General features: G+C 74.5%; 52 protein-coding genes (2 of these 52 running past the window's edge). 33 read left to right on the top strand and 19 right to left on the bottom strand.

All coding sequences use genetic code 11. The features are described from left to right. The 3 genes in view from FB457_RS01030 to FB457_RS01020 are tightly spaced (at most 14 nt apart) and all read left to right on the top strand, a layout consistent with a single transcriptional unit that may run on beyond the window. Nucleotides 1–892, top strand: partial view of an ABC transporter permease gene (locus FB457_RS01030; protein WP_047017883.1) — the 3' portion only. The gene continues 86 nt to the left of window position 1, outside the view; only the last 892 of its 978 coding nucleotides appear in the window; its start codon lies beyond the left edge, outside the window; its stop codon occupies nt 890–892. A gap of 10 nt (nt 893–902) precedes the next feature. After that, the gene (locus tag FB457_RS01025; RefSeq protein ID WP_145780457.1) at nt 903–1,964 is read left to right on the top strand and encodes an ABC transporter ATP-binding protein; all 1,062 of its coding nucleotides are present in this window, start codon (nt 903–905) and stop codon (nt 1,962–1,964) included. Between the two features lie 14 nt (nt 1,965–1,978). After that, a complete protein-coding gene (locus FB457_RS01020) occupies nt 1,979–3,115 on the top strand; it encodes an ABC transporter ATP-binding protein (RefSeq protein ID WP_047017885.1) in 1,137 nt (378 codons plus the stop codon). A gap of 75 nt (nt 3,116–3,190) precedes the next feature. On the opposite strand, the gene FB457_RS01015 is transcribed toward FB457_RS01020, so the two are convergent. Both FB457_RS01015 and FB457_RS01010 read right to left on the bottom strand, forming a co-directional pair. Then, entirely contained in the window at nt 3,191–4,060 is an 870-nt protein-coding gene (locus FB457_RS01015) for a transglutaminase family protein (protein WP_047017886.1), read from the bottom strand. A 117-nt stretch (nt 4,061–4,177) separates the two neighbouring features. Beyond that, a complete protein-coding gene (locus tag FB457_RS01010) occupies nt 4,178–5,191 on the bottom strand; it encodes a GNAT family N-acetyltransferase (RefSeq protein WP_145780454.1) in 1,014 nt (337 codons plus the stop codon). A gap of 111 nt (nt 5,192–5,302) precedes the next feature. Here FB457_RS01010 and fdxA point away from each other — a divergent pair, with 111 nt between their 5' ends. Continuing rightward, entirely contained in the window at nt 5,303–5,629 is a 327-nt protein-coding gene (gene fdxA, locus FB457_RS01005) for a ferredoxin (protein WP_027754067.1), read from the top strand. A gap of 99 nt (nt 5,630–5,728) precedes the next feature. Further along, the gene (gene dapC, locus FB457_RS01000; protein WP_145780451.1) at nt 5,729–6,835 is read left to right on the top strand and encodes a succinyldiaminopimelate transaminase; all 1,107 of its coding nucleotides are present in this window, start codon (nt 5,729–5,731) and stop codon (nt 6,833–6,835) included. A gap of 138 nt (nt 6,836–6,973) precedes the next feature. Here the strand turns inward: dapC and FB457_RS00995 are convergent, their stop codons facing one another. Together FB457_RS00995 and FB457_RS00990 are read right to left on the bottom strand one after the other, a co-directional pair. Beyond that, nucleotides 6,974–7,342: a hypothetical protein gene (locus FB457_RS00995; RefSeq protein WP_145780448.1), complete on the bottom strand. Its 369-nt coding sequence runs from the start codon at nt 7,340–7,342 to the stop codon at nt 6,974–6,976. 283 nt (nt 7,343–7,625) lie between these two features. After that, nucleotides 7,626–8,549, bottom strand: coding sequence for a hypothetical protein (locus tag FB457_RS00990; protein ID WP_047017890.1), 924 nt, complete (start codon nt 8,547–8,549; stop codon nt 7,626–7,628). A gap of 114 nt (nt 8,550–8,663) precedes the next feature. Here FB457_RS00990 and dapE point away from each other — a divergent pair, with 114 nt between their 5' ends. Both dapE and FB457_RS00980 read left to right on the top strand, forming a co-directional pair. Beyond that, on the top strand, nt 8,664–9,737 hold the full coding sequence (gene dapE, locus FB457_RS00985) for a succinyl-diaminopimelate desuccinylase (RefSeq protein WP_047017891.1): 1,074 nt from the start codon (nt 8,664–8,666) through the stop codon (nt 9,735–9,737). Nucleotides 9,738–9,898: 161 nt separating this feature from the next. After that, entirely contained in the window at nt 9,899–10,639 is a 741-nt protein-coding gene (locus FB457_RS00980) for an LOG family protein (RefSeq protein WP_047017892.1), read from the top strand. 19 nt (nt 10,640–10,658) lie between these two features. Here the strand turns inward: FB457_RS00980 and folP are convergent, their stop codons facing one another. Then, nucleotides 10,659–11,519, bottom strand: coding sequence for a dihydropteroate synthase (gene folP, locus FB457_RS00975; RefSeq protein ID WP_047017893.1), 861 nt, complete (start codon nt 11,517–11,519; stop codon nt 10,659–10,661). Between the two features lie 240 nt (nt 11,520–11,759). Between folP and FB457_RS00970 the strand changes: the two genes are divergently transcribed. After that, nucleotides 11,760–12,368, top strand: coding sequence for a DivIVA domain-containing protein (locus FB457_RS00970; protein WP_047017894.1), 609 nt, complete (start codon nt 11,760–11,762; stop codon nt 12,366–12,368). Then, entirely contained in the window at nt 12,365–12,946 is a 582-nt protein-coding gene (locus FB457_RS00965; protein WP_047017895.1) for a DNA-3-methyladenine glycosylase I, read from the top strand. The genes FB457_RS00970 and FB457_RS00965 overlap by 4 nt, the downstream gene beginning before the upstream one ends. 45 nt (nt 12,947–12,991) lie before the next feature. Here the strand turns inward: FB457_RS00965 and chcB are convergent, their stop codons facing one another. After that, complete coding sequence (chcB, locus tag FB457_RS00960; RefSeq protein ID WP_047017896.1) at nt 12,992–13,795, bottom strand: 2-cyclohexenylcarbonyl CoA isomerase; 804 nt, start codon at nt 13,793–13,795, stop codon at nt 12,992–12,994. Between the two features lie 341 nt (nt 13,796–14,136). Between chcB and FB457_RS00955 the strand changes: the two genes are divergently transcribed. Further along, complete coding sequence (locus tag FB457_RS00955; RefSeq protein WP_018834979.1) at nt 14,137–14,304, top strand: DUF3117 domain-containing protein; 168 nt, start codon at nt 14,137–14,139, stop codon at nt 14,302–14,304. Nucleotides 14,305–14,478: 174 nt separating this feature from the next. On the opposite strand, the gene FB457_RS00950 is transcribed toward FB457_RS00955, so the two are convergent. After that, nucleotides 14,479–15,111: an O-methyltransferase gene (locus tag FB457_RS00950; RefSeq protein WP_047017897.1), complete on the bottom strand. Its 633-nt coding sequence runs from the start codon at nt 15,109–15,111 to the stop codon at nt 14,479–14,481. A 297-nt stretch (nt 15,112–15,408) separates the two neighbouring features. On the opposite strand from FB457_RS00950, the gene sigE reads away from it, so the two are divergent. From sigE to FB457_RS00925, 5 genes are all read left to right on the top strand, one after another. Continuing rightward, nucleotides 15,409–16,209: an RNA polymerase sigma factor SigE gene (sigE, locus tag FB457_RS00945; protein ID WP_173534880.1), complete on the top strand. Its 801-nt coding sequence runs from the start codon at nt 15,409–15,411 to the stop codon at nt 16,207–16,209. Then, on the top strand, nt 16,206–17,021 hold the full coding sequence (locus FB457_RS00940; protein ID WP_047017899.1) for an anti-sigma factor family protein: 816 nt from the start codon (nt 16,206–16,208) through the stop codon (nt 17,019–17,021). Before sigE ends, FB457_RS00940 begins: the two co-directional genes overlap by 4 nt. A gap of 225 nt (nt 17,022–17,246) precedes the next feature. Then, entirely contained in the window at nt 17,247–20,120 is a 2,874-nt protein-coding gene (locus FB457_RS00935; RefSeq protein WP_145780442.1) for a trypsin-like peptidase domain-containing protein, read from the top strand. Nucleotides 20,121–20,277: 157 nt separating this feature from the next. Beyond that, the gene (locus tag FB457_RS00930; protein ID WP_047017901.1) at nt 20,278–20,754 is read left to right on the top strand and encodes a sec-independent translocase; all 477 of its coding nucleotides are present in this window, start codon (nt 20,278–20,280) and stop codon (nt 20,752–20,754) included. A gap of 164 nt (nt 20,755–20,918) precedes the next feature. Beyond that, nucleotides 20,919–21,566: a hypothetical protein gene (locus FB457_RS00925; protein ID WP_047017902.1), complete on the top strand. Its 648-nt coding sequence runs from the start codon at nt 20,919–20,921 to the stop codon at nt 21,564–21,566. A gap of 108 nt (nt 21,567–21,674) precedes the next feature. Here the strand turns inward: FB457_RS00925 and FB457_RS00920 are convergent, their stop codons facing one another. Further along, nucleotides 21,675–22,811 (bottom strand): Mrp/NBP35 family ATP-binding protein, encoded by a 1,137-nt coding sequence (locus FB457_RS00920; RefSeq protein ID WP_047017903.1) that lies wholly within the window; start codon nt 22,809–22,811, stop codon nt 21,675–21,677. Nucleotides 22,812–22,906: 95 nt separating this feature from the next. Between FB457_RS00920 and FB457_RS00915 the strand changes: the two genes are divergently transcribed. After that, entirely contained in the window at nt 22,907–23,626 is a 720-nt protein-coding gene (locus FB457_RS00915) for a hypothetical protein (RefSeq protein ID WP_047017904.1), read from the top strand. Between the two features lie 10 nt (nt 23,627–23,636). Here the strand turns inward: FB457_RS00915 and FB457_RS00910 are convergent, their stop codons facing one another. Together FB457_RS00910 and FB457_RS00905 are read right to left on the bottom strand one after the other, a co-directional pair. Beyond that, a complete protein-coding gene (locus tag FB457_RS00910; protein ID WP_047017905.1) occupies nt 23,637–24,155 on the bottom strand; it encodes a hypothetical protein in 519 nt (172 codons plus the stop codon). 39 nt (nt 24,156–24,194) lie between these two features. After that, entirely contained in the window at nt 24,195–25,304 is a 1,110-nt protein-coding gene (locus tag FB457_RS00905; protein WP_047017906.1) for a magnesium and cobalt transport protein CorA, read from the bottom strand. A 479-nt stretch (nt 25,305–25,783) separates the two neighbouring features. Between FB457_RS00905 and FB457_RS00900 the strand changes: the two genes are divergently transcribed. The 4 genes from FB457_RS00900 to FB457_RS00885 all read left to right on the top strand — a co-directional run bounded on the left by FB457_RS00900 (nt 25,784) and on the right by FB457_RS00885 (nt 28,802). Further along, nucleotides 25,784–26,392, top strand: coding sequence for a suppressor of fused domain protein (locus FB457_RS00900; RefSeq protein WP_047017907.1), 609 nt, complete (start codon nt 25,784–25,786; stop codon nt 26,390–26,392). Between the two features lie 130 nt (nt 26,393–26,522). Then, nucleotides 26,523–27,158 carry a DUF6758 family protein gene (locus FB457_RS00895; protein WP_047017908.1) on the top strand — a complete coding sequence of 212 codons (636 nt, stop codon included), beginning with the start codon at nt 26,523–26,525 and terminating at the stop codon, nt 27,156–27,158. 108 nt (nt 27,159–27,266) lie between these two features. Then, nucleotides 27,267–28,112, top strand: coding sequence for a PHP domain-containing protein (locus tag FB457_RS00890; protein ID WP_047017909.1), 846 nt, complete (start codon nt 27,267–27,269; stop codon nt 28,110–28,112). A gap of 84 nt (nt 28,113–28,196) precedes the next feature. Further along, entirely contained in the window at nt 28,197–28,802 is a 606-nt protein-coding gene (locus FB457_RS00885; protein WP_145780440.1) for a MarC family protein, read from the top strand. 16 nt (nt 28,803–28,818) lie between these two features. Here FB457_RS00885 and soxR read toward each other — a convergent pair whose 3' ends face one another. The 3 genes from soxR to FB457_RS00870 form a co-directional block, all read right to left on the bottom strand. Further along, nucleotides 28,819–29,274 carry a redox-sensitive transcriptional activator SoxR gene (soxR, locus tag FB457_RS00880; protein WP_047017911.1) on the bottom strand — a complete coding sequence of 152 codons (456 nt, stop codon included), beginning with the start codon at nt 29,272–29,274 and terminating at the stop codon, nt 28,819–28,821. 49 nt (nt 29,275–29,323) lie between these two features. After that, nucleotides 29,324–30,184 (bottom strand): alpha/beta fold hydrolase, encoded by an 861-nt coding sequence (locus tag FB457_RS00875; RefSeq protein ID WP_145780438.1) that lies wholly within the window; start codon nt 30,182–30,184, stop codon nt 29,324–29,326. Between the two features lie 162 nt (nt 30,185–30,346). Further along, complete coding sequence (locus FB457_RS00870; RefSeq protein WP_145780436.1) at nt 30,347–31,804, bottom strand: DEAD/DEAH box helicase; 1,458 nt, start codon at nt 31,802–31,804, stop codon at nt 30,347–30,349. Nucleotides 31,805–32,277: 473 nt separating this feature from the next. Between FB457_RS00870 and FB457_RS00860 the strand changes: the two genes are divergently transcribed. Continuing rightward, nucleotides 32,278–33,060, top strand: a complete 783-nt coding sequence (locus FB457_RS00860) for a ferritin-like fold-containing protein (RefSeq protein WP_047017913.1) — start codon at nt 32,278–32,280, stop codon at nt 33,058–33,060. A 74-nt stretch (nt 33,061–33,134) separates the two neighbouring features. On the opposite strand, the gene FB457_RS00855 is transcribed toward FB457_RS00860, so the two are convergent. The 4 genes from FB457_RS00855 to FB457_RS00840 form a co-directional block, all read right to left on the bottom strand. After that, on the bottom strand, nt 33,135–33,425 hold the full coding sequence (locus FB457_RS00855; protein WP_442802368.1) for a hypothetical protein: 291 nt from the start codon (nt 33,423–33,425) through the stop codon (nt 33,135–33,137). Nucleotides 33,426–33,568: 143 nt separating this feature from the next. Next, a complete protein-coding gene (locus FB457_RS00850) occupies nt 33,569–33,796 on the bottom strand; it encodes a DUF3107 domain-containing protein (protein ID WP_018834999.1) in 228 nt (75 codons plus the stop codon). Nucleotides 33,797–33,919: 123 nt separating this feature from the next. Next, entirely contained in the window at nt 33,920–34,561 is a 642-nt protein-coding gene (locus tag FB457_RS00845; RefSeq protein WP_047017914.1) for a TetR/AcrR family transcriptional regulator, read from the bottom strand. Between the two features lie 162 nt (nt 34,562–34,723). Beyond that, the gene (locus FB457_RS00840; RefSeq protein ID WP_047017915.1) at nt 34,724–34,975 is read right to left on the bottom strand and encodes a hypothetical protein; all 252 of its coding nucleotides are present in this window, start codon (nt 34,973–34,975) and stop codon (nt 34,724–34,726) included. Nucleotides 34,976–35,145: 170 nt separating this feature from the next. Here FB457_RS00840 and FB457_RS00835 point away from each other — a divergent pair, with 170 nt between their 5' ends. The 7 genes from FB457_RS00835 (at nt 35,146) to moeZ (ending at nt 44,315) form a co-directional block, all read left to right on the top strand. Next, nucleotides 35,146–36,153: an alpha/beta fold hydrolase gene (locus FB457_RS00835; protein WP_486588887.1), complete on the top strand. Its 1,008-nt coding sequence runs from the start codon at nt 35,146–35,148 to the stop codon at nt 36,151–36,153. A 329-nt stretch (nt 36,154–36,482) separates the two neighbouring features. Then, nucleotides 36,483–37,889, top strand: a complete 1,407-nt coding sequence (locus FB457_RS00830; protein ID WP_145780839.1) for a DUF3152 domain-containing protein — start codon at nt 36,483–36,485, stop codon at nt 37,887–37,889. A gap of 152 nt (nt 37,890–38,041) precedes the next feature. Further along, the gene (locus FB457_RS00825) at nt 38,042–39,727 is read left to right on the top strand and encodes a DUF3492 domain-containing protein (protein WP_047017917.1); all 1,686 of its coding nucleotides are present in this window, start codon (nt 38,042–38,044) and stop codon (nt 39,725–39,727) included. Nucleotides 39,728–40,107: 380 nt separating this feature from the next. Next, entirely contained in the window at nt 40,108–41,232 is a 1,125-nt protein-coding gene (locus FB457_RS00820; RefSeq protein WP_253911410.1) for a hypothetical protein, read from the top strand. Continuing rightward, nucleotides 41,229–42,275 (top strand): SDR family oxidoreductase, encoded by a 1,047-nt coding sequence (locus FB457_RS00815; RefSeq protein ID WP_047017919.1) that lies wholly within the window; start codon nt 41,229–41,231, stop codon nt 42,273–42,275. The genes FB457_RS00820 and FB457_RS00815 overlap by 4 nt, the downstream gene beginning before the upstream one ends. After that, a complete protein-coding gene (locus FB457_RS00810; RefSeq protein WP_047017920.1) occupies nt 42,263–43,075 on the top strand; it encodes a spherulation-specific family 4 protein in 813 nt (270 codons plus the stop codon). The genes FB457_RS00815 and FB457_RS00810 overlap by 13 nt, the downstream gene beginning before the upstream one ends. A 61-nt stretch (nt 43,076–43,136) precedes the next feature. Beyond that, nucleotides 43,137–44,315, top strand: a complete 1,179-nt coding sequence (gene moeZ, locus FB457_RS00805) for an adenylyltransferase/sulfurtransferase MoeZ (protein ID WP_047017921.1) — start codon at nt 43,137–43,139, stop codon at nt 44,313–44,315. Between the two features lie 85 nt (nt 44,316–44,400). Here moeZ and FB457_RS00800 read toward each other — a convergent pair whose 3' ends face one another. Continuing rightward, nucleotides 44,401–45,963: an alpha/beta hydrolase gene (locus FB457_RS00800; RefSeq protein ID WP_047017922.1), complete on the bottom strand. Its 1,563-nt coding sequence runs from the start codon at nt 45,961–45,963 to the stop codon at nt 44,401–44,403. A 131-nt stretch (nt 45,964–46,094) separates the two neighbouring features. Between FB457_RS00800 and FB457_RS00795 the strand changes: the two genes are divergently transcribed. Beyond that, entirely contained in the window at nt 46,095–46,370 is a 276-nt protein-coding gene (locus tag FB457_RS00795; RefSeq protein ID WP_047017923.1) for a YciI family protein, read from the top strand. A gap of 21 nt (nt 46,371–46,391) precedes the next feature. Here FB457_RS00795 and FB457_RS00790 read toward each other — a convergent pair whose 3' ends face one another. Beyond that, the gene (locus FB457_RS00790) at nt 46,392–49,178 is read right to left on the bottom strand and encodes a lysylphosphatidylglycerol synthase transmembrane domain-containing protein (RefSeq protein WP_145780434.1); all 2,787 of its coding nucleotides are present in this window, start codon (nt 49,176–49,178) and stop codon (nt 46,392–46,394) included. Between the two features lie 161 nt (nt 49,179–49,339). On the opposite strand from FB457_RS00790, the gene FB457_RS00785 reads away from it, so the two are divergent. The 4 genes from FB457_RS00785 to FB457_RS00770 all read left to right on the top strand — a co-directional run. Further along, complete coding sequence (locus FB457_RS00785) at nt 49,340–49,717, top strand: MGMT family protein (protein ID WP_047017925.1); 378 nt, start codon at nt 49,340–49,342, stop codon at nt 49,715–49,717. A 96-nt stretch (nt 49,718–49,813) separates the two neighbouring features. After that, nucleotides 49,814–53,143, top strand: a complete 3,330-nt coding sequence (locus tag FB457_RS00780; protein ID WP_486588919.1) for an ATP-dependent helicase — start codon at nt 49,814–49,816, stop codon at nt 53,141–53,143. Nucleotides 53,144–53,235: 92 nt separating this feature from the next. Then, nucleotides 53,236–53,961 (top strand): hypothetical protein, encoded by a 726-nt coding sequence (locus FB457_RS00775; RefSeq protein WP_047017926.1) that lies wholly within the window; start codon nt 53,236–53,238, stop codon nt 53,959–53,961. Between the two features lie 83 nt (nt 53,962–54,044). Beyond that, nucleotides 54,045–57,288 carry the 5' portion of an ATP-dependent DNA helicase gene (locus FB457_RS00770; protein ID WP_145780432.1) on the top strand. Its footprint extends 53 nt past the window's final position, so 3,244 of the gene's 3,297 nt are visible here — the first part of the coding sequence; its start codon is at nt 54,045–54,047; its stop codon lies beyond the right edge, outside the window.

Raw genomic sequence — 57,288 nt, 5'->3', positions numbered from 1 at the left:
CATCCCGCGTGACCCCGCCCGCATCTCCTGCGGCGAGAAGTGCACTCCGGAGAACCTGGAGCTGATCCGCAGGGCCCTCGGCCTCGACGACCCCGTGCCCGTGCAGTACTGGAACTTCCTCTCCGGCATCTTCGCCGGCCGTTCCTTCCCGACGGGCGAATGCCCGGCGCCCTGCCTGGGCCGCTCGTTCGTGCACGACGAGAACGTCCTCACCCTCATCCAGGACCGCTTCCCCACGACGCTGTCGCTCACCATCGGCGCGGCCGTCGTCTTCCTCTTCTTCGGCGTCGGGGCCGGCATGATCGCCGCCTGGCGGCGCGGCACGGTGCTCGACAAGTTCGTCAGCGGCAGCTCGCTGATCATCGGCTCGCTGCAGATCTACTTCATCGGCCCGCTCGTGCTCTGGGCGCTGGTGTACAGCACCGGACTCTTCGGCGACCCGGCGTACAACGCCTTCACCGACAATCCATGGAAATGGGCGGTCGGACTGATCCTGCCCTGGGCGGTGCTCTCCACGATCTTCGCGTCGAACTACACCCGTATGGTGCGGTCCACGATGATCGAGCAATTGCAGGAAGAGCACGTCAGAACGGCCAGGGCCAAGGGCATGTCCTCGGGTACGGTCTTCTTCCGCTACGCCTGGCGCGGCGCCCTCATCCCGGTCGTCACGATCTTCGGCATCGACCTCGGCTCGCTGCTGGGCGGCGCGATCATCACCGAGTTCACCTTCTCGCTGCCGGGCCTGGGCCAGCTCTCCATCGATTCCGTGTTCAAGGCGGACCTGCCGGTGCTCATGGGCATCCTGCTGTTCTCGTCCACCATGATCATCCTCATGAACGTCATCGTCGATGCGGCGTACGCCTTCATCGACCCGCGCATCCGTCTGTCCTAGGAGAAGAGCAGTGACCACCCTGACCAAGGAATCGGAAGGCTCCGCGCCGTCCGCGGGCGGTGCCTTCCTCTCGGTGCAGGACCTGCGCGTGCAGTTCACCACCGAGGACGGCGTCGTCAAGGCCGTCGACGGTCTCTCCTTCGACGTCGAGCGCGGCAAGACCCTGGGCATCGTCGGCGAGTCCGGCTCCGGCAAGTCGGTCACCAACCTGACCGTGCTGGGCCTGCACAACCAGATGTTCACCAACATCGAGGGCTCCATCAGCCTCGACGGCGATGAGCTGATCGGCGCGCCCGAGCGCAAGCTGGAGAAGCTGCGCGGCAACAAGATGGCGATGATCTTCCAGGATCCGCTCACCGCGCTCTCGCCCTTCTACACGGTCGGCCGGCAGATCGCCGAGCCGTACCGCAAGCACATGGGCGTCTCCAAGCGCGAGGCGCACCTGCGGGCCGTGGAGATGCTGGACAAGGTCGGCATCCCCAACGCCAAGCTGCGCGCGGACGACTACCCGCACCAGTTCTCCGGCGGCATGCGGCAGCGCGCCATGATCGCGATGGCGCTCGTCTGCAACCCCGACCTGCTGATCGCCGACGAGCCGACCACCGCGCTCGACGTGACCGTGCAGGCGCAGATCCTCGACCTGATCAGGGACCTCCAGGACGAGTTCGGCTCCGCGATCGTCTTCATCACCCACGACCTCGGCGTCATCGCGAACGTCGCGGACGACATCCTGGTGATGTACGCGGGGCGCGCCGTGGAGCGGGGCACCACCCGCGAGGTGCTGCGCAAGCCGCAGCACCCGTACACCTGGGGCCTGCTGAGCAGCATGCCGCGGCTCTCCTCGGACGTGAACACCCCGCTCACGCCGATCAAGGGCTCGCCGCCCAGCCTGCTGAGCCCGCCGCCGGGCTGCCCGTTCCACACGCGGTGCGGCTTCACCGGCGAGGTGGGCGGCACGGCCTGCCGTACGGACCGGCCGGTGCTGTCCGAAGGACGCGGGGCCGCCTGCCACCTGAGCGCCGGGCAGAAGCAGGACATCTTCATCGAGCAGATCAAGCCCCGGCTGGGCTAGGGAGACTGACCACCATGAGCGAAGAACTCACCCTCCCCGGCCCCCGGGACGACACCCCCACCACGGCCGGCGAGGAACTGCTCACCGCGGAGGGGCTCACGAAGCACTTCCCGATCATGGGCGGCTTCCCGATCAAGCGGCGGGTCGGCGCGGTGCAGGCGGTCGACGGCATCGACCTGGAGGTACGCGCGGCCGAGAGCCTCGGCCTGGTCGGCGAGTCCGGCTGCGGCAAGTCGACGACCGGGCGGCTGCTCACGCGGCTGCTGGAGCCGACCGGCGGCAAGATCACGTATCGCGGCCAGGACATCACGTACGCCAAGCGCAAGCAGCTCGCGCCGATCAGGTCCGAGATCCAGATGATCTTCCAGGACCCGTACTCGTCGCTGAACCCGCGGCAGACCGTCGGCACCATCATCAGCAGCCCGATGGAGGTCAACGGGATCACCCCGCCCGGCGGGCGGGAGAAGCGGGTCCGTGAGCTGCTGGAGACCGTCGGCCTCAACCCCGAGCACTACAACCGCTTCCCGCACGAGTTCTCGGGCGGCCAGCGGCAGCGCATCGGGGTCGCGCGGGCGCTGGCGCTGAAGCCGAAGCTGATCGTGGCGGACGAGCCGGTCTCGGCGCTGGACGTGTCGATCCAGGCGCAGGTCGTCAACCTGCTGCAGGAGCTGCAGCGGGAGATGGGCATCGCGTTCCTCTTCATCGCGCACGACCTGGCGGTCGTGCGGCACTTCTCGCAGCGCGTCGCGGTCATGTACCTGGGGAAGATCGTCGAGATCGGCCCCCGGGACGACATCTACACCCGGCCGCGGCACCCGTACACCCACGCCCTGCTCTCGGCCGTGCCGGAGGCGACCCTCTCGGAGGACGAGGACGAGAAGCCGCGGGAGCGCATCCGGCTGGCGGGCGACGTGCCGTCGCCGATCAACCCGCCGTCGGGGTGCCGGTTCCGTACCCGGTGCTGGAAGGCGCAGGACGTGTGCGCGGAGAAGGAGCCGCCGCTGGTGCAGATCGGCGGCAACAACGCGGGGCACCTGACCGCGTGCCACTTCCCCGAGGAGCCCACGGTGGAGCGGGATGAAGTGGTCATCCTGGACAAGGCGCTGGCCGCGCTGGAGGAAGGTCCGAGCGCGGCTCCGGTGAAGGAGTAGTCCGTACGTCGTCCGTCACGGAGGCCGGTGCCCTGGGCACCGGCCTCCGTGCGCGTACGGGCGTGGTGCCGCGGGTCAGTTGAGGCGGGCGCGCGCGGCGCGGGCCTCGCGGCGCAGGGTCTCGGCGGCCTGCGGCTCCATCGCCGCTATCACCGCGGCGTACTCCTCCAGCTCCGCCGCGCCGGTGGCGAAGTCGCCGCGGGCGATGAGGAGCCGGGCGCGTTCGTGGCGCAGCCGGGCGGGGTGGCTGGGGAGCAGCAGGGCGAGTTCGACGGCGGTGAGCTGCACGTCGGACTGCTCGGGGCGGCGGGCGGCCCAGGCGCGGATGTTGTTGAGGACGCGCAGCACGATGGCGAGCGGATCTGCGGGTACGAGCATCGCGGGCGACAGCGGCTCGCCGCCGGTGGCCTCGGCGACGAGCAGCTCGGCGTCGGCGGTGGAGAGGAGCCGGCCGCCGTCGAACGGATCGGCGAGGACGGGGCCGCCCCCGGCGGGGTGGTCGGCGAGGGGCTGTCCGGCGGGGGAGGGGCCGAAGCCGACGACGAAGTGCCCGGGGAGGGCCACGCCGTACACCGGGGCACCGGCGCGGCGGGCGACCTCCATCCAGATCACGGAGAGCATGATCGGCAGCCCGCGGCGGCGGCGCAGTACCTCGTGGAGCTGGGACGACTCCAGGCGCCGGTAGTCGCCGGGCGTGCCGTGGAACCCGTACCGCTCCCCGAGCAGTTCCGCGGCGGCCTGCGCCCACGCGCGGGGGCCGCCGGGCGCGTACGGCAACTGCCCGGCCAGCTCGTCCAGCTCGATCTGCACGGCGTCGATGCCGCCCTCGTCGAGCCCGGGGTCGGTCTCGGCCCCGACGAGCAGACAGAGCAGGGCCAGATCGGGCCGCGGCACGCGGGCCTCCTCCGCGAACCGAGCCCGGTGACCGACGCCGGACGTACTCATGTCCCCATTGTGCGACGCGACGGGGCGCACGTCCCGCGCAAAGGTGAGACCGGTGGGGAGAGAGTGAGGACTGAGGCACCTCCGGCCTGGGCGCGGGCCCGCAGGCCCTCGCCGCCCCTACACCGTGGGGTGATGGCGGTAGTGGTAGCTGTGGTGGGTGGTGAAACCCAGGGCGTTGTAGAGGGCCAGGGCCGCGGTGTTGTCCGGCTCCACCTGGAGGTACGCCGCCGAGGCGCCCTCCTCCAGGGCGCGGGTGGCGAGGGCCGCCACCACCGCCGTGGCCAGGCCGCGGCGGCGGTGTGCCGGGGCGACCTCGACCGCCGCGAAGCCCGCCCAGCGGCCGTCGACCACGCACCGGCCGATCGCCGCCGGGGTACCGGACGGGTCGGCACCGGAGGGGTCCCGGACCGTCGCGAACCACACCGACGGGCCGCCCTCCAGCACCGTACGGGCGGCAGGCGTCAGCTCCGCCGCCCGGTTGTACAGCGAGAACCATGCGGCCGACGTCGTACGGGACAGCTCCACCCGCCCCGCCTCCCCCCGGTCCGCCACCGGCGCCAGCTCGCCGACCTGCATCAGCGCCGACCGCCGCACCGTCCAGCCGCGCGCGTCCAGCTCCGCCGCCAGCGGCTCCGCCGTGCCCGCCGCGCCCGTCGCGACCTGCACCAGCGCCGGCAGCCCCCGCTCCCCGTACCACCGCGTCACCCGCGCCAGCGCCGCGTCCAGCGGCAGCCCGGGGTCGCCCAGCGGCAGCACCGAGTTGGCCCGGCTCGTGAAGCCGGCCGAGGCCCGCAGCGTCCAGTCGCCCAGCCGTTCGCTCTCCACCGGCGGCCAGCCGCGCGCCGCCACCCGGGTCAGCTCCGCCGCCGTCGCCGCCGGGCCGCGCCGCCGCGCCGGAGCGGCCGGCACGGCCTTCGCCGCCACCACCGCGGCCTCCGGGATCCGGACGACCTCGCCGTTCCGCCTGGTGAGACGCAGTTCGCCCGCGTCCCACGATGTGAGCACACCGACCGCGTCCGTGAACCGCGCGTCCCCCTCGCAGGCATCTGTCAGTCGCCGTACGGAAACGCGTTTTCCCACGTCAGCGGGGGTGATGCGGATTTCGAGCCGCGCCCCAGTGGTGAATTCCACAGCTCTCCACGCCCCTCTTGTTCGCTCCGTGCCCGGGAACGGAGATACTAGGTGCGGGCATCGACACGCCGCGCTCCCGCGCCGCCAGCCTGATCGAGGAGGAACGACAGCGTGACCTACGTCATCGCAGAGCCTTGTGTGGATCTCAAGGACAAGGCCTGCATTGAGGAGTGCCCCGTCGACTGCATCTACGAGGGCCAGAGGTTCTTGTACATCCACCCGGACGAGTGCGTCGACTGCGGTGCTTGCGAGCCGGTCTGCCCCGTGGAGGCGATCTTCTACGAGGACGACACTCCGGAGGAGTGGAAGGACTACTACAAGGTGAACGTCGAGTTCTTCGACGACCTCGGTTCGCCCGGTGGCGCCTCGAAGCTCGGCCTCATCGAGCGGGACCACCCGATCGTCGCGGCCCTCCCCCCGCAGGAGCACGACGAGTAGGGCGAGCAGGACCGAGTACCACGGCGATACGCATTGCCCCCGCCCCGTCGGCCCCGGGCTGATCGGCGGGGGCTGTTGCGTCGATTGAGGACAGTGAGAGTGCGACCCGTCACCTCCCGGCTGCCCGTCTTCCCCTGGGACCGGCTGGAGCCGTACAAGACCGCCGCCGCCGCTCATCCCGGCGGCATCGTCGACCTGTCCGTCGGCACCCCCGTCGACCCCGTTCCCGAGGTCGTCAGGGCCGCGCTCGCGGACGCCGCCGACAGCCCCGGCTACCCGCTCGCCTGGGGCACCCCGGCGCTGCGCGAGGCCATCGCCGGCTGGTTCGGCCGGCGGCTCGGGGCGGAGCTCCGCCCGGACGCGGTGCTGCCGGCGATCGGCACCAAGGAACTGGTCGGCTGGCTGCCGACGCTGCTGGGGCTGGAGCCGGGCGACCAGGTCGCGTATCCGAGCCTGGCCTATCCGACGTACGAGATCGGGGCGCTGACGGCGCGGGCCGAGCCCGTGACGTACGCCGATCCGGTCACGGACCTCGACCCGGCGCGGGTGAAGCTGCTCTGGCTCAACACCCCGTCGAACCCCACCGGGCGTACCATGGACGCCGCCGAACTGCGCCGCGCGGTGGCGTGGGCGCGGGCGCACGGGGTGCTGGTCGCCTCCGACGAGTGCTACCTGGAGCTGGGCTGGGAGACCGAGCCGGTGTCGGTGCTGCATCCGTCGGTGAGCGAGGGCTCGTACGAGGGACTGCTCGCCGTCCACTCGCTCTCGAAGCGCTCCAACCTGGCCGGCTACCGCGCCGGGTTCGCCGGCGGCGACGCGGCGGTGGTGCGCGAGCTGGTCGCGGTGCGCAAGCACACCGGGATGATGGTGCCGAAGCCGGTGCAGCAGGCGATGATCGCCGCGCTGGGCGACGGGCGGCACGTGGCCGAGCAGCGCGAGCGCTACGCCCGCCGCAGGGCCGCGCTGCGCGAGGCGCTGACGGGGGCGGGCTTCCGGATCGAGCACAGCGAGGCGTCGCTGTATCTCTGGGTGACGCGGGACGAGCCGTGCTGGGACACGGTCGCCGAGCTGGCGAAGCTGGGGATCGCGGTGGCGCCCGGGGAGTTCTACGGGGCCGCGGGGGAGCGGTTCGTACGGGTCGCGTTCACGGCCACCGACGAGCGCGTGGCCGCAGCCGTGGAGCGGCTGGCGGCGCTGCGGGGCTGAGGCGCCGCAGCGCCGCCGCCGGCCCGGGAGAGATCCCGGGTGCGCCGCCGCGGGACCCGCCGCGGCGCTGACGGGCCGCCGGGCCCGCGGAGGACGGTCCCGCGGGCCACCGGCGGCCTCGTGGTCAGCCGGACGGGTTCAGAGGCCCAGGCCCGACGTGGGCAGCTCCGGGGTCAGGTTCGCGGCGGTGTCGCCGACGGCGCCCTGGCCCTGCTCGACGGTCTTGCCGGTGGTGTCCTGGACCGCGCCGAGAGCCTTCTCGGTGGTCGGGCCGGCGTTCTCGCCGAGCTGGTTCGCGGTCTCGGTACCGGTGGTGAGCACCTCGCTGCCGGTCTGGGAGGCGGTCGCGGGCAGCGAGCTGGTTTCCAGCGCGCTGACCGGGTTCAGGCCGTTCGTGCTGGGCAGCTCGACGGCGCCGGCGGCACCCGCGGCGCCGACGACCGGGGCGGCACCGGCGGCGACGACGAGTGCGACCCGGGCGAGGTGGCGCTTCAGGGGGTGGGACATGGTTCTCCTTTGCGGAGGGCTGCTGATGGGCATGTCCGCCGTGCGGACGCTGTGACTACCGCGTGAGGCGCCGGAAGGTTGCGGTCGCCCTACGTAAAGAGTTGGTAATGCGTCGCATAATCTGCTTCGCCAGAAAACCGGGCAAAGCGGGTCGGTGTGAGCGCCGTTCGAGGGGTCGGGGACCTGCCCCACCGGGGGTTTGCCGGATCGTGGCAAAGAACGGGGAAAGGCGCCGCGCCGTCAGCCCGCGTTGACCGGCATCCCCCGTACGGGTCCGCGGTGGCTAGGGCTCGGTGACGATGCGGACGGACGCGGCGCCCGCCTCCGCGTTCGCGCCCTCGACCTCGCGCCAGCCTGCGGACGACTCCTCGGCCCGCCACTCGCGGCCCGCGAAGGACACCTGCGCGACGCGCAGCCGCGGCGCCTGCGCCACCGCCCAGTGCGCCAGCTCCCAGCCGCGGCCCGCCGCGTCCGCGCCGTCCCCGGCGACCACCAGCACCAGCACCTGCCCGGCACCGGCCCCGTTCGCGCCCCCGGACCCCTCGCCCGAACCGTCCGCGTCCGGCAGCACGCCGGCGCCGAACTCCCGCTTCAGCGCCTCGCGCAGCAGCGCGGGATCGCCGGAGCGGGTGTCGCCCTTCGCCGTCGTGCAGGTGAAGGCGCCGCCGTCGCGGCCCGTGAGCGCGGCGGCGAGCCGGGCGGCGGCCGGCTCGTGCTTCGCGTACGCCTGCGGGAAGCCGCTGCGCTGCACGCGCTGCGCGGCCTCGGTGAGCGGCAGCCGGGAGTAGCCGGGGATCTCCGCCAGGTGTTCGTAGAACTTGCCGGTGGAGTACACCGGATCGAGGATCTGCTCCTCCGTGCCCCAGCCCTGGGACGGGCGTTGCTGGAAGAGCCCGAGCGAATCGCGGTCGCCGTGCTCGATGTTGCGCAGCCCCGACTCCTGCATGGCGGTGGCGATCGCGATGGTCACCGCGCGCTCCGGCAGCCGCCGGGAGGACGCCACGGCGCTTATCGTCGCGGCGTTGGCGGCCTGTTCCGGATCCAGCTCGTACGGCTCGCCCTCGCCCTTGCCGCGCACCTCGCAGCGCGGCGCGGGGCCGCCGCCGGTGTTGAGGTGGACCAGCAGGTACGCGCCCACGCCGCCCAGCACCACGAGCGCGACGAACGCGCGGAGGAGGCGGCGGCGGAAGACGTCGGAGGCTGGCACGGGCCCACCGTAGCGTTCGCGGCGGACGACCGCGGCCGGCGGGAGCGCGGCGGGCGGCGCGTACGGCGTGCGGACGGCGCGAGGGCCGGCGCACCGGGCCGTAGGGTCGTCGGCATGGACTTGACGCTCGATGCCGCACGGCTCACCGCCCAGCTCGTCGACACCGCCTCCGTCAGCGGCGACGAGAAGCACCTCGCCGACGCGGTCGAGGCCGCGCTGCACCGCCTTCCGCATCTGGAGGTGGACCGCGACGGCGACGCCGTCGTCGCCAGGACCCGGCTGGGCCGCGCCGAGCGCGTCGTGCTCGCCGGGCACATCGACACCGTGCCCGTCGCCGGCAACCTGCCCTCGCGCCTCGACGGCACGTACGAGGACGGCGTCCTGTGGGGCTGCGGCACCTCCGACATGAAGGCCGGCGTCGCCGTCCAACTGCGCATCGCCGCCACGGTGCCCGCGCCCAACCGCGACCTCACCTTCGTCTTCTACGACAACGAGGAGGTCGACGCCTCCCGCAACGGCCTGCGCCGTCTCGCCGAGCGCCATCCCGACTGGCTCGCGGGCGACTTCGCCGTGCTGCTGGAGCCGTCCGACGGCGAGATCGAGGGCGGCTGCCAGGGGACGCTGCGCGCCGTCCTCCGCACCGAGGGCGAACGCGCCCACTCCGCGCGGAGCTGGCTCGGCGCCAACGCCATCCACGCCGCCGCCCCCGCGCTGGCCCGGCTCGCGGCGTACGAGCCGCGGCACGCGGTCATCGACGGCCTGGAGTACCGCGAGGGCCTCAACGCCGTCCGCGTCTCCGGCGGCGTCGCGGGCAACGTCGTGCCGGACGTCTGCGAGGTCACCGTCAACTTCCGCTACGCCCCGGACCGCTCGGAGGACGAGGCGATCGCCTTCGTACGGGAGTACTTCGACGGCTGCGGCATCGCCGCGATCACCGTCGAGGACAGCTCCCCGGGCGCCCTGCCGGGCCTCGCCCACCCCGCGGCCGCCGCGTTCACCGCCGCGGTCGGCGGCGTCCCGCGGCCGAAGTACGGCTGGACGGACGTGGCCCGCTTCACGGCACTCGGCGTCCCCGCGGTGAACTACGGGCCCGGCGACCCGAACTACGCGCACAAGCGCGACGAGCACGTGCACACGGCCCGCATCCACCACTGCGAGGAGCGGCTGCGCGCCTGGCTCACCGCCTGAGCGCGGGCCGTGTCACCGGCCGTTCCGCCGTGGTTTCTGCCGGGGTTCACATGGCTTGGGGCTGCTTCGCCTAGCCTGGGGCCCGGAGATCGCCGTACGCGGAAACCGTACGGTCGGACTCGTAGCCGGACACGAGTCAGCACGAGGAAGGGAGCGCGCCCGTGGCGAACCGCGAGGAGTTCCAGGAGCAGCGGCTCGGCCCCGTCATCCGCCGCCGCAGCCGCATCCAGCGCGGGACGATGGACCAGCACCTGCTGGACACCCGGGAGCGCGCCGCGGAGTACGTGCACGAGGACCCGTGGCGGGTGCTGCGGATGCAGGCGGAGTTCGTCGAGGGGTTCGGCGCGCTCGCCGAGGTGGGACCCGCGATCAGCGTCTTCGGCTCGGCCCGTACGGCACCGGAGAGCGCGGAGTACGCGCGCGGCGTCGCGATCGGCAAGGGGCTGGTGGACGCCGGCTTCGGGGTGATCACCGGCGGCGGGCCCGGGGTGATGGAAGCGGCGAACAAGGGCGCGCTGGAGGCCGGCGGGCTGTCCGTGGGGCTGGGCATCGAGCTGCCCTTCGAGCAGGGGCTCAACCGGTACGTCGACCTCGGCGTGAACTTCCGCTACTTCTTCGTGCGCAAGACGTGTTTCGTGAAGTACTCCCAGGGCTTCGTGGTCCTGCCGGGCGGCTTCGGCACGATGGACGAGCTGTTCGAGGCGCTGACCCTGGTGCAGACGAAGAAGGTCACGCGGTTCCCGATCGTCCTCTTCGGCAGCGAGTACTGGGGCGGGCTCGTCGACTGGCTGCGCAAGACCGTCGTGGACGGCGGCAAGGCCGCGGAGCGGGACCTCGACCTCTTCCACATCACGGACGACGTGTCCGAGGCCGTGGCGCTGGTCACCAAGGAGACCCCGTAGGGGCGGGCGGTACGGGCCGCTACACGAGCCCGCGGCGCGCGACCGCGGGCGGGCGGTGGCCCGCGATGGCGGCCACCATGTCCAGCACCTGCCGGGTCTCGGCCACCTCGTGCACCCGGTACACCTGTGCCCCCAGCCAGGCCGAGACCGCGGTGGTGGCGAGCGTGCCGATCAGCCGCTCCTTCACCGGCTTGGCCAGCGTCTCGCCGACGAAGTCCTTGTTCGACAGCGAGACCAGCACCGGCCAGCCCGCCGCCGTCATCTCGCCGAGCCGGCGGGTGGCCTCCAGCGAGTGCCGCGTGTTCTTGCCGAAGTCGTGCCCGGGGTCGATCAGGATGCCGTCGCGGCGTACGCCCAGCTCCACGGCCCGCTCCGCGAGCCCCAGGGTGACCCGCAGGATGTCGGCCATCACGTCGTCGTACGCGACGCGGTGCGGCCGGGTGCGCGGCTGCACGCCGCCCGCGTGGGTGCACACGAGCCCCGCGCCGTGCCGCGCGGCGACCTCGGCGACCAGCGGGTCGACGCCGCCCCAGGCGTCGTTCAGCAGGTCCGCGCCGGCCGCGCAGGCGGCCTCGGCGACCTCGTGCCGCCAGGTGTCGACGCTGATCACGACGGACGGGTGGCGGCGGCGCACCTCGGCGATGAAGCCCGCGGTACGGCGCACCTCCTCGGCCGCCGACACCTCCTCGCCGGGGCCGGCCTTCACCCCGCCGACGTCGATGATCGCCGCGCCCTCGGCGACGGCCTGCTCGACGCGGGCCAGCGCGGGCTCGTCGCGGAAGGTGGCGCCCTGGTCGTAGAAGGAGTCCGGGGTCCTGTTGACGATCGCCATGATCACCGGCTCGTGCGCGGCGAAAGTGCGCGACCCCAGTCGCAGCATGCTGCCTCCTCTGACGTCCTCCGGGGCGGCGGCCCCGGGCTCCTCCCGCGACCTTAGCCCGCGGGCGCGGCGGGGCGGCGTGCGGCGGGCGGGGCGCCGGCCCCGTCCCGGTGGGGTGCGCGGGTAGGTCCGTGCGCCGGGCCGCGGGGGGCTGTCACAGGGCCCGGCTATGGTGGGGCGCAGCCACCCGGCGTACCGGGCGCGGCCGTCCGGCGCCCCGGCTGTCCACGGGGAGACATCGTGTTCTGGTTCATGCTCATCGCCATGGTCGTGGTCGTGGCCGCGGTCACCCTCGTGCTGGCGGGGAACGGCGAGGAGGAGCTCACCGAGCCGCAGCCGGACCGGCTCCACGACCCGCTGCCGCCCGACCGCCCGCTCGGCCGCGCCGACATCGACGCGCTGCGGCTGCCGGTCGCCCTGCGGGGGTACCGCATGGACGACGTGGACGACGCGCTGGACCGCGTCGCCGCGGAGCTGGCGGAGCGGGACGCGCGTATCGCGGAGCTGGAGGCGGCCCTGGCGGGCGCGCACGCGGCGGCGTACCGCGGGGGAGGAACGGGCGGACAGGGGTACGAGGACGCGCCGCCGGGACCGGGCTTCGGGGGCGCGGGCGGCGTCGCGGACCCGGGCGGGCAGAGCAACGGCGGTACGGACCTGGGCACCTGGGACCTGGGCGGGCGCGGCAACGGGGGCACGGACCTGGGCGCGCGCGACCCGGGCGGCCAGGACCCGGGCGGCCGGGGCAACGGGGGCACGGACCTGGCCGGACGGGACGCCGGCGGCCGGGAAGCGCACGGCCGGGGGCCCGGCGGTGCGGACCCGCGCGAGGGCCTGGACGGCCGGGCATGAGCGCCGAGGGCGGGGCCGTGGCCGGCCCCGACGGGCTGCTGCGCTGCCCCTGGGGGCTCTCCGCCGAGGACTACGTCGCGTACCACGACGAGGAGTGGGGCCGGCCCGTACACGGCGACGACGCGCTCTTCGAGCGGCTGTCGCTGGAGGCGTTCCAGTCCGGGCTCTCCTGGCTGACGATCCTCCGCCGCCGCGAGGGCTTCCGGACGGCCTTCGCCGGCTTCGAGATCGCCGCGGTGGCGGAGTTCGGCCCCGGGGACGAGCAGCGGCTGCTCGCCGACCCGGGCATCATCCGCAACCGGCTGAAGGTGCGGGCCACCCTCGCCAACGCCAAGACCCTCGCCGCCTGGACCCCCGGCGAACTCGATGCCCTGATCTGGTCGTTCGCCCCGGACCCCGCCGGCCGCCACGCGCCGCGCACGCTCGCGGACGTCCCGGCCGTCACCCCGGAGTCGACGGCGCTGGCCAAGGAGCTGAAGCGGCGCGGCGTGCGGTTCGTCGGCCCCACGACGGCGTACGCGCTGATGCAGGCGTGCGGCCTGGTCGACGACCACCTCGCGGACTGCCACGCGCGGTAGCCGCGGGCGGCTCCGGGCCCGGTGCGGCCCCGCCGCCGTACGGGATCAGCGGCCCGTGAAGCGCGGCTCCTCCTTCGCCACGAACGCCTCCACCGCGATCCTGTGGTCCTCCGACGCACCCGCGCGGGACTGCAGCTCCGCCTCCCTCGCCAGCGTCTCCGCGAACCCGTGGCCCGCCCCGTACGCCAGCGACTCCTTGATCGCCGCGTACGCCCCCGTCGGCCCGGCCGCGAGCCGGCGGGCCACCGCCGCCGCCTCCGCGGCCAGCTCCGCCGCCGGTACGACGACGTTCGCGATGCCCAGCGCCAGCGCCTCGGCCGCCGGGATCCGGCGCGGGAAGAGCAGCAGGTCGGCGGCGCGGCCGTGGCCGACGAGGCGGGGGAGGGTCCAGGAGACGCCGGAGTCCGCGGTGAGCGCGACGCCCGCGAAGGAGGTGTGGAACGACGCGGTGTCGGCCACCACCCGGTAGTCCGCCGCGAACGCGAAGCCCGCGCCGGCCCCGGCGGCGACCCCGTTGACGCCCGCGACCACCGGCTTCGGCATCCCGGCGAGGGTGGCGGCGATGGGGTTGTAGTGCTCGGTGACGGTGTCCATCGCGTGGTCCGTACGCTGCGCGGCGCGGGCCGCCGCGAGGGTGCCGATGTGCTCCTTGAGGTCCTGCCCCACGCAGAACGCCCGCCCCGCGCCGGTGAGCAGCACGGCCCGTACGGCTTCGTCCGCCGCGGCTTCCCGCAGGGTGTCGCGCAGGGCGTTCTTGGTCTCGGTGTCGAGGGCGTTCATCGCGTCCGGGCGGTTGAGGGTGACGGTCGCGAGTCCGTCGGCGACCTCGTACAGCACGGTGTCCGCCATGTTCTTCCCTTCGCTACGCCCCGGGGTCACCGGGGCTCTGCCGCGTCTCGTCCGGTGCCGTCAGCATGGCGGAGATCACCGCTCCGCGACATGTGACGTGCGTCAAATGGAAACGCGGCGCGCCCCGGCCGGGAAGGTCGCAGTATCGCATCCCTCTGGCGGGAATTGGGAGGTTTTGCGGTCGGACGTCGCCGAGAGTATGCGGACCGATGTTGGTCATCAGGACCGGCAATGCGGGATAATGGGCGAGAAGCACTGTGTTCGATGCCGGTGGCGACGAGCCTGTCCACGGGCCGTCGAAGCTTCTCAACGAAGAGCTGGTTTCAGGAAGGGGAACGAGCATGGCGGCCATGAAGCCGCGGACGGGCGACGGCCCGCTCGAGGTGACCAAGGAGGGGCGGGGCATCGTCATGCGCGTTCCGCTCGAAGGCGGCGGGCGGCTCGTCGTCGAGCTGACCCCCGATGAAGCCGACGCGCTCGGCGACGCCCTGAAGAAGGTCGTCAGCTAGTCGGACCGAGGTCCGGAAGAACCCTGTATGCGCCCCGGCCACGCGGTGGCCGGGGCGGATCGTCCTTCCGGGCCCGTATCCCCGCCCGCGGGGCACCGGAGAGCCCGGTGCCGTCCGCGCGTTCCGCCCGCACGTCCGTGACATCCGTCACGTCCGTCCGGTCCTTCCCGCCCGTCACGCCTCGCGCTTGACTGCACACAGCAGCCCGTCCCCCACCGGCAGCAGCGCGGGCATCAGCTCCCGGCTCTCCTTCACCGCGCGCAGCAGCTCGCGCACCTTCTGCACCTCGTCGGGCTGGGCCGCCGAGTCCACCGTGCGCCCGTCCGCGAAGACGCCCTCGAAGCACACCACGCCGCCGGGCCGCAGCAGGCGCAACGATTCGCCGAGATACTCCAGGCACTCCAGCGGGTCACCGTCGCAGAAGACCATGTCGTACGAGCCGTCCGCCAGCCGCGGCAGCACGTCCAGCGCCCGGCCGACGATGATCCGCGCCCGGTTCGCGGCGAACCCGGCCGCCCGGAACGCCTGGCGCGCGAACTGCTGCCGCTCCGGCTCCGGGTCCACCGTCGTCAGCACCCCGCCGGGGCGCATGCCCTGCAGCAGGTGGATGCCGGAGACGCCGGTGCCGGTGCCGATCTCGACCACCGCCTTGGCGCCCGCCGTCGCCGCGAGCAGCCGCAGCGCGGCCCCGGCGCCCGCGGACACCTGGCGCAGGCCCGCCTCCAGGGCCCGCTGCCGCGCCCAGTGCAGCGCCGCCGTCGCCGAGCCCTGCGCACGCGTCGCAGCCGCCGGGTCGCCCGGGGTCACCCCGGCCCGGCCGCCGCCGGCGTCCGCGGCACCGTCCGTGCCGTACGCCTCCGCGAACGACCAGCTCGCCAGCCGGTTGCCGGTAATCGCCTTCTCCTGTTCCCCGTTGGCACCTGCACCTGCATCCGTCGCAAGCGTGACTGTATCCGCTGCCCCTGGGAACCTGCTGGCCGGACCGTGCGTTGGGGGAGACGGAAGTGATACGGACGAGGTAAGGATGCCGGCGGGGATGGTTCCGCTGAATGCGGGAGAATACCGGTCGGATGAGCTTATCCGGAGCTAACGGGCGAGGTGGATATGGTAGGGGGCCTACTGGACACCACCAGAGCCACCAGGGGAGGTGCGGCCGCGTCCGGCGAAAGGGGCACCCTTCGGCGATTCCGCCGAGGGTCCCGGGCACCGGATGAGCCGAAATCCGTGACCGACACTGCTGACGACCACAGCCACGCCACCGACACCGTGACCGTTGCCGGATTCTCCGCGTTCCCGGCCGACGACGCGTCGTCCAAGGGGTGGACTCCGCCTTCGTGGGAGGAGATCGTCAGCACCCACAGCGGTCGCGTCTACCGTCTCGCCTATCGCCTCACCGGGAACCGGCACGACGCCGAGGACCTCACGCAGGAGGTCTTCATCCGCGTCTTCCGGTCGCTGTCGACGTACACCCCGGGGACGTTCGAGGGCTGGCTGCACCGCATCACCACGAACCTCTTCCTCGACCAGGTGCGGCGCAAGCAGCGCATCCGGTTCGACGCGCTCGGGGACGACGCCGCCGAGCGGCTGCCGAGCCGCGAGCCGTCGCCGCAGCAGCACTTCAACGACACGCACTTCGACGCCGACGTCCAGCAGGCGCTGGACACCCTCGCGCCCGAGTTCCGGGCCGCGGTGGTGCTGTGCGACATCGAGGGCCTGTCGTACGAGGAGATCGCCGCCACCCTGGGCGTCAAGCTGGGCACGGTCCGCAGCCGGATCCACCGCGGCCGTTCCCACCTGCGCAAGGCGCTCAAGCACCGCTCCCCGGAGGCGAGGGCCGAGCAGCGCGCGCTCGCCGGGGCGGGGCAGGGCGCCTACGGCTCGGACGAGGAGGGCGGAACGCTGTGAGCAGCGTGGGCGGGCTGTCGCCCGCCGAGCAGCACCTGGGCGAGGCGCTGGCGGCGCTGGTCGACGGGGAACTGCCCCACGACTCGCGGGACCGCGTGCTGGCCCATCTGGCGACGTGTCCCCGGTGCAAGGCAGAGGCCGACGAGCAGCGCCGGCTCAAGAGCGTGTTCTCCGCCGCCGCCCCGCCCGCGCCCTCCGACGGGCTGCTGGCCCGGCTGGAGAACCTGCCGGGTGTCGACCTCGACGACGCCGCCCGCCGGTCGCCCTTCGCGGGCGGAGCCGGCGGCAGTGCGCGTACGGGCAGCAGGACCGGCGGTGCCCGCCCGGCCAGGACCGGCGGCTTCGGCGGCGGCATCCTCGGCGGCGCCGTGCTCGACGGCGGCACCGGGTTCCCGATCCACGAGGTCGAGCGGCCCTCCGCCGCCCGCGGGCGGCGCTTCGCGTTCGCCGCCGCCGGCGCGGTCTCCTTCGCCGCCCTCGCCCTCGGCGGCGCGCTGCCCATCGAGTCGGCCGTCGACCCCTCGGGCGGCTCCCCTGCGGTCACCCCCGGCGACCGCGGCGAGCCCGCGCGCTATTCGTACGACCCCCAGCTCTCCACCTCGGGCGGCGCACAGGACGCGGGCCCGGTCCAGCCGTACAGCACGCAGAGCGGCCCCCTTCAGTTGGCCGCCTCAGCGACGGCTGCCACGACCGCGACGCCGCAGCCGCCGCTGCTCTCCGTCTTCGCGGTCACCGAGCCGTCGGCGTCCGAGCCGCCGGCGTCCGCACCGCAGACCGCGCTGAGCGGGATGAACACCCCGTCGCCGCAGTGACCCCCCCCTCGGGGCCGGCGGGACGTCGGCCCCGAGGCGATGCGCGGAACCGCATGCACCTGATTGAATCGCTGGGGCGTGTCTGGCAAATGGCGCCGTCCGCCCTCTGGGCGGGCGCCGCGGCGGGATGTGCCAGGCGCGGCCTAGGGCCGCCCGGCGGGTGAGCAACAACTGCGGGCCGCGACGGTCTGCGCCCGAGTCGCATGCGGAACGTGTGGGGAGAACATGGACCAGGGGAAGCCGAGTTGGTGGAGGCAGGAGCCCGGCGAGCCTCCGCGCGAGGCCGAGTCGGACACCGCCGGACCGCCCACCGACTCCGACGCCTACGCGCAACCGGCGCCTCCGCCGGCGGACGCGGGCCCACCACCGGGATACGACCCGGAGGTGGATCAGTTGCGCCGGGTCCGGGAGGCGCTGCGGGAGTGGCGCGACGGGGAGGACGACTACCACAGGGACCGGAGCCGGGCCGCCGCCGGGAGCGCGGCTGACGGCGGTCCCGCGGACGCCTCGGTGCCCGCGCCGGGGGGTGCGGAGACTCCGGCCGACGGCGTGGCCGTCCCCGCGGAGAGCGGGCCGGGTGGCAGTAGCCGGGAGCCGGTCCGGGCCGCGGATGCGGACAGCGCGGTGGAGCAGGATGCGGGCGGGCAGGACGTGACGGCGCCGGGTGGGCGGCCGGCTCCGGAGAGCGCCACGCCGGCGGGCACCGGGGCGGACGCCGCATCCGTGCCGGAACGGACAGAGGCCGCCGGAGCGGGCGGGCCGGGGGGAACGCCGCGCGCGGACGAGGATGCCGTACGGAGCGCGGACGCTTCCGCCGGCTCCGCCGTCACGGCCGCGGACCTTCCCGGTCCGCGGGTCGCGGAGACCGGCGGGCCGGCGGCGGCGGACACGGGCGCGCTCCCGACGCGCACCCGCGCGGGGGATACGCCGGGCCCGGCAGCCGCGGACCGCGCCCCCGGGACCGAGGGGCCGGGAACGGAGCCGCGTGCCCTTCCGGCCAGGACCGCGACCCCTGCCGCGGAAGGCCCGGCGGCGGAGCCCTCTCCGCCCGGTCCGGGGCAGGACCAGGACGGTGCCGCGGCGGATGCCGGGAGCCCGGAGGAACGCCCCTGGGAGGTCGGCGTGCGGCCGTACCCGGGTGCCGCGGAGGCCGGGGCCGAGGGCTCGCCGGGCGGCAGAGGCATACCCGCCGCGGTGTCCGCCGTGGCGGGCGCCCGCGCCGGCAGAGCCGCCCTCCCGCAGCAGGACGAACGGGCCACCACGCCCGGGACACCGGCGGAGCCCGCAGACGCCCCCCAGAACGCCGCGGAGCCCTCGCGGCCGGCCGTCCCCCCGGCCGGTGACCGCGCGGCCGCCTCCGGCCGGGAGAGCACCGCGAAGACACCGGGCGACGCCGCGGCGCGGACGGACGCTCCCGAGGGATCCGGCGACGCGGGCGCCTTCGGCCCCCCGCCTTCGGACGAGTCGCACCGCGAGGTGGCCGACCGGCCGCCCGCCGCCGGGCCCCGCGAGGGCGTGGAGGACGACGACACCACGCAGCTCGCCGTCATCTCCGAGTCCGGCGCCCCGCCCTCCGGGGACCTCCCCGGCCCGCGGCGGCCCGCGGCCGACGCGCCCGCACCGCGGCGCCCCGCACCCGCCGACACGCGCCATCCCGCCCCGCAGGGCGCCCACCCCGCCCACCCCGGTGCGCAGGGCGCCCCCGGGCCGCAGCCCCGGCCCCGCGCGCCGTACGGGCCCGGCGCGCAGGCCCCCGTACCCGGCGCGACGCCGGCCGGCGGCGCACCCCCGGGCGAGTACGGCCCGCAGGGGTCCGGGCGGCCTCCCGGCGCGCACCCGCCCGCGGCCTCCGGCGCGCCGGGCCCCGGCGGCCCCGCGCCCTACGGCGCCCACCCGCAGGGCGCCCCCCAGGGCGGCCAGTGGCAGCGCTACGACCCCTGGGCGCCCGCGCACGCGGCACACGCGCCGGAGCGGCGCAAGGGGCGCCTGGCGACCCTCGTCGGTGCGCTCGTCATCGCGCTCGTCGCCGGCGGCATCGGCGGTGCCCTGGGCAGCTACATCGAGCGCAACGGCACCCCGGGACAGCTCGAACTCGACCAGTCCTCCGCCGCCGACGACGGCGGCAAGCGCCCGCCCGGCAGCGTCGCCGGGATCGCCAGGTCCGCGCTGCCCGGGGTCGTGACGCTGCGCGTCAGCGGCGTCGCCGAGCAGAGCACCGGCACCGGCTTCGTCCTCGACAAGCGCGGGCACATCCTCACCAACAACCACGTCGTGCAGCCCGCGGACGAGGGCGGCGACATAACGGTGACGTTCAGCGGCGGCGAGTCCAAGTCCGCCGAGGTCGTCGGCGGCGACGCCGGCTACGACCTCGCCGTCGTACGCGTCAAGGGGGTTTCCGGGCTGAAGCCGCTGCCCCTCGGCAACTCACGTTCCGTCGCCGTCGGCGACCCCGTCGTCGCCATCGGCGCTCCGTACGACCTGCCCAACACCGTCACCTCCGGGATCATCAGCGCCAAGGAGCGCCCCATCACCGCGGGCGGCGAGCAGGGCGACGGCAGCGACATCTCATACGTCAACGCCCTGCAGACCGACGCGCCGATCAACCCCGGCAACTCCGGCGGCCCGCTCCTGGACCTCGAAGGCCGCGTGATCGGCATCAACAGCGCCATCCGCGCCGCCGACAACGGCAGCGGCGAGCCGCAGACCGAGCAGGGCGGCAGCATCGGCCTGGGCTTCGCCATCCCGGTCAACAAGGGCGCGGACGTCGCCGAGGAGCTGATCAACACCGGCAAGGCCACGCACCCCGTCATCGGCGTGACGCTCAACATGCAGTACACCGGCGACGGCGCGCAGGTCGGCACCTCCGCGGAGGAGGGCGGCACCGAGCCCGTCACCCCGGGCGGCCCCGCCGACAGCGCGGGCATCGAGCCGGGGGACGTCATCACCGGGGTCGACGGCGAAGCCGTGCACAACGGCGAGGAGTTGATCGTCAAGATCCGCAGCCGCAGCCCCGGCGAGGAACTGAGCCTGACCGTCGAGCGTGACGGCGAGGAGCTGACCGTCGACGTCACCCTCGGCGAGGGCGACTCCACCGACTGACCCCTGCCAAACGACCCCAAACACCCGCATCGGCCGCGGTGGACCAGTCCACCGCGGCCGATGCGGTACTCCCGGGGAGGCGGGGTCGCCAGGTACCGTGAGAGTCGCCCGGACCTGCCGGCAGCGGGCCGACGGACAGGACAGCAAGGAGTGCCAGGTGTTCTTCGACATAGGACCCCTCGAGCTGATCGCTCTCATCATCCTGGCCACGATCGTCTTCGGCCCCGACAAGCTGCCCAAGGTCATCCAGGACACGATGCGGTTCATCCGCAAGGTCCGGGAGTTCTCCGACTCGGCCAAGGAGGACATCCGCAAGGAGCTGGGCCCGGAGTTCAAGGACTTCGAGTTCGAGGACCTGAACCCGAAGAACTTCGCCAAGAAGCACCTCCTCGACAACGACGACCTGGGTCTGAAGGAGATCCGCAACGGCTTCGACCTCAAGAAGGAGGTCGCCGAGGTCGGCGAGGCGGCGCGCACCGTGGGGGACATCGAGGACGACGGTGCCGCGGGCGGCAAGCGGCTGAGCCTGACGAAGGAGAGCGGCGGCGGCACGGACGCCAAGAGCGATGCCGCAGGTGAGGCCAAGGGGACGGCCACCGCCGAGCGCCCGCCGTACGACGCGGACGCCACCTGATCGGCTCACATATCAGACCACCTGCCTGTCCTAGCGTATGCAGGTGGATATCCTCCCGTGTGTCTGGGTGAGCGCCCGGCATGCGGTGTGCCAGGCGGGGCGTGCGCCCCGGCGGGGGGCGACCGCCGACTGACAGGTCCAGGCCACGAGGAGGCACCACGCTGATGGAGATGACGAGCGAGGCGGAGCCCGGGGGGATGGTTCAGGAGTCCGAGCCACGCCTGGTGGACAGCTTTCTGCGGGCGTCCTTCCCCTGGTACGGGCTGGACGACGCGTTCGTGGGGCCGCGCTGGCTCCAGTCGACCGGCGGCGGCGACGGCGCGGTCGAGCACGGCACGGTGGGCCACGGGGACATGCCCTCGTACCTGGCCGAGGCCGGCATGCGCGAGCACCGCTTCGCGGTGGTCGTGACCGTCGCGAGCCGCCCCGTGCGGCGCAGCGCGGACGGCACCGGGGTGCTGGAGGCGACGTCCGTGTCGTCGGCGGCCTGGCTGGCGGGCTCCGGGCTGCTGTCGTGCACCTGGCCGACGCAGATGGAGCGCCAGATCCGCGAGGAGTGGCTGGACCAGCAGACGTCGGTGGCCTGGGAGCTGGCCGACGACCTGGAGGGTTCCGGCTGGTCGGCGCTGTCGCTGCCGGTCGACGGCGAGGGGACGCAGTTCCACTACCGCGAGTCGGAGTTCGGCTGGGTGCTGGCGGGGACGACGCAGAACCAGGTGCACCTGGGCGCGTACGGCCGCGGCATGAGCGCGTACGGGCTCGCGTTCTCGGTGATCAAGGACATCACGACGTACGAAGACCGCCGCGGATAGCTTCTCGCGGCGGTCCGGGGCGCGGATCGTGTACGAACCGCGCCCCCCTGCTCCGTAGCGCCGGGGGCGTACGCCCCTGCCCGCGCCCGGCGGCCCGGGGCGTACCCGTCAGAACTTGTTGCGCGGCGTGACGCCCAGCGACATCCCTGCGAGCCCCCGCGGCCGCCCGCCGAGCCGCGCCGCGATGTCGCGCAGCGCCGCGCCCGCCGGGGACTCCGGGTCGGTGAGGACGACCGGCTTGCCCTCGTCGCCGCCGGACCGCAGCGTCACGTCGATCGGGATGGCGCCCAGGACCGGCACCTCCGCGCCCGTCGTGCGCGTCAGCCCCTCGGCGACCTGCTTGCCGCCGCCGGTGCCGAAGACGTCGACCATCTCGCCGCAGTGGGGGCACGGCAGGCCCGACATGTTCTCCACCACGCCGACGATCTTCTGGTGCGTCTGCACGGCGATCGCCCCGGCCCGCTCGGCGACCTCGGCCGCGGCCTGCTGCGGGGTGGTGACGACGAGGATCTCGGCGTTCGGCATCAACTGCGCGACGGAGATCGCGATGTCGCCGGTGCCCGGGGGCAGGTCGAGGAGCAGCACGTCGAGGTCGCCCCAGAAGACGTCCGCGAGGAACTGCTGGAGTGCGCGGTGCAGCATCGGGCCGCGCCAGACGACCGGCGCGTTGCCCGGCGTGAACATCCCGATGGAGATGACCTTCACGTCGTGCGCCGTCGGGGGCATGATCATGTCTTCGACCTGGGTGGGCCGGGCGTCCGTGCCGAGCATGCGGGGTACGGAGTGGCCGTAGATGTCGGCGTCGACGACCCCGACCTTCAGCCCGTCCGCCGCCATCGCCGCCGCCAGGTTGACCGTCACGGACGACTTGCCGACGCCGCCCTTGCCGGACGCCACCGCGTACACCCGGGTGAGGGAGCCGGGCTGGGCGAAGGGGATCTCGCGCTCCGCCTTGCCGTCGCGCAGGGACGCGGCGAGCGCCTTGCGCTGCTCGTCGCTCATCACGTCCAACTCGACCGTGACGGACGTCACACCCGCGACCTTCTCGACCGCGTCGGTGACCCGCGAGGTGATCGTGTCCCGCATCGGACAGCCGGCGATGGTGAGGAAGACCCCGACGGCGACCGAGCCGTCTGTCCCGATCTCGACCGACTTGACCATGCCGAGATCGGTGATCGGCCGGTGGATCTCCGGGTCGTTCACCGTCGCGAGCGCGGCGCGCACCGCCTCTTCTGTGACAGCCATGCCACAAGCGTACGGCCGAGGGCTGCGGGCGGGGAAAGCCAGGGCCCCGGGGGCCCGGTACGCTGCCGCACGTGATGAGGAGATCGGCGTTCCGGATGGTGGCGTTCGCTGTCTCCGCGACCGTTCTGGCGGGCTGTGCCGAGGACGGTCCGGAGGCCGGCGAGAACGGCGTCGGGAAGCTCGCTCCCGAGAGCATCAGGGCCAAGGCGGAGAAGGCCGCGGCAGGCGCGAGTTCGGTGCGGCTGGCGGGCACGCTGGTGAGCAACGGCCAGCCGGTCAAGCTCGACATGAGGCTGTCGGCGGCCGGCGGGATAGGCGAAGTGTCCACGGGCGGCATGACGTTCTCGCTGCTCCGCGCCGAGGAGGACCTCTTCCTGAAGGCCGGCGACGAGTTCTGGCTGCACCAGGACGACGGCGAGGACGGCGACGGCAAGCCGTCCGAGTCCGACATGGCGGCGGCGCGGAAGCTCGACGGCAAGTACGTGAAGGTGCCGCCGGAGGACACCGCGTACAAGCAGCTCAGCGGCTTCACGGAGATGAAGGTGCTGCTCGACGGTCTGCTGAAGCTCGACGGCGAGCTGGCCGCGGAGAAGAACGGCGAGGTCGACGGCTTCACCACGATCCGGGTGACGGCCGACGAAGGCGTGGGCGGGGCGCTGGAGGTGGCCCTGGAGGGGCGGCCGTACCCGCTGCTGCTGGAGCGCGCGGGGGACGCGGGCGAACTGCGACTCCTGAACTGGGACGAGGAGTTCGAGGTCAACGCACCGCGCAAGGAAGAGGTCGTGGACTACGGGAAGCAGATCTCGGCGAGCTGAACCGGCCCTCTCAGCCGCGCCGCCGCCGGAACAGCAGCCGCGGCAGTGCCGCAGGTGCCGGCCGCCGCGTCGTCGCCGGTGTCGCCGGCGGCGGGGCGGCCAGCGAACCGGACGGCAGCCCGTCCCCGGCGACCGCCGCCCCGTCCCGTGCCAGCCGCAGCACCCGGCACTCCCGGGCCCAGCGTGCGGCGACGTGGTCGGCGTCCACGGCGTTGAGCCGCTTGCCCTTCAGCTCCTCCACGGCCGCCCGCCACGCCTCGCCCTCCGGCACCAGCTCGGTCACCCGCGCCGGCCACGCGACCAGCCGCCCGCCCTTGTCCTTGCTGCGCGCGTGCACGGTCACCACCGCCCCGTCGGCGAGCCCGAGCCCGTCGAGCGGCTGCTCGGCAGGGCCGTCGCCGACGAGGACGACGGCGCCGTCGTGCCAGACGTGCCACAGCGCGCGCTGTGTGCCGTCGGGGCCCTCGATCCACACGAGCCCGGACTTCCTGGCGGCCTCTTCTGCGAGGGCGGCGGCGATCGGCTCCATGGGGCACGAGCGTAGCCGCCGGGCCCCGCGGCCGTACCCCTACAGCCAGCCGTTGCGGCGGAAGCCGCGGTGCATCGCCAGGCAGATGCCGAGGATGAGGGTGAGCACCATGGGATAGCCGAACTCCCACGTGGTCTCGGGCATGTGGTCGAAGTTCATGCCGTAGATCCCGGCGATCATCGTGGGCACCGCGAAGATCGCCGCCCAGGACGTGATCTTCCGCATGTCCTCGTTCTGCGCCACCGTGGCCTGGGCCAGATTGGCCTGGAGGATGGAGTTGAGCAGCTCGTCGAAGTTGACCACCTGCTCGTGCACGCGCGCCACGTGGTCCGCGACGTCCCGGAAGTACTTCTGGATCTCCGGGTCGACGAACCGCATCGGCCGCTCCGACAGCAACTGCATCGGCCGCAGCAGCGGCGCCACCGCCCGCTTGAACTCCAGTACCTCGCGCTTGAGCTGGTACACCCGCCCGGCGTCGCTGCCGCGCCCGCTGCGGCCGTCGCTCGGCGAGAAGACGTCGATCTCGACCTCGTCGATGTCCTCCTGGACCGCGTCGGCGACGACGAGGTAACTGTCGACGATCTGGTCGGCGATGGCGTGCAGCACCGCGGACGGGCCGGTCGCCAGCAGCTCCTGGTCCTGCTCCAGGCGGGCGCGCAGCGCGCGCAGCGAGCCCTGGCCGCCGTGCCGGACGGTGATGATGAAGTCCTGGCCGGTGAAGCACATCACCTCGCCGGTCTCCACCACCTCGCTGGAGGCGGTGAGTTCGGCGTGCTCCACGTAGTGGAGGGTCTTGAAGACGGTGAAGAGCGAGTCCTCGTACGGCTCCAGCTTCGGCCGCTGGTGCGCGTCGATCGCGTCCTCGACGGCCAGCGGGTGCAGCCCGAACTCCTGGGCGATGCCGGCGAACTCGCGCTCCGTCGGCTCGTGCAGCCCGATCCAGGCGAAGCCGCCCCCGGTGCGCACCCGGCGCATCGCCTGGGCGGGGGAGAGCCGTTCGCTGATGCGCCGGCCGCCGCGGTACACGGCGCAGTCGACGACGGCGCTGACGGTGGCCGGGTCGCGGGTGGGGTCGTAGCCGTGGGCGGACTGGCCCGGGCGCTTGAGGGCGGGACGGACGACGGCTCGCAGGTCACGGATCATCGACATGGGCGAACTCCTTCACGCTCCTGCCGGGCACGGGCCAACGCTGCCGGGAATGGGGATCTACGCAGAGGTACACCCACAAAGCGGGCACCGCTGAGCGCGCCGGCGGCACGTCAGTGGATGACGACGGAAATGTGCGTGCTCAGCCGCGAGGCGCCGAACGGCGGGGCCGGGAGTCGACCTGGAGATCCCCGCATCGTCGCGGGGGAGAACAGGCGAAGGTCAGCGAGCGCCGGGCCGGGCGGGAGAGCTGTCGGTACTGCAAGGTCGGCTGGGATCCACCGCAGTCCCCACCTCCTCCGGCCGGGCCCTGTCGAAGGGCGTGCGTGTCGAAGCCGTTCGCGTGCAGCTCATGTGCCTGAGCGTCGGGGTCGTGCCTGCGCCGTACGTACGACGCGCATCAAGCCGACACGCAAGGTTAGCAGCCGCCGGTGAACCAGCCGCCCGCGTTGACGCTTCCCCGGCGCCCGTAGGCTGAGGCAATGGCGTACGACGACGTGCTCGCGCAGGTGGAACGGCGGCTGACCGGGGCGTTCGGCGAGCCCGACGCGCGGGCGTCGGTGACCTTCGTCGGCACCGACCGCATCGAGGTGGCGCGTTTCACGTCGGCCACCGCCGGGGGCGAGCCGCTGCTGCGCTACGCCACCCTCGGCATGTCCGCGCAGCCCATGACCGACCCCGCGCAGGCGCTGGCCGACCCGCTGCGCGGCCCGCGCGCCGAACTGCTGCTGACCGTCAGGGCCGGCCTCGCCGACACCGACAAGGTGCTGCGCCCGCTCGCCGTGCTCGCTGCGTCGCCCCAGGTGGAGGGCGTCGTCGTGGCGCCGGGGGCGTCGCTGGAGGTGGGCGGGCCGCTGTGGCCCGGCGCGCCGTTCCGCGCGGTGCTGGTCGCGGAGCCGGGCGGGCTCGTCGACGACGTGGTGCTGCCGGAGCCGCGGGAGCCGGTGCGGTTCCTGCCGCTGCTGCCGATGACGCCGAACGAGGCCGCGTGGAAGCGGGTGCACGGCGCGGCGGCGCTCAGCGAGCGCTGGCTCGCGGCGGGCACGGACCTGCGGGACCCGCTGCGGCGCGGGGTGGAGCTGGGCGCGTAGACCCGCCCCCCGGCGCACGCCGTACGGGGACGGGGCGGCCGCCCGCCCGCGCGCCGGGCGGCAGCGCGGGCGGCCCCGGACGGGTGATCGTCCTTGACGGCGCGGCGGCCGGAGAGGACCGTAAGTTCCTATGAGGGGCGAACCCAGTTGCCCGAAGTGCGGCGGGCGGGTCCGGGCGCCCGGTCTCTTCACCGATTCCTGGCAGTGCGAGCGGCACGGACCCGTGCAGCCGCTGCAGCCCGTCATACCGCCCAGCGTCGAGGCGCTCGGGGTGGTGGTGCACCGGGCCCAGGTGCCGGTGTGGATGCCGTGGCCGCTGCCCCTGGGCTGGCTGTTCACCGGCGTCGCCAACGCGGGCGACGACCGCAGCGGCGGCCGGGCCACCGCCGTCGCCTGCTCCGGACCCGGGCCGCTCGGCGGCCCCGGCGAACTGGTCCTCGTCGCCGAGGAGCTGGGCGTCGGCCTCGGCGCGCGCTTCGCCGGCGTGCAGGGGCCCGACCCCGGGCCGGGGATGTGCACCGACAAGCCGCCGGACGCCAAGGTCATCGCCGCGGGCCGGCCCACCCCGCTCTGGCACGTCGGCGGCGTGCCGGCGGACCGGGCCGTCTTCGCCGGGGAGGCGCGCGGCCTGTGGCTGTGGGCGGTGGTCTGGCCGGAGCAGTCGGGGCTGCTGCTCTACGACGAGCTGGTACTCACCGACCTGCGCGACGCCGGCGCCGAGATCGAGCTGCTGCCCTGCGGGGCCCTGTCGCCGCGGCTCCTGTAGCGCCGCGCGGCGGGCGTCCGCGAAGCCGCACCTTCTCGGTTGGACAGCCGCCCGGGACCGTAAGCTGGGTGCCTTCCAGCGACCCCGAGCCCGTGCGAGGTACCGTCCGTGCGCATCGACCTGCATACCCACTCCGCCGATTCGGACGGTACGGACACCCCCGCAGACCTGGTGCGCAAGGCGGCGGCCGAGGGCCTGGACGTCGTCGCGCTCACCGACCACGACGGCGTCGGCGGCCACGCCGAGGCGATCGAGGCGCTGCCCCCCGGGCTGACCCTCGTCCCCGGCATGGAGCTGTCGTGCGACCTCGACGGCATCAGCCTGCACATGCTCGCGTACCTCTTCGACCCCGAGGAGCCGGAGCTGACCCGCGAGCGCGACGCCGTGCGCAACGACCGGGTGCGCCGGGCCCGGCTCATGACCGAGCGGCTGATCGAGCTGGGCGTGCCGATCACCTGGCAGCGCGTCCAGGAGATCGCCGGCGAGGGCGCCATCGCCCGGCCGCACGTGGCCAGCGCGATGATCGAGGCCGGCGTCGTCGACTCGGTGCAGGACGCGTTCACCGACGAGTGGATCGGCTCCGGCGGCCGGGCGTACGTGGAGAAGCACGAGCTGGACCCCTTCGACGCCATCCGGCTGATCAAGGGCGCCGGCGGCGTCACGGTCTTCGCGCACCCGCTGGCGGTCAAGCGCGGCGTGTGCCTGCCGGAGAGCGCGGTCGCGGAGCTGGCCGCGGCCGGCCTCGACGGCATCGAGGTGGACCACATGGACCACGACGAGGAGACCCGCGCCAGGCTCCGCGGCACGGCCGCCGACCTGGGCCTGCTCGCCACCGGCTCCAGCGACTACCACGGCGCGCGCAAGACCTGCCGCCTGGGCGAGTTCACGACGGCCCCGGAGGTCTACGAGCAGATCGTGGACCGCGCCACGGGCGCGACCCCGGTCAAGGGCTGACCCCACGCCGGGGCGTTGAGGGCGGCGGGCAGGCGACGCTGCCCGCCGGGGCCCGTTTCGTACGGGACGCCTTAAGCTCCTGGCGTGTTCGATCTCGCCCTCTTCGGCTCGGTCTTCGTCACGCTGTTCGTGATCATGGACCCGCCCGGCACCACCCCGATCTTTCTCGCGCTCACCTCGGGCCGTCCGCTCAAGCTCCAGCGCAAGATGGCCATGCAAGCGGCGGCCGTCGCCTTCGGGGTGATCGCGGTGTTCGCCTTCGGCGGCCAGCAGATCCTCGACTACCTGCACGTCTCCGTACCGGCGCTGATGGTCGCGGGCGGCCTGCTGCTCCTGCTGATCTCCCTCGACCTGCTCACCGGCAAGGCCGAGGAGCCCACCCAGACCAAGGACGTCAACGCCGCCCTCGTACCGCTGGGCATGCCGCTGCTCGCCGGGCCCGGGGCGATCGTGACCGTCATCCTGGCGGTGCAGGACGCGCACGGGGTGCGCCAGGAACTGGCGGTGTGGGCGGCGATCGTCGCGATCCACCTCGTGCTGTGGGTGACGATGCGCTATTCGCTGCTGATCATCCGGGTCATCAAGGAGGGCGGCGTGGTGCTGGTCTCGCGGCTGGCCGGAATGCTGCTGGCGACGATCGCGGTGCAGCAGATTGCCAACGGCGTCACGGAGTTCATCCAGCAGGCGTGAGGGGCGTACCGCGCCGTCACACCCCGAGGCCGCGGGCGCCGGGGCCGCGTTCGCCGAGGCGGTCGTCGGTGTTGGCCAGGGCGCACTTGTCGAGCGACAGGCAGCCGCAGCCGATGCACTCGGTGAGGTTGTCGCGCAGCCGCTCCAGCCGGCGGATATGGGTGTTGAGGTCCTCGCGCCAGCCCTCCGACAACTGCGCCCAGTCGGCGCGGGTCGGCGTACGGCCCTCGGGCAGCACCGCGAGCGCCTCGCGGATCGCCGCCAGCGGGATCCCCACGCGCTGCGAGGCGCGGATGAACGCGACCCTGCGCAGGGTGTCACGGGAGAAGCGGCGCTGGTTGCCGGTGGTGCGGCGGCTGCTGATCAGACCCTGGCGCTCGTAGAAGCGCAGCGCGGACCGGGGGACTCCGCTCCGGTCGGACAGCTCGCCGATGGTGGCTTCCTTGGCCCGCGGGGAGAGGTGGTGCGTCATGTCCGCCAGCGTAACTCGACCTCAACCACGGTTGAGGTTCTCTGCGCCACTACCGGTCGGCCGACCAGAACGCGGCGAGCGCGGCGGCGGTCTCGGCCGGGCGGTCGACGTTGGGGGAGTGGTCGGCGCCGTCGACGACGGTGCGGTGGGCCCGCAGCCGCTTCGCCATGTCGTCCATCTGCGCCACGGGCCACACGTAGTCGGACGTGCCGGTGAGCACGTGCACGGACAGCGGCAGGGCGGCCAGCTCCGGGGTCCTGTCGGGCTCCTCGCACAGTTGCCTGGCGGTGGCCCTGAGCTGGGCGGGGCTGGTGCCGAGCCAGCGGCGGTGCAGGAAGTCGTTCACGTCGGCGGGAGTGCGGGCGTCGGCGGCCTCGGGCGGGTCGAAGGCGCGCATGGCCTGCCAGACGGTCTCCAAGTCGTACGTGGCCAAGGCGTCGCCGAGGAGCTTCGCGCGGGACCGCTGCTCGTCGCAGACGACGCCGGGGCCGCTGCTCATGAGGGTGAGCGAGGAGAACGCGCCGGGGGCGCGGAGGACGGCGGCGCGGGCGACGTGGCCGCCGTGGGAGTGCCCGAGGAGGTGCGGCGGGGGGCCGTCCGCCGTCCCCAGCGCGGTGGTGAGGGCGAGGACGTCCTGCGCGAGTTCGTCCTGCGTGTACGCGTCCTCGTCCCCCGGGCCCTCCGTCTCGTACTGCCCGCGGCCGTCGACGGCGATCACGCGGAAGCCGGCGGCGGCGAGGGGTTCGAGGAGGGCGATGAAGTCCTCCTTGCTGCCGGTGAAGCCGGGCAGCAGGAGGGCGGTCCCGTGGACGGGCCGCCCGGCCCGCAGTGCGGCGAACGCCCCCCGCGGGGTCTCGACCCGCAGGGCCTCGACCCCACCCGGCAACGCGACGAACGGCGGCTTGCTCATCCCCCGACCCTAGCCGCGCCCGGACCCACGACGCTCCGCGGGGGCGCGGGGGGAGCGGCACCGATGCGGCCCGGCCGGCCGCGGCGCACCCCCCGTGCGCGCGCAAGCCGCGGGCCCGGGGCGTACGTCGTGACGTACGCCCCGGGCCCGAAAAGGGTGCTGCTACTCCGCCGCCGGCGTGCCCGCGTTGCCGCTGCGGGTGCGGCGACGGCGGCGGCGCGGCTTGCGGGGCGCGGCGTCCGCCGCGTCCGCACCCGCGCTCACCGTCTGCTCCGGCGCGGTCTCCTGCTGCCCGGCGGCGCCCTCGGCGGCCTCCGCCGCCACCGGGCGGCCGCTGCGCGTGCGGCGGCGCTGCCGCTGCGTGCGGGTCCGCTTCGGGCGCTCCTCGGTGGCCGACCGGCGCGAGCCCGCGCCGCGGCGGCCGCCGCCCGTCTCGCCCAGGTCCTCCAGTTCCTCGGCGCCGAGTCCCGCGCGGGTGCGCTCGGCGCGCGGCAGCACGCCCTTCGTCCCCTCCGGGATGCGCAGCGCTTCGAAGAAGTGCGGGGAGGTGGAGTACGTCTCCTCGGGGTTCTCCAGATCCAGCTCCAGCGCCTTGTTGATCAGGTGCCAGCGCGTGATCTCGTCCCAGTCGACGAACGTGACCGCCGTGCCGGACGCGCCTGCGCGGGCGGTGCGGCCGATGCGGTGCAGGTACGTTTTCTCGTCCTCCGGCGTCTGGTAGTTGATCACGTGCGTGATGCCGGCGACGTCGATGCCGCGCGCCGCCACGTCCGTGCAGACCAGCACGTCGACCTTGCCGTTGCGGAACGCCCGCAGCGCCTGCTCGCGCGCGCCCTGGCCCAGGTCCCCGTGGACCGAGCCGGCGGCGAACCCGCGCCGGGTCAACTGCTCCGCGACGTCCGCGCAGGTGCGCTTCGTACGGCAGAAGATCATGGTCAGCCCGCGGCCCTCGGCCTGCAGGATGCGCGCCAGCATCTCCGGCTTGTCCATCGAGTGCGCCCGGAACGCGTGCTGCTCGACGGCGGCGACGGTCGCGCCCTCGTCGTCGGGCGCGGTGGCGCGGATGTGGGTGGGCTGCGTCATGTAGCGCCGGGCGAGGCCGATGACCTGCCCCGGCATGGTGGCCGAGAACAGCATCGTCTGCCGCTTGGCGGGCAGCTGCTGGATGATCTTCTCGACGTCCGGCAGGAAGCCGAGGTCCAGCATCTCGTCGGCCTCGTCGAGCACCAGCACCTTGATCTTCGACAGGTCCAGCTTGCGCTGGCCCGCGAGGTCGAGGAGGCGGCCGGGGGTGCCGACGACGACGTCGACGCCCTTCTTCAGCGCCTCGAGCTGGGGCTCGTACGCCCGGCCGCCGTAGATCGACAGCGCGCGGACGTTACGGACCTTGCCGGCGGTGAGCAGGTCGTTGGTGACCTGGACGCACAGCTCGCGGGTGGGGACGACGACGAGCGCCTGCGGGGCGTCCGTCAGGGCGCCGGTGTCGGCGCGACCGTTCTCGACGTCGGCGGGGACGACGACCTTCTCCAGCAGGGGAAGGCCGAAGCCGAGCGTCTTACCGGTACCGGTCTTGGCCTGGCCGATCACGTCGGTGCCGGCGAGGGCCACGGGAAGGGTCATCTCCTGGATGGGGAAAGGAGTGGTGATTCCCACGGCCTCCAGGGCCTCAGCAGTCTCGGGGAGGATCCCCAGGTCTCGAAACGTGGACAGGATGCTTGCCTCTTCTGTCGGTCGCGGCGAGCGGCGGGGGACGGGGGTCGTACCGCGCGGGCGGCGCGGGACCACTTCTACCGTCACTCGCGCGCTCAAGCCGCGAGAATTCCCTCCGGCGGTGTGCGTACGGCGGGACAGGCCGCACGGGCCCCGCTGAGAGCGGTCGGGGTCGGAGCCGATCGGGCCACCGACCGGGCATCCTTCAGTACATGCTTCCCACGCGCCTCCGGGCTCACGCCCGCGGCATGGGGAACCCGCCGTGACCGGCGAGTGCTATACCACTCTACCTAAAATCGTGCAGCCGTGTTGTGCGATGTCTCATAGTCCACGGGCTGACCAGCCTCTTCCCAGGCCCCCGCGGGCCGCTATATTCCGCTCCTATGGAGACTCCCCCTGCCGACGAGGCCGCCCCCCAGGACACCGGCGACACCGGCGGAACCGGCGACACCGCCGCCGCACCCGCCGCCTCCGGCGTAGCCGCCGAGGACTGGGCGCAGGCCGCCGCCGACCCGCAGTACCGGGCCGCGGTCGTCGACCTGCTCGGCGCCCTCGCCTACGGCGAGCTGGCCGCCTTCGAGCGGCTGGCGGAGGACGCGAAGCTGGCGCCCGGCGTGGAGGACAAGGCGGAGCTGGCGGCGATGGCCGCCGCCGAGTTCCACCACTTCGAGCGGCTGCGGGACCGGCTGGCCGGGATCGACGAGGATCCGGCGCGGGCGATGGAGCCGTTCGCCGCCGCGCTGAACGAGTTCCACCGCCAGACGGCGCCGTCCGACTGGCTGGAGGGGCTGGTCAAGGCGTACGTCGGCGACTCGATCGCCAGCGACTTCTACCGCGAGGTCGCGGTCCGGCTGGACTCCGACACCCGCGGCCTGGTGCTGAGCGTGCTGGACGACACCGGGCACGCGACGTTCGCCGTCGGGAAGGTCCGTAGCGCCATCGAGGCCGACCCCCGGGTGGGCGGCCGGCTGGCGCTGTGGGCGCGGCGGCTGATGGGCGAGGCGCTGAGCCAGGCGCAGCGGGTGGTGGCGGAGCGGGACGCGCTGTCGATGATGCTCGTGGGCGGGGTCGCCGACGGGTTCGACCTGGCGGAGGTGGGGCGGATGTTCTCGCGTATCACCGAGGCGCACACCAAGCGGATGGCGGCGCTGGGGCTGTCCGCATAGCGCGGCGCCCGGGCGGTCCGCCCGGGCGCGCGTGGGTCTTCCTTGTTCCGGGGTTGGGTACGGGTACGGGCCGCTCAGCGCACCGGGCGGCCCGCCAGGTACGCCGCCGCGGGGCGGCTCCGCTCCCGGTTCTTGACCAGCAGCGACAGCATCGCCGCCGAGAAGGCACCGGCGACCGGCAGGACGATGGGCAGGTTCCCCGCGCCCAGCACCGTGTGGGCCAGGGCGGCGCCGAGCACGGCGGCGCCGGGGCCCGTGGCCAGCGTCAGGTTCCGGTGCCGGAACCGATCCGGATAGCGGGAGAGTGCGGCCAGCGCAATCGCCAGGCCGATGACTGCGGAGAGTACGGCTGCCAGGATCATCATCTCGCGCCCGCCCTTCGTTGGGCCCCACTCTGCTGGGGTGAACCGGACGCTCCGGATCTACCCGCATGGATCCGCGGGCAAACGACGGCCCCCCGGTGCCGGACACCGGGGGGCGGACGAGCTGCGCGAGGGGGGATCCGCCCTCAGAGGGCGCCGAAGCCCACCTTGCGCGCGGTGGGCGCACCGATCTCCACGTAGGCGATGCGGCCCGACGGCACGAGGATCTTCCGGCCGCGGTCGTCGACCAGGGTCAGCACCTCCGACTTGCCGCCGAGCGCGTCCGCCACCGCGCTCTCGATCTCTTCGGCGGACTGCCCGCTCTCCAGGCTGATCTCTCGGGGGGCGTGCTGCACGCCGATCTTGACCTCCACGGCCTGATCCCTTTCGGTCAGTTGGATGTACGAGTGCACACTAACCCGGCGTGCGCACCCCGCGGGACCGATGCCTGCACGCCCGCAGCGAACACCGCTGCGGGACGTGTCCGCGGGCCGCCTCTACGCCTGTTCCGGGCCCCCGTGCATCGGGAAGCCGGCGATGCCCCGCCAGGAGAGCGAGGCGATCAGGCGGGCGGCGTCGTCGCGCGGGATGGACCGGCCGGCGCCCAGCCAGTAGCGCGCGGTGATCTGCGCCATGCCGCAGAGCCCCACCGCGAGCAGCATCGCCTGCTCGACCGGCAGGTCGGTGTCCTCGGCGATGACCTCGCTGACGGCCTGCGCGCAGTCCAGGCTCACCCGGTCGACGCGCTCGCGCACCGCGGGCTCGTTCGTCAGGTCGGACTCGAAGACCAGCCGGAAGGCGCCGCCCTCGTCCTCGACGAAGGCGTAGTACGCGTCCATCGTGGCGGCGACGCGCTGCTTGTTGTCCGACGTGGACGCGAGCGCCGCGCGCACCGCCTGGAGCAGCGCGTCGCAGTGCTGGTCGAGCAGGGCGAGGTACAGCTCCAGCTTGCCGGGGAAGTGCTGGTAGAGCACTGGCTTGCTGACGCCGGCGCGGTCCGCGATGTCGTCCATGGCGGCGGAGTGGTACCCCTGGGCGACGAAGACCTCCTGGGCCGCACCGAGGAGCTGGTTGCGGCGCGCGCGGCGGGGAAGCCTCGTACTGCGTGGACGCGTCTCGGCCTGCTCCATGGCTGTCACTGCGCCTCCTGGTTCCTGAGATGATCGCCCCCGGGACGCCGGGCCTGTCCGGCGGGCCGACCGCAGGTGCCATCGTACGTGCGGGTAATCGTCCGGCGCTCCGTCGCTGCGCGAAATTTCATCGCCGCTGACCCGGGGCGAACCAGGGCAATACCGAGCACGTCACCGGTATTCGTCCTCGTCCTGTTCGACGACGCGCGCCTGCTCTGCGGCGTCCGCGGGATTGGCCTCGTCGCCGCCGCGCTCGCCCGGTGTGACGTCCTCGTCGCGCTGGTCCACCTCGGCGCGCTGCTCCGCGGCGTCCGCCTCCGGGGTCTCGGCGTCCCGCTCCGCGGGCTCGTCCGCCCTCCCGCGTCGCCCCGTACGGCGGGCGGGCTCGTCGAAGGTGTCCGAATCCTGCGGGTCGACCGCCATGGCGTCGTCTCCTTTCCGCGTCGTTCGTCACCCGGACTTCGGGCACGGTTACGGGTGATGTCCGCTATACGTCCTCCACACGAGCGTAAGAGAGGGCGCTTTCGGCCGCGAGGCGGCTTGTGAGCGCGAACACATGAACCACTGCGTGACTGTCTCGTAACATTGCCCCCATGCCGTCGACAGAGCGCTCTCTGGCGGGCGACGAAGTATCCCCGGCGAACGGCTCGCCCGGGACCGTACCGCCCTCTCCTCCCGAAGGCCGGGACGGCGTCGAGCGACGGCGGGTGACGCTCCCCGGGCTCACCCTCGCCGTCCGCGGCCACCCGTCGGCGCGCCCGGGACTGCCGCCCGCGGTGTACGTGCACGGGCTCGGCGGCTCCGCGCTGAACTGGGCCGGCCTCGGCCCCCTGCTCGCCGCCCGCGTCGACGGCGACGCCGTCGACCTCCCCGGCTTCGGCGACTCCCCGCCCCCCGACGACGGCGACTACTCCCTCTCCGGCCACGCCCGCGCCGTCATCCGCTACCTCGACGCGGCCGACCGCGGCCCCGTACACCTCTTCGGCAACTCGCTGGGCGGCACCATCGTCACCCGCGTCGCGGCCCTCCGCCCCGACCTGGTGCGCACCCTCACCCTCGTCTCCCCCGCGCTGCCCGAACTGCCCCCGCAGCGCACCGCGATGCCCACCGCGCTGCTCGCCGTGCCCGGGGTCACCGCGCTCTTCGCCCGGCTGACCCGGGACTGGACCGCGGAGCGGCGCACCCGCGCGGTGCTGGGCCTCTGCTACGGCGATCCGGGCCGGGTCAGCCCGGAGGGCTTCGCGGAGCACGCGCGCGAGTACGCCAGGCGCATGCGGCTGCCGTACCACTGGGACGCGCTGGAGCGGTCGGCGCGCGGGGTCGTCGGCGCGTACACCCTGGGCGGGCAGCATTCGCTCTGGCGGCTGGCCGAGCGGGTGCTGGCCCCTACGCTGCTCATCTACGGCGGGCGCGACCAACTCGTATCGTTCAGGATGGCGCGGCGGGCGAAGGCCGCGTTCCGCAACTCGCGGTTGCTTGCCCTGCCTGCGGCCGGGCACGTGGCCATGATGGAGTACCCGGAAGTGGTGGCCAGGGCGTTCACCGAGATGCTGGACGAGTACGAGACAGGGATCGCAGACGCGAGCCCCGGCGGGAGCTGACACACACGGTGGGCAGGCACAGCGCGTCCGGCAAGGGCAAGAAGGCGCGGGACGGCGGCGGGACCCGGTCGGGGTCCGGGCCGGCGCCCGGGCCGGGGCCGCGGCCGCCGCTGCCGCGGCGGGGCGACACGGGGCCGATCCCGCGGATCAGCGACACGGGCCCGATCCCGCGGGTGGCGGAGACGGGTCCGGTGCGGCGGGTCTCCGACACGGGTCCGGTGCCGCGGGTGCCGCGCGTGCCGGGGGACGGGCGCACGGTCTCGGGTACGGGCGCGATGCCGCGGTTCGGCGACACGGGCCCGGTGCCGCGGGTCTCCGGTACGGGGCCGATGCCGCGGGCCGGCGGGACCGGGCCGATGCCGCGGGTCTCCGATACGGGTCCCATCCCGCGGGCCGGCGGGACCGGGCCGATTCCCCGCGTCTCGGACACCGGGCCGACGCCGCGCGTGGGCGACACCGGGCCGACGCCGCGCGTCGCCGGACCCGGGGGGCCGCCGCCCGTGCACGGGATGCCCCGCCCGTCCCGCGGTCCCCGCACGGTCCCCATGGACGACACCGGCGAGCGCCTCCCCGGCCACCCCGAGCACCGGGAGCCCGGCGGCGGGTGGGGCATGCCGCCGTACGAGCAGCCCGGGCGCGGGCTCGGCGCCGCCACCGTCGCCGCCACGCCCACGCCCGTACGGCAGGACTACCTCGACGCCTTCGACGGGCCGGGGCCCGGCCAGACCGCCGATCCCGCCGCGCGCCGCCGCCCCGGTGACGTGCCGGGCCCTTCCCCCGCCGCCGACGACCTCGGCCGGCTGCCCGGCGACGAGGAACCGCCCGACGACACCGCGGCCGCCCTGCACTCCACGGGCGGCGGCGGCCGCCGCCGCAAGCAGCGCCCCGCCAACCGCGGCCGGGTCGTGACCGGTGTCGCCGCCGCCGTCGTGACGTGCGCGCTCGCCGCCGCCATCGCCGGTCAGGTCTCCGACGGCCGTGCCAAGCGCGCCGACGCCGCCGCCTCCGACGAGCGCAAGCAGCGCGCCGGCGCCGACGACGACGCCGCCTCCCGCTCGGGCGACCGCGACGACCCGGCGGGCCCGGACGAGCCGGACGGCGCGGACGCCGGCGAGGACGCCCGGGCCGTGCCCGCCACGTACACCGAGAAGATGGCTGCCACGTACCCCCTCAGCCGCAACCTCACCGGCTCCGGCAAGCTCACCACCGTCCCCGGCCACGACAAGGCGCCCGGCCGCGGCGAGGTCGTCACCTACCGCGTGGACGTCGAGGACGGGCTGCCGCTGGACGGCGAGCTGTTCGCGGCCGCCGTGCACAAGACGCTCAACGACGAGCGCAGTTGGGGCGGCCGGGGCGACCGCACCTTCGAGCGGGTGGGCCGGGACCGGGAGTCCGTGTTCGTCATCACCCTGGCCAGCCCCGGGACCACCGACGAGTGGTGCGCCAAGTCGGGTCTCGACACCAGCGACGAGGACGTGTCCTGCGACTCCGCCGCCACCGAGCGCGTGATGATCAACGCCTTCCGGTGGGCGCAGGGTTCGAAGACCTACGGCGACGACATCCACGCCTACCGGCAGATGCTCATCAACCACGAGGTCGGCCACCGGCTCGGGAACGGGCACGTCGGCTGCGAGCGGGACGGCGCGCTGGCGCCGGTGATGATGCAGCAGACGAAGTACCTGTCGACGGACGGCGCCACCTGCAAGCCCAACCCCTGGCCGTTCCCGCGCGACTGACCCCCGGCGGGCGACGGGGCGGGCAAAACGCCCCACACCCCGAATAGTCACGGGTATTCACCCCTTCCGGTGGTGCGACGGACAACCGTCCATCGCGCTGCCCCCGCGTGCGTACCGTCCTCCCACCGGATGGAGCCACAGCAGTTTCGGGGGTGTTCTCGTTGCGCATCGGCCTTCTCGCGGAGGGCGGATTCCCGTTCGCCGCGGGCGAGTCGCCGGGGTGGTGCGACCGGCTCGTACGCGGGCTTGCGCACCATGAGTTCGACGTTTTCGCGTTTGCGGTCGATGCGGCGCAGGAGTCGTCGGGGCTCGTACCGCTGCCGCCCCAGGTGCGGGCGGTGCACGTCGCGCCGCTGTGGCGCCCGGCGCCGGGCGAGCGCCGCTACGGGCGCGCCGAGCGGCGCCGGTTCGCCGAGCACTTCGCGGAGTTGGCGGGCGCGCTGGCGGCCGGTGGCGCCGGGGAGTTTCCGGGGTGGGAACCCGGGCGGGAGTCCGGGCAGGACCGTTTCACTTCCGGTCTCTACGGGCTGGCGGAGCTGGCCAGGGACGCGGGCGGCCCGGGGCGGGCGCTGCGCGAGGAGGAGGCGGTCCGGATCCTGGAGCGGGCCTGCCGGGCGCCGGGCGTACCTCCGGTGGTGCGGGGGGCGCGCGTCGCGGAGCTGCTGGCGGTGGCGGCGCATCTGGACCGGGCGCTGCGGCCGTTGGGCGCCGGGTGGTACGGGGACGGCGGCGCCGGGCTGGCCGGTGCCGACCTGTGCCACGCGCTCTCCGCCGGCCCCGCGGCGCTGCCCGGCCTGCTGGCGCGCCGGTTCTTCGGCACGCCGCTGCTGGTGACGGAGTACGGGGTGCGGCTGCGGCGGCACTACCTGGAGAGCGGCTGGGGGGCGTACGCCGGCGGCACCGTGACCGTACGGGCGCTGGCGGCGGCCTTCCACCGCCGGCTGGCGGCCGAGGCGTACGACAAGGCGGCCCTCGTGACCCCGGGCAACGCGCACGCGCGGCGCTGGGCGCTGCGCCTGGGCGCGGCGGGGCACCGGCTGCGGACGGTGTACCCGGGCATGGACGCGGCGCGGTTCGCCGAGGTGGCCGACCTGCCGGCGGCCGGGGACGACCGGACCCTGGTCTGGGCCGGCCGGATAGAGCCGGCCGGTGACCTCATCGCGCTGCTGCACGCGTTCGCGGAGATCCGCAGGGAGGAGCCGGCCGCCCACCTCGTCGTGGCGGAGACGGGCCCCCCGGCCGCCGCCCACGCGGGCTACCGCGACCACTGCCGCGCGCTGGCCGCCCAGCTCTTCCCCGACGAGGCGGCCGACGCGCACGCGGTGGGCGCCAGCCCGGTGTCGTTCGAGCAGATCGGCGACCCGGCGCTGCCGGACCGGACGGCGGCGTACGCGGCGGGCGGGGTGTCGGTGCTCTCCAGCGTCGTGGCGGGCTTCCCCGTGGGCCTGGTCGAGGCGATGCTCTGCGGCCGGGCGACGGTGTCGACGGACGTCGGCGCGGTCCGCGAGGTCATCGGCGGCACGGGTCTCGTGGTCCCGCCCCGGAACCCGCGGGCGCTGGCGGACGCCTGCCTGTCGCTGCTCCGCGACCCGGCGCGCCGCGCGCGGCTGGGCGCGGCGGCGCGGGCGCGGGCGGTGGAGCTGTTCACGGCGGAGCAGAACGTGGACGCGTTCGGCTCCCTCTACCTGGAGCTGGCCTCCCACGGCCCGGCCCTTGCCCCGGCCCGCGCCACCCCGCACCCCTTCGCGCACCCGCCGGAGGCGTATCTGGCGGCCGCGCCGGTACCGGACGCCGGCCGGCCGGGTGCGGGCCCCGTGCTTGAGGGGGCCGACCGATGACGGACGGCCCGAGAGCGGCCCCGGAGCCGCCGACGCGGGCGCCGTCGCCGCCCACCCCGGCGGAAGACCTGGCGGAAGCCCTGGAGGAAGCTTTCGGCCCCCGCCCGGAGCCCCCCGCCGTAGCGTCCCTCCACCCCCCGCCCGCCGACGGCGAGGCGGATTCCCCCGGCACGGGGGCGGCGGAAGCCGCGGGGAGAGGGACTGCTGCGCCAGGCGCGCAGCCGGCCTCCTCCGGCGCGGCCTCGCGGCGCGCCGGAGGCGCCGCCGCCGCGGTCGCCGGGCACCCGGGCCCGCCCCGCACCGCTCAGCCGGCTCCCCCCTCCGCCCCGGCCGCGGCCGCCGCCCCGGCCGTCCGGCCGCGGCGCGGGTCCGCCGATCCCGTGCGGGGGCTCATGTACCGGCACCGGGAGTTGTGCCGGCGGGCCGTCGATCCGCTGGAGATCGCCGCCGGGCTTGAGGCGCACGGTGTCACCGACCGGACCGCCGTGCGGTGCCGGCACCGCGATGTGTTCTCCCTCGCCGAGGAGATGTACGTACGGACCCGGCGGCCCGGCGCCGAGCCCCCGCCGCCGGGCGCCCCCCTGCCCCGCACCCCCCTCGCCCCGCTCGCCCATCTCCTGCCGCTCGGCGGCGGGCTGCTCGTGCTCGGCGCCGCCGGGCTGCACGGCCGGGCGCAGGTGGCACTGACCGCCGCGGGCGTCGCCTGGGCCGTGGTCGCGCTGGTGCTCGGGTCGCAGCGGGGGCCGCTGAGGGTCGGGGCCGGGCTGCCGCCCGCGGCCGGCCTCGCCGTGGGGTGGCTGCTGGCGTACGCGGTCTACGGGGACTGGTTCCTCGGCGAACTGCTCGGCGGCGCCACCGGCGTCACCCGGGCGCCCGTCGTGCCGTACGCCACCGCCGCCGCCCTCGCCGCGCTCACCGCCGCCGTGCTGCCCGCCGCCGCCGTGGCCCGGTGGTTCTCCGCCCGTGCCCGCGGCCGCCTGCGGGAGAGCCGCGATCTGGCCGAGTTCCGTACCCGCACCCGCCCGCTGCTCGCCGCCGCCGTCGCCGCCGTGCTGGCCGTCCTCGCCGTGCTGCAGTTCGCCGCCGCGGCCGCGGGCCCCGCCCTCGGCGAGGCCACCCGCGGGCCCGCGGTCCCCGCCGCCGCCTGCGCCCTCGGCACGCTGCTCTTCCTCGCCCGGCTGCTCGCCGTGCACGGCTTCCCCCGGGCCGCCGCGTACGGCCTCGCCGCCGCCTGCGCCGCGCAGGTCACGGCGCTGCTGCTGGTCCTGGCCGCCCGGGTCCCCGGGCTTGCCGTGCTCGGCCGTCCGGTCGAGCTGCTGGTCGCAGGCTCCGCAGGTTTCCGTATGGCCGCCGTGCCTGCGGTCGCCTGCGGCGCCGCCGCGCTCGCGCTGCTGGCGTACGCCGGCCGCGCACTCACCCGAGCCTCCGCTCATCGCAAGGAGCACAACGAGATGACCGCACCACCACTGGCCACGCCCGGCTCGAACGACGGGGGTGCGCGATGAGGGTGTTGCTCATCGGCGGCACCGGCTTCGTCGGCCGGTACGTCGCCGACCGCCTGCTCGCCGACCCCGCCGTGCAGCTCACCGCGCTCGGCCGCGGTGACGACGCCGACGTGCGGTTCGACCTGTCGTCCGGCAGCCCCGGTGCGCTGACCCGGTTCCTCGACGCCGTGCACCCGGGCGTCGTCGTCAACTGCGCGGGCACCACCCGCGGCAGCGCCCGCGACCTGACCCGGCACAACACCGTCGCCGTCGCCACCCTCTGCGAGGCCATGCGGCGCAGCAGTTGCTCCGCGCGGCTGGTGCACGTGGGCTGCGCCTCGGAGTACGGGCCCTCGCCGGCCGGCTCGTCGACGGCCGAGGACGCCCTGCCGCGCCCCGGCGGCCCGTACGGCGTGAGCAAGCTGGCCGCGACCGAGCTGGTGCTCGGCTCGGGGCTCGACGCCATCGTGCTGCGGGTGTTCTCGCCCGCGGGCCCCGGCACCCCGGCGGGCTCCCCGCTGGGCCGGCTGGCGGAGGCGCTGCGGCGGGCGATGCAGCAGGGCGACGGCGAGCTGAAGCTCGGCGGGCTCGGCGCGCAGCGGGACTTCGTGGACGTACGGGACGTGGCGCGGGCGGTGCACGCCGCGTCGCTGTCGGCGGCGCAGGGCGTGGTGAACATCGGCGGCGGGCGCGCGGTGCGGCTGCGGGACGCGGCGGCGGCGCTGGCGCGGATCGCGGGGTACAGCGGCCAGTTGCACGAGTTCGACACGACGCTGACCGGCCGGATCCCGCAGCCCGCGGGCGCGGGACACGGCCCGGGGCACGGCATGGGCCACCCCCTGGGCCACGGCCACGGTCCCGGGCACGGTCCCGGCCACGGTACGAACGGCGGCCCCGGCGCGGAACCGGCGGGGGTCGCCGCGGCGTATCCGTATCCGGACGGGTGCGGCGCCTGGCAGCAGGCGGACATCAGGACGGCCCGGGACCGCCTCGGCTGGCGGCCCCGGATCGGCATCGAGGAGAGCCTTGCGGACATCTGGATGGAGGCGGCATGCCGCATCTGAGACCTGACGGGCCGGGCAGGCCGCCCGGCGCGGCCGCGGCGCTGCGGGACCTGCCGGGCGGGCCGCCCGTGCCCGAGGGCCGGCGGCAGCACCCGCCGCAGCCGGCCGAGACCCCGCTCCGCCTCGCCGTCCCGGGCTACGCGCACCCCCTCGTCGCCCCCGTCGAGTGGCGCGAGCTGACCCGGCCCGCCGCCGCGGGCGCCGTCCACTGGACGGTGCTCGACGTCGCCGGCGGGCCCGGTGCCCGCCCCGACCCGCACTGCCTGGAGGCCGCGGGCCGGCTGAAGTCGGCGCGGGTGCGCACCCTGGGGCGGCTCGATCTGCGCCACGGCCGCCGCCCCTCCGGCGAGTTGATCACCGAGGCGCACCGGTTCCTGGAGTGGTACCGCGTCGACGGCTTCTACCTCGGCCGCTGCCCCGCCGACCGCGACCTGCTGCCCGAGGTCCTGCGGGTGACGACGACGCTCGGCGCGCTCGCCCCGCGCGTCCATGTCGTCCTCGGCATCGGCACGCACCCGTACCCCGGCTACGCCGAGGCCGCCGACCAGCTCGTCACCTTCGCCGGCCGGTGGGCGGACTACCGCTGGTCGCAGGTCGCCGAGTGGACCGCGGAGCACCCCGCCGAGCGGTTCTGCCACCTGGTCCACGGCGTACCGCCGAGGCATCTGGACGAGGCGATGCGGGTCGCCCGCTGGCAGGGCGCGGCCTCGGTGTTCTTCACGGACCGGCCGGGCTGGGAGGCGCTGCCCGGCTACTGGGACGACCTCGTCTCGCGTCTCGGACAGGGTGTCTCGGAATGAGGAGGCGCGTGGCAGTGTTACGGGAAGACCCACTGTGCTCTCACACGCTTACGGAGTCCCCGTGTCGCTGCCACCGCTGGTCGAGCCCGCCCCCGAGCTCTCCGTCGACGAGGTCCGCAGGTACTCGCGCCACCTGATCATCCCGGACGTCGGGATGGCCGGCCAGAAGCGGCTGAAGAACGCCAAGGTGCTCTGTGTGGGCGCCGGCGGCCTCGGCTCGCCCGCGCTGATGTACCTGGCCGCGGCGGGTGTGGGTACGCTCGGCATCGTCGAGTTCGACGAGGTCGACGAATCGAACCTGCAGCGGCAGGTCATCCACAGCCAGGCGGACATCGGCCGCCCCAAGGCCGAGTCCGCACGTGACACGGTGCTGGGCATCAACCCGTACGTGACGGTGAACCTCCACCAGGAGCGGCTGGACTCCTCGAACGTCATGGAGATGTTCGCCGAGTACGACCTGATCGTCGACGGCACGGACAACTTCGCCACCCGCTACCTGGTCAACGACGCCTGCGTGCTGCTCGGCAAGCCGTACGTGTGGGGCTCCATCTACCGCTTCGACGGCCAGGCGTCCGTCTTCTGGGCCGAGCACGGCCCGTGCTACCGCTGCCTGTACCCCGAGCCCCCGCCGCCCGGCATGGTGCCGAGCTGCGCCGAGGGCGGCGTGCTGGGCGTGCTGTGCGCGTCGATCGGCTCGATCCAGGTCAACGAGGCCATCAAGCTGCTCGCCGGCATCGGCGACCCGCTGGTCGGCCGGCTGATGATCTACGACGCCCTGGAGATGCAGTACCGCCAGGTCAAGGTCCGCAAGGACCCGGACTGCGCGGTCTGCGGCGAGAACCCGACCGTCACCGAGCTGATCGACTACGAGGCGTTCTGCGGCGTCGTCTCCGACGAGGCGCAGGAGGCCGCGGCCGGCTCCACGATCACTCCGAAGCAGCTCAAGGAGTGGATCGACGACGGTGAGAACATCGACATCATCGACGTCCGGGAGCCCAACGAGTACGAGATCGTCTCGATCCCCGGCGCGCGGCTGATCCCGAAGGACGAATTCCTCATGGGCAACGCCCTGGAGGGGCTGCCGCAGGACAAGAAGATCGTCTTGCATTGCAAGACGGGTGTCCGGTCCGCGGAAGTCCTGGCGGTGCTGAAGTCGGCGGGCTTCGCCGACGCGGTGCACGTGGGCGGCGGCGTGGTCGGCTGGGTGAACCAGATCGAGCCGGACAAGCCCGTCTACTGACGAACGGCGCACCACGCGGACGACGCGGCGTGCCGCCGCCGGAGGGCTTCCGGCGGCGGCACGTCTGTCTGTCCTCCCGGGCGGGCTACTTGCGGCAGGTCGTGTCGTTCTGCGGGGCCCGGCCGTCGAGGAGGTACGTGTCGACCGCCTTCTGCGTGCAGCGGTTGCCGCTGCCGTACGCGCCGTGCCCCTCGCCGACGCGCGTCAGCTTCACCGCCACGTCGCCGCCGAGCGCCTCGGCCATCCGCTGCGTGCCCTCGAACGGCGTCGCCGGGTCGCCCGTGCTGCCGACGACCAGCATCGTGTCCGCGCCCTCCGCGCTCACCTGCGGCGTCGAGCGCTTGCCCGTCACCGGCCAGCCGTCGCACGACGCCAGCCCCCAGGCCATGAAGTCGCCGAAGACCGGCGACGCCTTGCGGAACTCCGGCAGCCGGTCGCGGATGTCGTCGATCGAGTAGCGGTCCTTGGTGTCCGCGCAGTTGACCGCGAGGAAGGACGACTGGAGCGTGCTGTAGTGCCCGTCGGGCTCGCGGCCGTTGAGCGCGTCGGCCAGGAGCAGCAGGGGCGCGCCGTCGTCGTCCTGCGCCTGCTCCAGGCCCTGCGTCAGCAGTGGCCAGAGCTGCTTGGAGTACAGCGACTGCGCGATGCCCCCGGTGGCCAGCGACTCCGTCAGATCGCGGCCCGAGGAGCCCGGGATCGGCTTGCCGTCGAGCCGCTTCAGCAGGTCCGCGACGTCTTCGGTGGCGACCGCGGGCTCGCCGGATCCGGCCTCGCCGAGGGGGCACTTCTTGCCCTGCCGGGCGCAGTCCTCGGCGTAGCTCTCCAGCGCCTGCTGGAAGCCCTTCGCCTGCGCGAGCGAGCGCTGCGCGCTGTTCTGCGTGGGGTCCACCGGGCTGTCGAGCACGGCCCGGCCGATCCGCTCGGGGAAGAGGTGGGCGTAGACGGCGCCCAGTTCGGTCCCGTACGAGACGCCGAAGTAGTGCATCTTGTCGTCGCCGAGCGCGGCGCGCATGAGGTCCATGTCGCGGGCTGCGCTCTCGGTGGCGACGTGCGGCAGCACTTTGCCGGACTTCTTCTCGCAGGCGGCGGCGAAGTCGTGGATCCGGTCCAGGTACGCCTTCTCCTCCGCCTTGTCACCGGGGGTGTTGTCGGCGGCGAAGTACTTGTCGAGCGCACGGTCGCCGAGGCAGTGCACGCCCTCGCTGCGGCCGACGCCGCGCGGGTCGAAGCTGACGAGGTCGTAGCGCTTGTGCAGCGTCTTGTACTGGGAGGCGAGGCCCGGCAGGGTCTCGATGCCGGAGCCGCCGGGGCCGCCGAAGTTGAAGAGCAGCGAGCCGATGCGGTTCTCCCGCGGCCCGGTGGCCTCGGCGCGGATCATGGCGATGCCGATCTTCTCGCCGTCCGGCTTGTCGTGGTCGAGCGGTACGTCGAGCGTGCCGCACTCCCAGTCGGTGTCGGCGGCCGGCGCCCCGGGTGCGGGCTTGGGGAGGTTCTTGCACGCCCCCCAGTGGATGCCGGCGGCCGCCGCGCCGTCCTCCAGCCCTCCGTCACGCTCGGACGACGACGCGATGGCGCAGCCGCCCGCGGCCATGGCGGTCAGAAGGACGGTGGCGGCGGTGACGGCGGTGGTCGGCTTGGTGACCCGCACGGCGGCTCCCCGGTCTCGGCGGTGGCGGACTGCCATCGTCCGGCGGGGCGCGGACGGCCGCGCGCTGCGCGGAGCGTACGGGTGAGTACGGTGGTCCCCGTACCGTTCACCCCCGCCACCAGGGAGGCCGCGTGTCCTACTACGTCCTCGACTACTCCTACGTCGACGACTACCTGGCGCGGCGGGACGCCTACCGCGAGGCCCACCTCGACCTCATCCGCGAGTGCCACCGGCGCGGCGACCTCTTCATGGCCGGGGCCATGACGGAGGCCCCGCCGCGCGGCCTGCTGGTCTGGCGGACCGAAGGCCCGGGGCCCGCCGAGGAGTTCGTCAGGAGGGATCCGTACGTGGCGAACGGGCTGGTGGACAAGTGGAGCATCCGCCCCTGGAACGTCGTCGCCCTCTGACCCGCCCCCGGCGGGGCCCGGCTACAGGGCGCCCTTGCGGGTCAGGTGGGTGAACGACAGCCACCCCGGCAGCACCGGCATCCAGAACGTCAGCAGCCGGAAGAGCAGCACCGCTGACAGCGCCGTGTCGCTGGGCATCCCCGCCGCCGTCAGACCCGCGGTGAGCGCCAGCTCCACCGCGCCCACGCCGCCCGGTGTCGGGGCCGCCGAGCCCAGCGCGTTGCCGGCGAGGAAGACGACCGCGACGCTCGCGAAGCTGAGATCGCCGCCGAAGGCCCGTACCGAGGCGTCCAGGCAGAGCACGAACGACAGCGTCATCAGCACCATGCCGCCGATGCCCGCCGCGAGCTTCTGCGGGCGCTGGAGCACGTCCAGCATGCGCGGCACCACGCCCGCGAAGAGCGACCGGATCCGCGACGACACGGCCTTCCGCAGGAACGGCACGGCCGTGATGATCAGGATCAGCACCGCCGCCGCGAGCAGACCCGCGATGACCGTACGGGACGGGGACAGCGACGGCGTCCGCTCGGTCCCCGTCAGATAGCCGAAGGTCAGCAGCAGCAGGATGTGGCTGCCGAGGCCGAAGAGCTGCGAGGCGCCGACGCTCGCGACCGCCAGGCCGGGCCGTACGCCCGACTTCTGCAGGAAGCGGGTGTTGAGCGCGACCCCGCCGACCGCCGCCGGGGCGACCAGCTTGACGAACGAGGCGGCGACCTGCGCCAGCACCGTCCGCCCGTACGGCACCCGCTCGGGGACGAAGCCCAGCAGCGACATCGCGGCGGCGAGGTAGGTGGCGGACGAGAAGAGCGCGGCAAGCGCCGCCCAGCGCCAGTTCGCCTGCGCCAGCACGTCGTCGACCTTGACGTGGGTGAGCTGCGTCAGCAGGAAGTACGCGGCGAAGACGCCCGCGATGATGCTGACGAGCGTGCGCGGCCTGATCCGCTCGATCCGTACCGGCTCCACCGGCGCCTGCGGCCGGATCAGCAGCACGTGCTGGCGGATCTGCGTCAGCACGTCCTCCTCGCGGGCCTCGTCCAGGGCGCCCTCGATCGCCCGCTTCTCGGCCTGCTTGGCGGCCCGCATGCTCTTGCGGTCCCCGGCCGCCTGGTGCTTGCGCGACCGCGACGCCTCGATGACCGCCTCCCGCTCGCGCGCCGCCCGCTCCCGGGAGAGCCGGCGCAGCTCCGCGCGGGTGTCCCGGGTCAGCGCGATCGGCTGAAGCAGCGGCAGCGCGTCGGCGACCGCGTCCGGGCCGAGGACCTCCACCGCCGCCGCGACCGCCCGCTCGGCGCCGACGCGGAGCGCGAAGGTGGTGAGCAACTGGGCGATGTCCATGCGCAGCACGACGTCGCCCGCGGCGATGTCGCCGTTGCTGAGGTCGGTGAGGATCACCTTGCCCGAGCGCGTCACCAGCACGGCGTCCGCGTCCAGCCGGCGGTGCGCGATGCGGCGCGACTGGAGCGCCCTCACCTGCCGCCAGCTCTCGCGCATCAGCAGGTCCGTGATCACCTCGTCGGCGACGGAGGCCAGCGGCCGGCCCCCGGTGTGCTCGTAGACGAGCATGACCGCGTCGGGGCCGAGGTCGGAGGTGGCGATGAGCTTGGGGGCGTTGGCGCCGGCGGCGATCGCGGCGTACGACAGCAGCGCCTCCTGCTCCAGCGCCTGCCGCAGCGACTGCATGCTGCGCCGCTGGTAGACGCCGCGCAGCGACAGGCGGCGCCAGGCGCGGTAGAAGAAGCCCTGGGCCTGCTGCTCGCGGTCGACGACGGTGACGTCCAGCGGCGGTCCGTCCTCCAGCGTGACCACGAACCGCCGCCCGCGGCCGTCGCCCTCCAGGTCGGGCTGCTCCTCGGGCACGAGCGCGCTGACCGGGCGGAAGCCGACGCGGCGCAGGCCGGCGAGGAGGTTGCGGCCGGTGGGGCGGACGTTGGGAGAGCCGACCGCGTACATCGTGCCGTAGGCGACGGTCCAGCCGATGAGGACGGTGAGCAGGATGGCGAACGGGGTGGTGTAGCCGCCGACGAGCACCGCGAGGCCGTCGAGCACCAGGACCGTCCACATCAGCACGCGCCAGCGGGCGTGCCTGGCCATGCCGACGGCGGTCATGTACGCGATGACGGGGGCGAGATAGCCGTGTACGGGGTCGGTGCGCTCGCCGTCGCGGGCGATCTGGGTGAGCGCCCCCTGCACGGAGCCGGGGGCGGCCTCGGAGACCCAGAGCGAGACGGCGAGCCCGGCGCCGTGCGCGAGGACGGCGGCGAGCACGCCGTCGGCGATGCGCAGCCCGTCGCGCTTGACGAGGCGTTCGACGGCGAAGGCGACCGGGACGATGAGGACGGCGATGCTGGAGGTGAGGCCGCCGAGGGTGACGACGAACGAGGGCGTGTACTCGGCGCCCTTGGTGATGTCCTCCTCCAGGCCCTCGGTGGTGCCGTGTGCGACGGCGGCCAGGCCGAGGACGGCGGCGATGCCGAGGATGCCGAGGAGCAGCCGCATGAGGTCGGAGGGGCGGTGCACGCGGGCGGGCAGGAGGGGGTCGTCGCCCTCGATGGGGCCGGGGGGGGTGCGGCGGCGGGAGTCGTAGCGGGCGGTGGCGGGGGAGTGGGGGCGGGGGGTGTCGTAGAGGCCGCGGGGGTGGTCGGGGGAGTCGCCGCGGTCGGCGTCGTGCTCGTCGTACGGGCCCGGGCGGGCCCGCTCGTCCCGCCCGTCACGCCCCTCGGGACGGGCCTGCCCGTCCGGGCGGGCAGCGCTCTGCGCCTCCGCGGCCGGCTCTGCCGGCGGAGGCTCCGCCGCGGAGTCGCGCCGCATGCCCTGGGTTGTCCCGTCTTCGTCTCGTATCACCAGTCACCGCCCGCACGATGGTGGCACGAGCATGTCTCCGATGGTCGCATCCGGGTGTGCTTGACGGCGGTGTGCCCGCTGCCGGCCGCGGCGCCGGACTGTCGGCGGTCTGGGGCAGGATGGGGCGGATGGACGACGCGACACCCTCCGCCGGCCCCCCGGGCCCGGACGCCGGCCTGCTCGACGAGTACGCGGACCGGGTGCTCTCCGTGGCAGAGCGCATCCCGCCGGGCCGCGTGATGACGTACGGGGATGTGGCGGAGTTCATAGACCGCGGCGGGCCGCGCCAGGTGGGCCGGGTGATGGCGCTCTACGGGAGCGCCGTGCCCTGGTGGCGCGTGGTGCGCGCCGACGGCCGGCCGCTGCCGGGCCACGAGCGCGAGGCCCTGGAGCACTACCGGGTGGAGGGCACGCCCCTGCGCGCCACCACCGCGGGTGACCAGCGCATCGACCTTCGCCGCGCCCGCTGGGACGGCAGCGGCGACGGTGTCGAGGGTCATATCTGACAGCTTCCGACACCGGGCACCAAACGGCCCGGGCCGCCGCCCGTACGGAGTACGGTTCGGCAACCGGCACCTCCCTTCCGTCCTCTGTCACCGGCGATACATGTGAGCACTCTGCCCGTCTCCTCCCCGGCCTACCGGCTCGTCCGCACCGCACCCGTGCGGCCGGTCCCCCCTGTGCCGGACGCAGCGCAGCGCGCGGTGGTTCATCACGGGGACGGACCGCTGCTCGTGCTCGCCGGGCCGGGGACGGGAAAGACGACGACTCTGGTGGAGGCCGTCACCGAGCGGATCAGGCGCGGGGCGGACCCCGAGCGGATCCTCGTGCTGACGTTCAGCCGCAAGGCGGCGGTGGAGCTGCGCGACCGGATGGCGGCCCGGCTGGACGGCGCGCAGGCGCCGCAGGCCAGCACCTTCCACTCGTACTGCTACGCGCTGGTGCGGGCGCACCAGGACGCCGAGATGTTCGTCGAGCCGCTGCGGCTGCTGTCGGGGCCGGAACAGGACGTCGTCGTACGGGAACTCCTCGCCGGGCACGACGCGGACGGCTCCCGCGCGCGGGTGTCCTGGCCGGCGGAGCTGCGGGCCTGCCTGACGACGCGCGGGTTCGCCGACGAGGTGCGGGCGGTGCTGGCGCGCAGCCGGGAGCTGGGCCTGGGGGCGGCGGCGCTGGACCGGTTCGCGGCGGCGGCGGGGCGGCCGGACTGGGCGGCGGCGGGGGAGTTCCTGGCGGAGTACCTGGACGTGCTCGACATGCAGGGGGTCCTCGACTACGCGGAGTTGGTGCACCGGGCGGTGCTGCTGGCCGAGTCGGAGCGGGTGGCGGCGGAGCTGGCGGGGCGGTACGACGCGGTGTTCGTCGACGAGTACCAGGACACGGACGCGGCGCAGGTGCGGCTGCTGCGGGCGCTGGCGGGCGGCGGCCGGACGCTGGTCGCCTTCGGTGACCCGGACCAGTCGATCTACGCGTTCCGGGGGGCGGACGTCGGGGGGATCCTGACGTTCCCGGAGGTCTTCCCGCGGCGGGACGGCGCGCCCGCGCCGGTCGCGGTGCTGGGCACGTCGCGGCGCTCGGCCGCCAAGCCGCTGGCGGCGACGCGGCTGCTCACGCGCCGCATGCCGCTGCCGCGGCTGCCGTCGGAGGCGGTACGGGCACACCGGGGACTGGCGCCGGTGCGCGACGGGGGGCGGGTGGAGGCGTACACGTACCCGACGGCGAGCGGCGAACTGGACAACGTCGCGGACATCCTGCGCCGGGCGCACCTCGAAGAGGGCGTGCCGTGGCGCGAGATGGCGGTCCTGGTCCGCGCGGGCGGCCGCACGATCCCGTCGGTCCGCCGCGCCCTGACCTCGGCGGGAGTCCCCCTCCACATAGCGGGCGACGACCTCCCCCTGCGCCACGAACCGGCGGTCCAGCCCCTGCTGACAGCCCTGAGGACAACGGCCGCGGCGGTACTGCCTCCGGCGGGCCGGGGGGGACGTACGGAGGAGGAGGGCGGCGAGACGACGCCCGGGGGTACGGCGGACGCGGCACCCGACGAGGGGGACCCCCCGGTGCGCGACGCCTGGATCCCCCCCGACGTCGCCATCGCCCTCCTCTCCTCCCCCCTCGGCGGCATGGACGCCGCCGACCTGCGCCGCCTCGGCCGCGCGCTCCGCGACGAGGAGCGGGCCGCGGGCCGCTCCGTACCGCGGCCCTCCGGCGTCCTCCTCGCCGAGGCCCTCGCGGAGCCCCGCCGCCTCGTCGTCCACGACCGCGCCTACGCCGGCAGCGCCCTCCGCCTCGGCCTCCTCCTGCGCAAGGCCCGCGACCTCCTCACCCGCGGCGGCACCGCGGAAGCCGCGCTCTGGGAACTGTGGGACGGCACCCCCTGGCCGGCGCGGCTCCAGCGCGCCGCCGCCCGCGGCGGTCCCGCCGGGCGCAACGCCGACCGCGACCTCGACGCCGTCTGCGCCCTCTTCGAGACCGCCGCCCGCGCCGAGGAGCGCACCGGAGGCCGCGGCGCACTCAACTTCCTCGAAGAGCTCGAAGCCCAGGACATCGCCGCCGACGTCCTCACCCGCCGCGCCGACGACTCCGCGGGCCCCGACGCCGTACGCCTCATGACCGCCCACCGCGCCAAGGGCCTGGAGTGGCGGCTCGTCGTCATCGCCCAGGTCCAGGAGGGGCTCTGGCCCGACCTGCGCCGCCGCGGCTCCCTGCTGGAGGCGGACCGCATCGGCCGCGACGGCCTCGCCGAGCCGCTGCCGCCCGGCGCGATCCTCGCCGAGGAGCGCCGGCTGTTCTACGTCGCCGCCACCCGCGCCCGCGAACGGCTCGTCGTCACCGCCGTGAAGGCGCCTGCCGAGGACGGCGACCAGCCGTCGCGGTTCCTCGCGGAGCTGGGCGTCGACCCCAAGGACGTCACCGGCCGCCCCCGCCGCCCGCTATCCGTCGCCGCGATGGTCGCCGAGCTGCGCGCGACGACCGTCGACCCCGAGGCGTCCGACGCCCTGCGCGCCGCCGCCGCCGAGCGGCTGGCCCGGCTGGCGGCGCCGGCGGACGACGGCCGTCCGCTGGTGCCCGCCGCGCACCCGGACCGCTGGTGGGGCCTGGACGAGCCGACGGAGAACGCGGTGCCGCTGCGCGACCGCGACCTGCCCGTCGCGCTCTCCGGCAGCGCGGTGGGGCAGTTGGCGGACACCTGCGCGCTGCAGTGGTTCCTCGGCCGCGAGGTACGCGCCGACGCTCCGGCCTCCGCCGCGCAGGGCTTCGGCCTCGTCGTCCACGCCCTCGCCGACGAGGTCGCCTCCGGCCGTACCCCCGCCGACCTCGACGCGCTCATGGAGCGCCTCGACGGCGTGTGGGACGGCCTCGCCTTCGACGCCCCGTGGAAGTCCGCGCAGGAGAAGGGGAACGCGCGCGCCGCCCTGGAGCGCTTTCTGCGCTGGCACGTGCTGGAGCGGGGCCGCCGTCCGGTGGCCAGCGAGCGGGACTTCGACGTCACGCTGAAGGCCGGTACGTACGAGGTGCGGATCAAGGGCACCATGGACCGCGTCGAGGAGGACGCCGAAGGCCGCGCGTACGTCGTCGACTTCAAGACCGGCAAGTCGCGGCCGACCGGGCCCGAGGTCGCCGAGCACGCCCAACTCGCCGTGTACCAGGCCGCCGTCGCCGAGGGCGCGGCCGGCGCGGAGCGCACCGTGTCCGGCGGCGCCGAGCTGGTCCACCTGCGGATCGGGGCGCCCGTCCGGGAGGGCGGCGACGCGCTGCCGAAGGTGCAGCGGCAGCCGCCCCCGGAGGGCGACTGGGTGCCCCGGCTGCTGGCGACCGCCGCCGCCCGGGTGCTCGACGAGCGCTTCGGGCCGACGCCCGGCGACCACTGCGCGCAGTGCGCTTTCCGCAGCTCGTGCAGTGCCCGCCCGGAGGGCCGGCACGTCGTGGAGTGAGACCACGGTAGGAGACCCCGGTGTGACACCGCGGCCGTCTGTGTGGTCGTATGACCAATCGGTCAGGTGTAAGCAACAAGTAAGGATTGACTGTGCGTAAGAGCGTGGTGGCGGCGGCGCTGGTCTCGGCCCTGGGTGTGACGGTCCTCTCGGCGTGCGGCAGCGAGGACAGCGGTCTCGCGGGCAAGTCGCCCGAGGAGATCAAGGACGAGACGGTGGCGGCCATGCGCTCCGCCAAGTCCATGACCCTGGACTTCCAGCAGACGGGGGCGGCGGGGACGGCGATGAAACTGTCGGTGACCAAGGGCGGCGAGTGCACCGGCAGCGTCACCACGCAGGGTGCCACCGCGGAGATCCGCCGCGCCGGCGGTACGTCCTACATGAAGCCGGACACGAAGTTCTGGGAGCAGAACGCCGGCAGCCCGGAGCAGGCGCAGCTCATCGAGGCGACGGTGGGCGACCGCTGGGTGGAGATGGGCGCGGGCCAGGACGACTTCGCCTCCTTCTGCGACCTCGACACGATCCTCAAGGACATGGACGACGAGGACAAGGGTGACGGGGACAAGGGCGGCAGGAAGGACACCACCGAGAAGGGCGACGAGGGCGAGGTGCGCGGCACCCCGACCATCACGCTGATCGCCAAGGAGGACGGCGAGACCACGCGGGTCCACATCGCCACCGAGGGCGAGCCGTACATCCTCAAGATGGAGATGGAGGACGGGGACCAGCCGGGCACAGCGGAGTTCTCGGAGTTCAACGAGAAGGTCGACGTCACGGCGCCCGCCGACGCGGTGAACCTGAACGAGCTGGGCGGCTGAGCCCGTAGCGCATCCCGCGTCCCTCGCGCCCGCCGGCAGCCGCGGAACCCCGGTTGTCGGCGGGCGCCGCTACGCTCGCTGGAATGCCGGCCCGTATCACCCACCCCGATCAGCTCAAGGAGCTCCTCGGGATCCCCTTCACCGCCGAGCAGACGGCGTGCATCACCGCACCGCCCGCCCCGCAGGTCATCGTGGCGGGTGCGGGGTCCGGCAAGACGACGGTGATGGCGGCCCGGGTCGTGTGGCTGGTCGGTACGGGGCGGGTGGCACCGGAGCAGGTGCTGGGGCTGACGTTCACCAACAAGGCCGCGGCGGAGCTGGCGGAGCGGGTGCGCCGGGCGCTGGCGCAGGCGGGGGTCACGCCGGCGGGCGGTGCGGACGGGGCGTACGGCGAAGGCGCGTACGGCGACGGGGTGCCGGGCGACGGCGCCGCGGAGCCCGGCGAGCCGCGGATCTCCACGTACCACGCCTTCGCCGGCCAACTGCTCAAGGACCACGGCCTGCGCATCGGCCTCGAACCCGGTGCCCGCCTCCTCGCCGACGCCACCCGCTACCAGCTCGCCGCCCGCGTCCTGCGCACCGCCCCCGGCCCGTACCCCGCGCTGACGAAATCCCTCCCGACGCTCGTCAGCGAACTCCTCGCGCTCGACGCCGAGCTGGCGGAACACCTCGTGGATCCGGACGCGCTGGCGGACTTCGGCGCCGCGCAGCTCGCCGCTCTCGACCGGGTCCGGCTCACCAACGACGAGCTGCGCAAGGCCCCCAGGGCCGCGCAGGCCCGGCTGGAGCTGCTCGACCTCGTACGGGCCTACCGGCGCGAGAAGCGCCGCCGCGACCTCCTCGACTTCGGCGACCAGATCGCCCACTCCGCGCTGCTCGCCGAGGACCACCCGGCGGTCGGGCGGCTGCTGCGCGAGGAGTGCCGGGTCGTGCTGCTGGACGAGTACCAGGACACCTCCGTCGCCCAGCGGCGGCTGCTGGCCGGGCTGTTCGGCGGTGGTACGGGGCACGCGGTGACCGCCGTCGGCGACCCCTGCCAGGCGATCTACGGCTGGCGCGGCGCCTCCGTCGCCAACCTCGACGACTTCCCCGCCCACTTCCCGCACGCCGACGGCACCCCCGCGCGCCGCCAGGCGCTCAGGGAGAACCGCCGCAGCGGCGGGCGCCTGCTCGAACTCGCCAACGGCCTCGCCGCCCCCCTGCGCGCCCGCCACGTCGGCGTGGAGGCGCTGCGCCCCGCCCCGGGCGCGGAGCGGCACGGCACGGTGCGCTGCGCGCTGCTGCCGACGTTCGGCGCGGAGCTGGAGTGGCTGGCGGACTCGGTGGCGCATCTGGTGCGTACGGGCACGGCCCCCGGCGACGTCGCCGTCCTGTGCCGCACCGCGGGCGACTTCGGCGACATCCAGGCGGCGCTGGTCGCCCGGGACGTCCCCGTGGAGGTCGTCGGGCTCGCCGGGCTGCTGGACCTGCCGGAGGTCGCGGACCTGGTGGCGATGTGCGAGGTGCTCCAGGACCCGACGGCCAACGCCGCGCTCGTCCGCCTGCTGACCGGCCCGCGGTGGCGCATCGGCCCCCGCGACCTGGCGCTGCTGGGGCGCCGCGCGCGGCTGCTGGTGACCACGGCGCGTACGGACGGCGAACAGGACCCCGACGAGCGGCTGGCGCAGGCCGTGGAGGGCGTCGACCCGGCGGAGGTGGCGTCGCTCGCCGACGCGCTGGACACGTTCCTGGAGGCCCGGCAGCCCGACGACGGGCTGCCGTTCGGCGCGGCGGCGCGGAAGCGGTTCGGCCGGCTGGCGGCGGAGCTGCGGGACCTGCGGCGGTCGCTGGCGGATCCGCTGATGGACGTGCTGCACCGGGTGCTCGGGGCGACGGGCCTGGAGATCGAGCTGTCCGCGTCGCCGCACGCGCTGGCGGCGCGGCGGCGCGAGACGCTGGCGCGCTTCCTCGACGTCGCCGCCGACTACGCCTCCTCCGCCGCCCTCGACGGCGAGGCGACGCTACTGGCGTTCCTGGGCTTCCTGCGGACCGCGGCGCAGTACGAGAAGGGGCTCGACAGCTCGCTGCCGGGCGACGGGCGGGACACGGTCAAGGTGCTCACGGCGCACAAGGCGAAGGGCCTGGAGTGGGACGTCGTGGTGGTGCCGGGGCTGGTGGAGAAGCACTTCCCGAGCCGGCAGCCGCGCGAGTCGTGGGTCACGCAGGGCAAGGTGCTGCCGCACGCGCTGCGGGGCGACGCGGAGACGCTGCCGGACGTGGCGGAGTGGACGGCGCGGGGGCTGAAGGACTTCAAGGCCGCGATGCGGGAGCACCAGGAGGTGGAGGAGCTGCGCCTCGGGTACGTCACCGTGACGCGCCCCCGGTCGCTGCTCCTGGGCTCCGGGCACTGGTGGGGTCCGACGCAGAAGGAGGCGCGGGGCCCGTCGGCGTTCCTGCACGCGCTGCGGGAGCACTGCGAGGGCGGCGGCGGCGAGGTCGAGGAGTGGGCCCCGGAGCCCCCGAAGGCGGCGGAGAACCCGGCCCTGGCGGAGCACGCCGCGGAGCGCGCGTGGCCGCTCCCGCTCGCCCCGGCGGCGACGGCCCGCCGCCGGGAGGCCGCGGCGGCGGTGGAGGCGGCACTGACCCGCCGGGCGACGGCGGACGGGCACGCTCCCGGCACCGGCCCCGACGGCGCCCGGGCCCACCCCCTCGGGCCCGCCGACGTGCGGGTGGTCGAGTCCTGGGACCGGGACCTCGACGCCCTCGAAGCGGAGCTGCTCGCCGCCCGCCGGCCCGTACGGGACGTCACCCTGCCCGCCTCCCTCACCGCCTCGCAGCTCCTCCGGCTCGCCGCCGACGCCGAGGCGTTCACGCAGGAACTGGCCCGGCCCATGCCCCGGCCGCCGATGCCCGCGGCGCGGCGCGGGACGCGGTTCCACGCCTGGGTCGAGTCGCGGTTCGAGGCGCTGCCGCTGCCCATGCTCGGCCCCGACGAGCTGCCCGGCGGCGAGGAGGACGCCCCGGAGATCGCCGACGAGCGCGATCTGGCCGCCCTCAAGGAGTCCTTCGAGCGGTCCCCGTACGCCCGGCGCACGCCGTACCGACTGGAGGCCCCCTTCCAGCTCAGCCTCGCCGGGCGCATGGTCCGCGGCCGTATCGACGCCGTCTACCGGGACCCCGGCGGCGGCTACGAGATCGTCGACTGGAAGACCGGCCGCAGCGGCAGCGCCGACCCCCTCCAGCTCGCCGTCTACCGGCTCGCCTGGGCCGAGCAGGAGCGGCTGCCGCTCGCCGACGTGACCGCCGCCTTCCTCTACGTACGCACCGGGGAGATCGTGCGTCCGGCCA

The organism is Streptomyces sp. CNZ287 (assembly GCF_007827615.1).
This window is presented reverse-complemented; position numbering and strand designations above follow the sequence as displayed.

Bases quoted from the DNA above. Each gene is read 5' to 3' on its own strand.
- FB457_RS01020 (WP_047017885.1), top strand. From the start codon at position 1,979: ATGAGCGAAGAACTCACCCTCCCCGGCCCCCGGGACGACACCCCCACC.
- FB457_RS01015 (WP_047017886.1), bottom strand. From the start codon at position 4,060: ATGAGTACGTCCGGCGTCGGTCACCGGGCTCGGTTCGCGGAGGAGGCC.
- FB457_RS00995 (WP_145780448.1), bottom strand. From the start codon at position 7,342: ATGTCCCACCCCCTGAAGCGCCACCTCGCCCGGGTCGCACTCGTCGTC.
- dapE (WP_047017891.1), top strand. From the start codon at position 8,664: ATGGACTTGACGCTCGATGCCGCACGGCTCACCGCCCAGCTCGTCGAC.
- folP (WP_047017893.1), bottom strand. From the start codon at position 11,519: ATGCTGCGACTGGGGTCGCGCACTTTCGCCGCGCACGAGCCGGTGATC.
- FB457_RS00965 (WP_047017895.1), top strand. From the start codon at position 12,365: ATGAGCGCCGAGGGCGGGGCCGTGGCCGGCCCCGACGGGCTGCTGCGC.
- chcB (WP_047017896.1), bottom strand. From the start codon at position 13,795: ATGGCGGACACCGTGCTGTACGAGGTCGCCGACGGACTCGCGACCGTC.
- FB457_RS00955 (WP_018834979.1), top strand. From the start codon at position 14,137: ATGGCGGCCATGAAGCCGCGGACGGGCGACGGCCCGCTCGAGGTGACC.
- sigE (WP_173534880.1), top strand. From the start codon at position 15,409: ATGGTAGGGGGCCTACTGGACACCACCAGAGCCACCAGGGGAGGTGCG.
- FB457_RS00935 (WP_145780442.1), top strand. From the start codon at position 17,247: ATGGACCAGGGGAAGCCGAGTTGGTGGAGGCAGGAGCCCGGCGAGCCT.
- FB457_RS00925 (WP_047017902.1), top strand. From the start codon at position 20,919: ATGGAGATGACGAGCGAGGCGGAGCCCGGGGGGATGGTTCAGGAGTCC.
- FB457_RS00920 (WP_047017903.1), bottom strand. From the start codon at position 22,811: ATGGCTGTCACAGAAGAGGCGGTGCGCGCCGCGCTCGCGACGGTGAAC.
- FB457_RS00915 (WP_047017904.1), top strand. From the start codon at position 22,907: ATGGTGGCGTTCGCTGTCTCCGCGACCGTTCTGGCGGGCTGTGCCGAG.
- FB457_RS00910 (WP_047017905.1), bottom strand. From the start codon at position 24,155: ATGGAGCCGATCGCCGCCGCCCTCGCAGAAGAGGCCGCCAGGAAGTCC.
- FB457_RS00905 (WP_047017906.1), bottom strand. From the start codon at position 25,304: ATGTCGATGATCCGTGACCTGCGAGCCGTCGTCCGTCCCGCCCTCAAG.
- FB457_RS00900 (WP_047017907.1), top strand. From the start codon at position 25,784: ATGGCGTACGACGACGTGCTCGCGCAGGTGGAACGGCGGCTGACCGGG.
- FB457_RS00895 (WP_047017908.1), top strand. From the start codon at position 26,523: ATGAGGGGCGAACCCAGTTGCCCGAAGTGCGGCGGGCGGGTCCGGGCG.
- soxR (WP_047017911.1), bottom strand. From the start codon at position 29,274: ATGACGCACCACCTCTCCCCGCGGGCCAAGGAAGCCACCATCGGCGAG.
- FB457_RS00875 (WP_145780438.1), bottom strand. From the start codon at position 30,184: ATGAGCAAGCCGCCGTTCGTCGCGTTGCCGGGTGGGGTCGAGGCCCTG.
- FB457_RS00870 (WP_145780436.1), bottom strand. From the start codon at position 31,804: ATGACCCTTCCCGTGGCCCTCGCCGGCACCGACGTGATCGGCCAGGCC.
- FB457_RS00860 (WP_047017913.1), top strand. From the start codon at position 32,278: ATGGAGACTCCCCCTGCCGACGAGGCCGCCCCCCAGGACACCGGCGAC.
- FB457_RS00855 (WP_442802368.1), bottom strand. From the start codon at position 33,425: ATGATGATCCTGGCAGCCGTACTCTCCGCAGTCATCGGCCTGGCGATT.
- FB457_RS00840 (WP_047017915.1), bottom strand. From the start codon at position 34,975: ATGGCGGTCGACCCGCAGGATTCGGACACCTTCGACGAGCCCGCCCGC.
- FB457_RS00835 (WP_486588887.1), top strand. From the start codon at position 35,146: ATGCCGTCGACAGAGCGCTCTCTGGCGGGCGACGAAGTATCCCCGGCG.
- FB457_RS00830 (WP_145780839.1), top strand. From the start codon at position 36,483: ATGCCGCGGGCCGGCGGGACCGGGCCGATGCCGCGGGTCTCCGATACG.
- FB457_RS00815 (WP_047017919.1), top strand. From the start codon at position 41,229: ATGAGGGTGTTGCTCATCGGCGGCACCGGCTTCGTCGGCCGGTACGTC.
- FB457_RS00810 (WP_047017920.1), top strand. From the start codon at position 42,263: ATGCCGCATCTGAGACCTGACGGGCCGGGCAGGCCGCCCGGCGCGGCC.
- FB457_RS00790 (WP_145780434.1), bottom strand. From the start codon at position 49,178: ATGCGGCGCGACTCCGCGGCGGAGCCTCCGCCGGCAGAGCCGGCCGCG.
- FB457_RS00785 (WP_047017925.1), top strand. From the start codon at position 49,340: ATGGACGACGCGACACCCTCCGCCGGCCCCCCGGGCCCGGACGCCGGC.